The sequence below is a fragment of the Streptomyces sp. NPDC059534 genome, assembly GCF_042743475.1.
GTDB lineage: Bacteria > Actinomycetota > Actinomycetes > Streptomycetales > Streptomycetaceae > Streptomyces.
This window is the reverse complement of the sequence record NZ_JBHWAQ010000041.1, coordinates 1-54109: the sequence shown is the minus strand read 5'-3', so window position 1 is coordinate 54109 and position 54109 is coordinate 1. Positions and strand designations below refer to the sequence as shown.

The following is a 54109-nucleotide window of genomic DNA, read 5'->3' as shown; positions in this document are numbered from 1 at the left end:
CTTGTTCTTGCCGGGGAAGAAGGGGTCGGCCCGTGTGAGCTTGGCCTGGACGCTCGTGCCCAGGTCGAGCTTGGCGCCGGACGTGATCTTGCCCATCACGGCTGGTTCCGCCAGGTGCACCGTGCCCTCCTTCGGTTTGTTGTCCTCCGCGTCGGTGTTGATGACCATGCCGCTGAAAATCTCGTCCACCCGGTTCTTGAGCACCGCGGCCTCCGCCAGGTCCACCGCGCGCCGGTCCGCCACCTTCCCCTTCCCCCGCGCCATGTCGCACGGCAGGCAGTACAGGGCGTCGAGCACCCAGTTCGGCGGGACCTGGTCGGCGCACGCGGCCACGCACAGCTCACCGGTGTAGCGGTCGATCAGGCGCCGCAACGGGGCCGTGCAGTAGGTGTACGGGGCCGCGATCGCCGCGTGGAGCGTGTGTTCCGGGATGTGGTGGTCGCGGAAGGTGGTGTACTCCGCCTTGAGCAGCATGGCGGTGGCCTCGCTGAGGAAGGCCATGTGCTTGTGGTCAGCCGGATTGAGGGAGTTGGCCAGCGCGGCGTACGAAACGCCGGGCTGCCAGTCGATGCCCAGGTGCTTTGCGATGTCGTGCACGCGCCGGACCACATCCTGGTCGGCCTGCTTCTTCTGGGTCCGCAGGATCCCGGTACCGCTGTCCAGCATGATTTGGGCCGCGGCCATTCCGGTCATGAGGGAGATCTGTTCGTTCCAGCCCTCCACGGGCAGTGCCGCCACGTAGCTCAGCCGGAACGATCCGTCCTTCAGGGTGACCTCCTGGTCCGGAAGGTTCACCGCGACCCCGCCGCGCGCGGCCTCGACGGCTTCCCGCAGCTTGCCGATCTCGCGCAACAGCGCGACGGACTCCTCGGCCGTGCCGGCCTCGATGTCCTGTTGGACCCCCTCGTAGTTGAACTTGGCCCGGCTGCGGACCTTGGCCCGGCTTACGGTCGAGTCGGTCACGTTGCCGTCGGCGTCGAGGTCGTGCTGCCACAGCAGGGCGGGGACGACCTGGTCCGGAAGCAGGCTGGCCGGCCCCTCGGAGATCGAGGGCGGGTACAGGGGCACCTTGAGATCGGGGAAGTACAGCGTCTCGATCCGGTCGTGAGCCTCGGCGTCCAGCGGGCTACCCGCCTTGACGAAGGCGGCCACGTCGGCGATGGCGTAGTGCACGCGATACCCACCACCGGGCCGCCGCTCCAGGTACATGGCCTGGTCGAGGTCCTTCGAGGTCGGTGGGTCGATCGTGAACAACGGCAGGTGGGTGGCGTCCTTGTCGGGCAGCTGGAGCGCGGAGCTGGCATCCTCCGCCGCTTCGAGCACATGCGCGGGAAACTCCGTGGGGGCCTTCAGCTCAGCCCGGAGCTGCTGCAGTGCCTTGAGCAGGGCGTCCTGGGCCTCGCGGGACATGTGCATCTGTTGGCGTCGCATGTCCCGAGCGTAGGGCGGCGACCACGGGGCGGCGCATTGAGCGGGTCCGGGCGGGGGAAAGGAGGAGCGATCCGAGAGGGCCATCCCCGCGGGCGCAAGGAGCAGCGTCGGCCGAACGGCTTCGTTCACTTTCGTCCGACGGCGTTTGTTCGTGGGTTCCAGCGGCGTTCAGTGATCATCGGCACTTTGGACGTTCACGGGAAACAGCGGCAGCGTCAGCGTCAGCGTCGTGGGTGTCCCGGTCGTCTTCCTGCTTCGCAGATCGGCGTGATCGTTCAGCGAAAAAGGAGCCGTGGCGTCTGGGGCAGAGGTGGCAGCATGCGGTGTCATGGCAGATGACAGGACCAGTGCGTTTCAGGCAGGCCAGACGGGGCTCATCGTCCGGATCCCGGAGGCGGAGCCGTCCGTCCGCGGGTGGCGCGAACGGCTCGACCCCTCGGCCCAGGCCGGGGTTCCAGCCCATGTCACCGTGCTCTTCCCGTTCCTCGACGAGAGCCGAATAGATGCGCTCGTCTACTCCGCTCTCGCGGATGTGCTGGGAAGCCACCATGCCTTTGACCTGCGATTCGAGCGGTGTGGACGACTCCCGGAAGTGCTGTATCTCGCCCCCGAGCCTGACACGCAGCTGAGGCAGCTCACGGAGGCGATCGCTGATCGCTGGCCTGAGGCTCCGCCGTATGGCGGCCGGTTCGCCGAGATCGTGCCGCACCTGACCATCGCGCAAGGTCAGGAAGACGTCGTCCTGGAGGAGATCAAGGCCGACCTCGCCGGCAGGCTCCCGTTCACGTCTCACGTCTCGTCGGTTGAACTCATCGTGCACGACGGCACGAAGTGGCAAGAACGGGCGTCGTTCGCACTCGGAGAATGAAGCAGGTCATGAGGCTTGGCTGGTCCGCTGCCCCTTGGGGCAGGTACGACGCCCGTCGCGATCCCGCCCAACCCCACGCAGTGCACCCCACGCCAGCGGGGAGCAGGGCGTGGTGAGTGCGGTGGTGAGCCCACGGGGCATGGTGAGTCCGCCCCGGGAGTACTGACCTTGTGATCGGACGTCAGCCTCGGAGCGGCCGAGTTCCCTGCTGGAGGAGTCGTTCGGCGGCCGATGCGGCGCGTATGAGGGGCAGTCGGGCGATGGTGTCGCGGGCCCGGCGTCCTGCGGCGGTCTTGGGAACCATGAGGCGGACGTTGAGTCCGATCTGCTGCTTTTTTTGGACCAGGGGGTGGTGTTCGGCGTGGTAGCGCCTGAAGGCAGTCGTGTGGTCGTCGCGGTGGGCGGCGAGTGCTGTCGCGAGCCGGTGGGCCCCGACGAGGGCGAGTTCGGCACCGGCGCCGGAGGCGGGTGAGGCGCACCAGGCGGCGTCGCCGACGAGGGCGACGCGGCCGGCGGACCAGGTGGGCATGTGGACCTGGCTGAGGGCGTCGAAGTAGAGCCCCGGATCGTCCAGCGCACTCGCGAGGAGTTCGGGTACGCACCAGGAGGTGTCGTCGCCGAACGCGTCGCGCAGGAGTTGCCTGTGCCGGCCGGTGTCGCGGTGGTCATAGGCGAGCGATGGGGAGCGGAACATGAAGTACGCCTTGGCCTGGGCGTGGTTGCCGGACCGGTAGACGCCGGCCATCCTGCCGGGGGTGTTGTGCATCGTGACCCAGCGGTTCTCGCCCAGTTCGGGGTCGGCATCGGCGAAGGCGAAGTAGTGGTCCTTGAAGCGGAGGAAGCGCTCCGCAGGGCCGAACGCGAGGCGTCGGACGTCAGAGTGCAGGCCATCGGCCCCGATGACCAGGTCGAAGCGGTGCGGGGCTGCGTTGCCGAAGGAAACGGTGACGCCGTTCTCGTCCTGTTGCAGGTCATGGATCGAGTCGCCGAAGCGGTACTCGACGTCCGCGTTCTCCTTCAGCAAAGCGACGAGGTCGCCGCGCATGATCTCCGCGGCGCCGGGGGTGCGGACGTCGACTCGGGCGGTCGTGCGGCCGCGGCTGTCGACGAACTTCATGCCGTGCACATCCGCGGCCACCGCCTGGACGGCTGGCCAGATACCCATGCGCTCGGCGACATCCACAGCCAGGTCGCGCACGTCGACGCCGTTGCCGCCGGCACGCGGGCCGGAAGCGCGCTCGACAACGGTGGGCCGGAACCCGTACCGAGTCAGCCAGTGCGCGAGGGTGAGACCTGCGATGCTCGCACCGGAGATGAGGATGCGCTCGTCCATGTGTCCTCCCCTAAGATTACTGGAATCATGGTTCCAGATGAGTATGTGGAAGGTGCGTTCCAAATGTCAACGCCGGGAAGCGACGGGCGCCGCGCCGATGCGGTCCGCAACAGGAAGACCGCGCTGCAAGCCGCCACGGAACTGCTGTCCGAGCCTGGCGCCGCCCTGACCGTCGAAGCCATCGCCAAGCGCGCGGGCCTGGGTGCCGGGACCGTCGTGCGGGCCTTCGGCGGCAAGGACGCCCTGCTCGACGCCGCCGTGGCCGGCCTACTCGAACCCGTCGTCCTGCGCGCCCGGGACTTGTGCGAAAGCGCCGCGGCGGGCGTATCGCTGCACACCTTCCTCACCGAGCACATCGCATTCCAAGCGGCGCACCAAGCCATCAACGACCAGCTCACCGGCCTGAACCTGCCCGCCACCACGACCAGGCGCGCAGAACTGGTCACCGCCGTCGAGGAGATGATCCGCCACGGCCAACGCGAGGGAGTCATCCGCGCCGACCTCGACGCCGCGCTTCTGACCACCCTCGTCGGACAGACCGCCTACGCCGTCGCCCGAGTCCACCCCACCGCGCCAGACCTCACCGATGCCTACCTCGCCGTACTGATGGACGGCCTGCGCCCACGGTGAGGCGCCTCCACCGGAGCCCTCCGCCCGGGGGCCGGTACGGCGCAGTGACCACAGCATGCGAGGCGGGCCATCGCCTCCACTCCCCGCGCGAACCCGAAGGCATGCGAGGAGCGAAAGCGAGCGCACTCCCCTCCCCCGGCAGGCCGTCCACGCAAGCGCAAGCGCGAGAAGCAGCCTCTCTCGGTAATGACTTCACGTACGAAGCAGCCATCCCCGCAGAGCGAGGAGCAGGCAACACCGGCAACCTGCCCCCGCCGTCGACCGTGCGCGGCGTGGGGGCCACCCTCGCGCGAGCGGAGCGCAGTCGGCCGGCCGGCTGACGTTGGGCCACCAGGTCGGGCCGGCCCCGGGCGGGCTCGCGCTCTCACCGGGCAGCAGCCGGCCGTACGCCGTCTGCCCGGACCGGACGGCCGCGGTCCTGGACGCGGCCGCCCTGAAGCCCGTCGGCGCGCTGCCGTACGGGCCCGTCGCGGAGCCCCGCCCGGCCGTCGGCCCGGACGGGCAGGTCCTGGTCACCGACCTCCGACGCCATCTACCCGGTCATCGACCCCAAGACCGGGCAGGCGACCGCACTCGCGGTCAGCACCGCCCGGCTTGACACAGGCTCACCGCCTCATACATCCGGGACGGGCGTGGCCTGGTGGTAATACATCCGCCACCCGGATGCGTCATCCAACTTCCGCCAGATCGAGCTCCTGCGGGCTCGCCTGCCATCGAGCATGGTTTCGAACGTCAGGTGCACAACCCCCGGCGCCAATACGGTGCCCGTCATCTCGGTGGGCACGTACTGCGGGCCATCGTCCGCGGCACCCTGCATGACCGGTAGCGCCGAGAGCATCGACCGACGATCCCACCTACGCCCTGAGGCACCTACCTCCACGAACTCCGGATCGAGGAGTTGATCCGCCAATGCCCCAGACGACCGCCCGGCCGGACCGAGCAACTGCAACTCCCGCTCGATGACCTCGGCCACGCTGCTTTCCACGTCCATGGGAGCATCCTGCCCCAGCCGACCTGGGCATTCGCAAGCGAATTGAGGAGTCCGCCGCGCCGGCTGCCCTGCCCCCGGAGGGGGCGTCATCACGGGTTCAAGTGCCGGCAGGCAGTCGCTTCCCGGCACACGAGCGAGGTCCGGCGACCGCCAACCATGCACGGCTGGCGCCCCACGGTACCGATCAACTGGCGCCCCGCGGTGCCGGGCGTCCGGCGCCCGCTGTGAACGCCTTGCCGACCGGTCGACACAGAGAGCTATAGTGCTAGCTAACTAGATAAATGGAGGAACCGGTGATTGAGTTCCACCTGAACAGCCGGTCCGGCCTGTCCCCGTACCAGCAGCTGGTTCAACAGGTTCGCCACGCCCTGCGCCTGGGCCTGCTGGAGGAGGGGGACCGGCTGCCGACGGTCAAGGACGTGGCCAAGCAGATGGCGGTCAACCCGAACACGGTGCTCAAGGCGTACCGGGAGCTGGAGCACGACGGCCTGGTGGCCGCCCGTCCCGGCGTCGGGACGTTCGTGACCCGGACGCTGGCCGACGGCACGCTCGCCGCGCAGGGACCGCTGCGCAAGGAGCTGCAGCGCTGGCTGACCAAGGCCCGCCTGGCCGGGCTCGACGACGAGAGCATCGAGGCGCTGTTCGTGAACACGTTTCGTAACGCCGCCGGAGAGGACGTAGCGTGAGCGCTGTCTTGCGAGCCCAGGGCCTGGGCAAGAGGTACAAGCAGCGCTGGGCGCTGCAGAACTGCGACCTTGACGTCCCGGCCGGCCGGGTGGTGGGCCTGGTCGGCCCCAACGGCGCCGGCAAGTCGACCCTGCTGAAGTTGGCCTCCGGCATGCTGACCCCGACAGCCGGCACCATCGAGGTGTGCGGTGGTCGTCCTGCCGCGGGTGTGGAACAGCTGGCCAAGGTCGGCTTCGTCGCCCAGGACACCCCGATCTACGCCGCGCTGAGCGTCGCCGACCATCTCGACCTCGGCAAGCGCCTCAACCCGAACTGGGACGACGCTGTGGCGCGCGACCGGATCCGCTGCCTCGCTCTGGACCCCAAGCAGCAGGCCGGCAAGCTGTCCGGCGGCCAGCGCGCGCAGCTTGCTCTCACCCTGGGCATCGCCAAACGCCCGGAGTTGCTCATCCTGGACGAGCCCGTCGCGGCGCTGGACCCGCTTGCCCGACGGGAGTTCATGCAGGACCTGATGGAGGCTGTCGCCGAGCACGAGCTGAGCGTCGTGCTCTCCTCCCATCTGGTCTCCGACGTCGAGCGAACCTGCGACTACGTCATCGTGCTGGTCGACTCCCGGGTGCAGGTGGCCGGCGACATCGACGACCTGCTCGCCTGCCACCACCGGCTCACCGGACCGCGCCGGGACCTCGGCACGCTCCCGGCCGGTCAGCACGTCATCACCGCCAGCCACACCGACCGGCAGACCACCCTCCTGGTGCGCACCGACACCGCGGTCCACGATCCGTCCTGGACCGTCAGCCCGCTCGGTCTGGAAGACATCGCCCTGGCCTACATGACCCGGCCCGCCGACGCGGTGAGTGACACCCGACCCGCACTGGAGGTACTCCGATGATCTGGCTGACCTGGCGCCAGTTCCGCACCCAGGCCGCCGTGATGTTCGCCGCGGTCGCCGCCCTCGCCGCCGCCCTCGCGGTCACCGGCCCGCAGCTGGCCGACCTCCACCGAGCTGCCGGCAGCAGCCTGGTGGACCAGGTCTCCAGTCCGGACCGGACCCTCTACTACACCGGACTGCTGGCCGTACTCGCCGTGCCGGCGGTCATCGGGATGTTCTGGGGCGCGCCGCTGATCGCCCGCGAACTGGAGACCGGCACCCACTGCCTCGCGTGGAACCAGGGCGTCACCCGCACACGCTGGCTGACGCCCAAGCTGGGCCTGGGTGCGGCGGCCTCCGTGACCGCTGCCGGACTGACCAGCCTCGCGGTGAGCTGGTGGAGCAGCCCCATCGACCGGTCTGTCAACGGCGGTGGCGCGACGGACACGTACTTCCCGCGGCTCGACCCCGTGGCCTTCGCCGCACGAGGTGTCGTCCCCATGGCCCATGCCGCCTTCGCCTTCGTCCTGGGCGTCGCCCTCGGCCTCGTCATCCGCCGCACCCTGCCCGCGATGGCCACCACCTTCACCCTCTACGCCGCCGTCCAGCTCGCCGTGCCGACGTGGATCCGCCCACACCTGGCCGCCACAGACCGAACCACCCTGCCGATCCAGCCCGACGGCGCCCCCATCAGCATCCAGGACGGCGCCAAACAGGTCGTCGCGCACCTCGACGAAGTACCCGGGGCCTGGATCACCTCCCAACAGACACTCAACGCCACCGGCCGGCCGGCCCCCGTGCCGTCGTCCTTCGCGGACTGCCTGCACACCACATCGGGCCCACCCACCCTGCAGCAAGTCGACCGCTGCATCGCCGACCTCGGCGCCCAGGGCTACCAGCAGCAGGTGACCTACCAGCCCGCCGGCAACTTCTGGACCCTCCAATGGGCCGAGACATGCCTCTACCTCGGCCTCGCCCTGGCCCTGACCGGGTTCTGCGCCTGGTGGATCCGCCACCGAGCGACCTGACGCACGCCAGTCCCAGTACGCGAACAACCGCGAGGGGAAGCCGGGTGCCAGCTGCCCCTCGAGGCATCGACAGAGTCCTCCCACCGTTCGAGATCCATCTCGCCGCGACGAGCTCTTGGCGGTGCGCGCGATCGGCAGATATCGGCTGTCCCGTTAGGTTCTGTCCGGTCGATCATGTGCGGAGCCAAATGAGGGCTGCTGCGACGGTCGCGGTGCCCAGGTAGACGTAGACGCTTGTCGTATCGCGTCGCCACCGCCCGGTAGTTTTTGAGCCTGTTGATTGCTCGCTCCACGGTGTTGCGCTTCTTGTACAGCTCCTTGTCGAAGCCGGGCGGGCGACCTCCCGCCCGGCCCCGGCCCCGGCCCCGGCCGCTGCGATGCCCAGCCTGGTCGCTCTTTGGTCACGCCGCTGCACGCCCGTCCACACCCGGTGCACAATGCCGTTGACCACTTGACGATGATCGAGCCACCGCCCGCAGCGGTGTTGTTGCCCGTCGGCAGAAGCGGCGCCAGACGTCGCCACTCAGCCTCTGTCAGATCCCCCGGCCAGTCACACGAGACCAACGACTCAGCGGGCGGCACGGGTGCGGTCAGCACCGGCGATGCCACCACGCCAACTCCGAGTCTGCCGTCGGCTCGTAATGCGTCCGTCTGAGCAGCACCCCGTCCAGACGCTCGACCTGCACTCGGAGTTCGGCGGCGGCCCTTGGCGGAAGCATGAAAAGAGCCTCTTGCAGCTTGTCCCGGGCCCAGCCCTCGCCGCAGCAGGAGCAGGTGAACTCAGCCTCCCACTGCCTCCACCGGCGCTTGGTGCCGTGGACACGCGCGGACCACACGCTCAACGCCGCTGACACGATGCCCGGAGACAATCGCTCCCGTTCGAGCACACGGACGGCGGAATTCGCCGCTCCCGACAGACCGGGAACATCGCGATACCGCACCCACGGGCTTCCCCGGCCGCTTTCACGCGACCGTGGTGAAGCTGGTGTTCTACGCGGCACGGCCCCTTCGAATGCAAGTCATGGACGGCATCCTTCCACAGTCCAAGATCGGCCGGACAAGACGCGGTCCCAAGGCGCCAGCGGCAGGCCAATCACCCACACCGCCAGAAGCTCGTCGATCTCGATGAGCATCGCCTCCAGGCCCACATCGCCCGAAGCCCCCTCGATCCTCCCCAGCACCGGCGGCACGTCCCCCACGCTCCACGCCGCCACCGCCAAGATTGACGCCATCCCCCTGGCCGGCGCCCGCGGCCACCAGAGCGACCAGAGCGACCCGCAGCTCAACGTTCACCGCGGTCAGCGCAAGGAGATCCGGGCCGCCAGCGACTCCTCGACCGCCCGCAGTCGGCGGTTCAATACTCTCTTCGCGGCAACGTGCCAGCAGCACGACCCACACCTGGTCACAGGTGCTCACACCTGCGTTCCTCGTACCCGACATACCCGGCCAGATGCACCGTCAGCTTCTCCGCATCCGCGACACTGCACTCCTAGAAACCCAGGCACCCTCGGACCTGCGGGCACAGTGGTACTCGACCCTGCGGCCCGTCCAATCGCAGGAACCCGCTCACAAACAGAGACCTGGACCTATCGAGCGACGAACTCCACAACCTCACCGGACAACCCTGCCCGAATGCAGAGAATGACGCTCACCAGTAGCAGCACGCCTGAGGCCCGGATCCATAGGATCCGGGCCTCAGGTCACTTCAGTAGCGGGGACAGGATTTGAACCTGCGACCTCTGGGTTATGAGCCCAGCGAGCTACCGAGCTGCTCCACCCCGCGTCGGTAAACCCAATACTACGCCACTCACAGCACCCCTCAGACCAGGACGCCCCCATCAGGACTTGCGTGGACAGGCGGTCCGGCAGGTGACCGCACAATTCAACTCGCTCAGCGTGTGCTGATGGCCATTGCGTCTGTGCATTGCAGTGCCCGCCGCGGCGCGCCTTGCGTGCAGCGCGCATCGCAGCGCGTTCCTCCGGTTGCACATAGACCACCATGACGGCTTCCTGGATCAGCAGCGCCACGTCTGCGACCTCGTCGACAGAGAAGGAAAGACCGTCGCGGAAAGTCCAGTTGCCCAGCAACCGGGCCCCATGAAGGTCGGCAACGATCTCAGCCGGAACACCCTGGGCCGTCAAGCCGTCCATCCGCTCGAAGAGGCCCTTGCCGGCTGCTTGCCTATCACTGCACGGTTCCTCGACAGCGGCCCGGTACATCCCCGCTGCCGCCCTCAAAGCCCCGACGGCCTCCCAGCGAGCTCTCTCATGGAACGGGACCCGCATCTTGGCTGGAGCCGCTTCATGCAGCAGACGGTGCTGCTGACGGGGGGCATCACCTCGACGGCCCTGACCTTGACCTCTTCAACTCCTCGGCGGTCGGGGGGTCGGACCACACAGACCTGTCCGGCCCCCAGTAGACGAAGAAGACACAGGTCGCCCCGCCAAGCCGGCACTCCACAAACGCACTCAGGGCCAATACACCAAGTGCCGTGACCGCATAGGTTCGCCGGGTTGCCGGTGGGGACGGGTGGCCCGGTGTGCTCTCGCCGCGGTAGGGGCACGATCATCAGCCTGGCCGCGGCTGAGGCCGATCCGCTCCTATGACCGCGGTGTGCTGTCCGAGCGCCACGTGGTGAGACGAGGGTGCCCCGGCAGTTCGGCGCGGCCGGTGGCCCACAACAGGGTGAGCCAGGGATCCGCGCCGCCCGGAGCCTGTGGAAACAGACGGGCGAGCACCCGCGAGCAGAGAGCGGAGGGCGGGGTCCAGGCAAGCCCGAAGCCTTCCGCCAGATCGTGCATGTGTACCAGCGTCTCTTGCAGCGCCAGCGCCGCGAAGCCTTCGGGGTCCGACACCCCGGCGGCGTGGTGGGCGCGGACCCGGGGCGGCGTGGTGCGGACCATGGAGACCAGCAGCGCGCCACACGCCTCCAGCACCTGCACCAGGCCGGCCGGACCCGCATCACGGTCCGCGTAGAGGAAGACCGCGGGTGCGTCCGGCCTCTTCCGGCTCAACGCGATGGGCACATGGGTGTCCAGCGGCGGGCTCTGCGGCCCTAGCTGCACGGCGTAGTAGAACAGGTCGTTGGCCAGGTGCTCGGCGGTCTCCCAGCAGTCCCACTCCAGCGAACCGGCCTTACCACCCCACCCCTCCGCGGGTGCGTCCCGAAGGACGCCCACGGCGAGCCGCACGGCAAGGTCGACGTCGTCCGCGGTGACGGGAGACAACACTGATCCGGTTTCGACTGATCGAGGCATGACAGCACCGTATCGCGAGGGATGAGGGCAACCCCTTCCAGCTTCCAAGGATCCAGTGCTGTGACCCCGGCGGCCAGGTCAGGCCGCAAGCCGAAGGGGTCTGCCTCCCCAGCGGATGCGTTTCTCGCTGCGGATGCGGATGCGGGCGCGTTCGCGTCGTTGGGCGGCGAGGACGTCGGGGCGACGGGCATTGTTGTTGCGCCAGCGCAGGTAGGCGTGCACAGCCCGGGGTCTGGACGGTGTGGTTGGGGTGGTGGGAGTCGGCGAGGGTGAACTGCCGTAGGGGTCCGAAAAACGCCTCGATCAGGTTGGCCCAGGACGCGTAGGTCGGGGTGAATTAGAGCTCGACCTTGTCCTCCTCTGCCCAACGACGGATCCGCCAGTTCCGGTGCATGGACAAAATTGGGATCCGGCCGGAGCCCACCCACAGGTGTCACGGTGAAGGCGTAGTGCGTCGCGGCCGCAGCCGCAGCCGCAACGAGGAGGGGCCACAACGGTTCCTTGGGAGTGGTGTCGGCCTCGACCAGGGCGAGCGGTTCGACCTGGTCGTGGGTCGCGTCGTCGACGTCACACAGTCGGCAAGACCGACACCTCCACGTCCCAGAACAAGAAGTCGACGACCCCACGACCTCTCCGCACAGGTTAGAGATCAGGTTGGGTCAAGGCGGTGCCGTGTAGGTAGGCGGCCACGATCGTCTGCAGCGAGGCGGTCTCGTTGATGGCGGTCCGGTAGAACACCAGCGAGTCCGTGAGGGCGATCAGTTCCTCGACGCGCGCGTCCGAGTCGGGGAGTCCGGCCCTGGTGAGGGCCGACGCCGTCACCTGTCGGGTGATGGCGTGGACCTCGGACTCCGCCGTCAGCTTGGCCCGAAGATGCGGCGCGTCATCGAGTTCGAGGATGAGGGCGTACCGGGCCTTCATGTCGTCGCGGCGGAACGCGAGGGTCTCGACGAGCCCTGCGATCAGCGCGGCGAGCTCATCGACGTCGAGCCGGTGTTCGCGCTCGGACATCGTGCTCAGAGAGGCGGCGAGTTCCTCGGCGTCCGCCTTCGAACGGGCGGCGAGCGCGTCGACGATGAGGTCCACGAGCGCAAGCCGCGTTTTCGCGTGGTAGGAGGTCGATCCCTGCGGTATCCCCGCCTCACGGTCGACAGCCCGATGCGTCAGGGCGCGAACACCGTCGCGGGCGATGATGCGAATCCCGCTGTTGGCGATCGCCTCCCGCCTCTCATTGCCACTTGGCATGTTCGAAGACACGACTCGATGCTACAGGTGTAGAGTCTGGACCCGAGAAGCTCTACACCTGTAGTGACGGGGTGGGTCAGTCCGACAGGACTGCAGTACAGATCAGGAGGAGAGCGCGATGATGATCGACTTCGTTCCCGACCCGAGCCTGTACCCCTTCGGCTCGCGATGGTTCGATTCGTCCGCCGGGCGGGTCCACTACATCGACGAGGGGATGGGGCCGCCGATTGTGTTCTGCCACGGCTCCCCCACCTGGAGCTTCCTCTACCGCCACATCGTGAAGGGTCTTCGTGACCGGTATCGCTGTATCGCCGTCGACCACCTGGGCTTCGGCTTGTCGGAGCGCCCGGCCGGCTTCGGCTACACGGTCTCAGAGCACACGACGGTCATGGGTGAGCTGATCGACCATCTACAGCTCGACGCCTTCGTCCTGATGGGACAAGACTGGGGTGGCCCCATAGGGCTCGGTGCTTCGATCACACGCGCAGAGCGCGTCAGGGGAATCGTGCTGGGCAACACCGCGTTCTGGCCGATCGAGCCGCTGGCGAATCGGGCGTTCAGCGTCATCATGAGCAGCCGCCCCATGCAACGGCGCATCCTCGAACAGAACCTTCTCGTGGAACAGTTCCTGCTCGGCAGAACCGGCCCCACTCTGACCGCAGTCGAGGCTGACCACTACCGCATGGTCCAACCCACGAAGGCAGCCCGGCGTGGACTCACGGTCATGCCCGGGGAGATCCGCGCCGCAGGCCCCCTGCTGAAGGAACTCGCCCAAGAGGTGCCTGCCCGCCTGGGCGACAAACCGACCCTGGCGATATGGGGCATGCGGGACATGGTGTTCCGGCCGAAGGCGTGCATCCCGCGGATTCGCTCCTCATTCACCGAACTGGACATCGTTGAACTCCGTCAGGCGAAGCACTTCATCCAGGAAGACGCACCGGATCGGATCGTGGAAGCGATCATCGAACGATTCCCCTGATTCATCACCTGTTCCCTGCTCAGGATGACCCGTCCGTGCGGGTCGACGCTCCGGGCGGGCACATGATCACCCTGACAGTGACGGAATTCTGCCCGAGTCGTTGCGGGGGCGGAAGCGGCTGGACGACCGCCGGGTGCTGAACGGGATCGTGTGGCAACACCAACGACTGCAACCGGTTCACCACCGTGATGGAAGCGATCCGGGTGCCCCGGATCGGACCGCGCCACGGCCAGGTCATCCGGCCGACGGCTGCCGGTACACCCTGGAGGAGCGGACACCGGCCCCCGCGTGGGCCCGGACGAGCTGGGGCGAGCCGGACCGGATCGCGCCGCCGCCTTGTGAAGGGTTGCCGACGGCGCCCCGGGGAGATCACGCCAGGGCGGCGTCGTGGTCGATGGCGCTGGTCACCGGTCGCTGTCTGCTACTTCGGTGCCCCTCATGTCGGAAGACGACTGCGACCGGTTGGCCTTTCTCCGGGGAGGCCGGCGTGTGACCGGTCCGATCTCCCGTGCATCTCACCGGCCGTCCGGACGCTGCCGGCCCTCCGCATCCGGCGCTTGGGGGTTCGGGCCCCGGAAGCGGGCGAGCGTCTTCCCGAGGTTCTTCCATGGCCAGGGGTCTTCCTTGGCCGGCGCCGGCGATGCCGTCCGGGGTGCGCCGTCGCCGCTGGTCGCCTCGGCGAGGGCGTCGAGCGCCGACTCGGCAGCCTCCCGGTACAAGTCGCAGGATGCCGTCATGGCCTCGAGCGCCTTGGCGTACCTGGTGACCATGGCCCGTGCATGGACCAGTTCCTCGGCAGGGGTGAGCAGATGCCAGCCTTGGCGCAGCCGTGTCAGGGCCTGTTCGGCGTCGGCGGGCAGTGGCTGGGGCAGTGAGGCGAACTCGGTGATCTTGTTCAGGAGTTCGGTGGGTTCTGTGCCGTCCAGGAAGACGTTGCGTACGGTGAGGTGCTCCGCGTCGTCATCGACGGCCTGCGGTGTCGGGGGCAGGATGACGGCGCCGCCGCGCGGTATTCCCACACCCAGCTCACGCTTCATCACGAAGTCGGCGATCTGGGCCTGCTCCGGCGTGGCCCGGTGTTCGACCACCCGGTGCCGCAGGCTCGGCGGCAGGAACGCCGTGATCGGCCGGCGTCCCAGGGCGTCCGGCGTCATCGCCTCGTGCACCACGATATGGATGAACCAGCTCTGCCGGGTGCAGGCCCGTAGCAGGCGGCGCAGCTCGTCGTCGTCCTTCGGCAGGTGGTTCGTCGTCCGCAGACGCACGTCCGGCACCGTCTCGTGGTCCCACGCGACCTGGTCGCTGTCGGGCCAGAACACGGTGGCCGGTGAGGGCCAGCTCGCTTCCCACACCCGCTCGGCCTCGGCGGCCAGGACCCAGGTGACACCCGCGCTCTTCATTCGGCGGGGCTCGGACTCGTACAGGGTCAGTTGCGCGCGCACCGTGACGCCGTCGGCCACGCGCCAGCGGGCCTCGAAGAGGCGGCGGGCGGACGGGCCGGGATCCGCGGACTCGTCCCGCGGGTACAGGTCGGTGGAACGCGCCGCCTCGACGGGGTCGAGGTCCAGGAAGTCGTCGATCACCCGGGCCGCCTTGAGCGCGATCAGGTTACGCCGGACATCCAGCTCAGGCTCGAGCCCGAGGTGACACCCACGCCCCAGCCAGACGGTATCGGGGACGATGGTCGCTGAAGTGCTGTTCTTGGCCATGGAACCATTCAGTGAGCGAGCAGGGCCCAACCAGTATGGTCCGCAGCCCGAGCAAGGCAAGCGGCACCCCGCCCCCTCGGCTACCGCGGCGGCTACATGATCACCACAGACCCGCAAAGATCGCCGAGAACGCCTCACTGCGTATGGGGACGATCAACACCGAACTGCGGCGCACCCTGTCTGGGACCATCAACCCCTGGGCGAACAGGTCGCCGACTACGAGGTCCTGGCCATGCTCCAGGACCAGATACCCCACACGCCCCGCACATACGAACGAGTGAGCAAGGCCAGCTTGACGATGGACAAGCCCCTTCGGGCCGCCCCTCCTGGGCGTCCCCGCGCCGCCGCCCGATCCTCGGCGAATCGTCGCCATGGCGCTTCCAAAAGCCCAGCGGCCATCCAGCGCGCCGGCCCTGTTCCAGGCGCTGGACGAAGTGGTGGCGTGACGGACGGGCGCTTCAGGTGACGAGGCCGATGCCGAGTCTCCGGAGCCATGCCTTGACCTCGGCTTGGGCCTTTCTCACCTCCTCACCGCGTACAGCCAGGCCCTGGGCGAGGGTGGCGCCGGTGCAGGAGGCGGCGTAGTCGCGTTCGGCGGTGCCCAGTCCGCTCATGGCGTGGGTGGTGAACGGGATGACGGTTCTGCCGTGGAAGTCGAGGGCTTCGGCGAACGTCTTCATGATCATGGGCGGGCGGACGTTCCAGATCGGGCTGCCGAGGAGGATCGTGTCGTAGGGGGCGAGGGAGGGAAGGCGGCCGGCGATGGCCGGCCGGGCGTCGGCGTCCTGCTCGCGGACGTTGCGCCGGACGGCCTGGTCGTAGCTGTCCGGGTAGGGCTCGGCGGCTTCGATGCGGTGGACGTCGCAGGTGATGAGGCGGCTGATCGTCCCGGCCAGCACCTCGGTGTTGCCGGTCACGAGGTCGGTGCGCCGACCGTAGTCGTAGTTCTCGCCCCGCCGGGAGAAGTACGCCAGCAGGACCCGCCTGCCGCCTGGAGCGGTGACGGTGGACTGCCGGGTCGCTTCGGTCGAGTGCTCGGCCGCGGGGACGCTGCAGCTGGTCAGGTGGGTGCCGGTGATGGCAGTGGCTCCTGTCAGGAGGGCGCCGCGCAGCAGTGTGCGCCGTCGCAGTGGGGCAGCCCTGTCCTGTTGATGGGTCACGGTGGCGTCCTTCGGGTGCTGCCCTTTGTGCGTCCGGCGCGGACGCCCTGGAGGGGTGGGCATCCGCGCCGGTTCCGGGGCTGTGTCAGCTGACGCGGCGCTTGGCGAGCCAGTCGACCATGGCGGGGTCGTGGTGGTCGAAGAAGAGGGTGTTGCCGGTGTCGAGGGTGGCGATGGCGGCCATCTGCTCGGTGGTGAGTTCGAAGTCGAAGATGTCGATGTTCTCGGCCATCCGCTCGGCGCGGACCGACTTCGGGATGGCGATGACACCGCGCTGGGTGAGCCAGCGCAGGACGACTTGGGCGACGGACTTGTCGTACTCCTTGCCGGTCTCGGCCAGGAGCGGATTGGTGAACAGGTCGTTCTTGCCCTCGGCGAAGCCGCCCCAGGACTGGTGCTGGACGCCGTGCTCGCGCATCAGGTCCTGGTAGTCGGTGCGCTGGAAGAAGGGGTGGGTCTCGATCTGGTTGACGGCCGGGACGATCTCGTTGTTGAGGATCAGGTCGATCAGCCGGTCGGGGTAGAAGTTGGCGACGCCGATCGCTTTCGCGAGGCCCTCGCGGTTGAGGGCTTCCATGGCGCGCCACTGGCCGTAGACGTCACCGAAGGGCTGGTGCATCAGGTACAGGTCGAGGTGGTCGAGGCCGAGCTTGGCCAGGGAGGTCTCGAAGGCGCGCCGGGTGTTGTCCTCGGCGGGGTGGTCCTGGACCCAGAGCTTGGTGGTGACGAAGAGGTCTTCACGCGGGATGCCGCTGTTCTTGATGGCGCGGCCTACGGCTTCTTCGTTGCCGTAGGCGGCGGCGGTGTCCAGGAGGCGGTAGCCGGTGGCGAGGGCGTCTGTGACGGCCTGCTCGGTCTGCTCCGGCGGGATCTGGTAGACGCCGAAGCCGAGGACGGGCATCTGGACGCCGTTGTTCAGGGTGACGTGCTGCATGGTTCTTCCGTTCTGTGCAGGTGCGGGGTCTGGACGGCTTGGTGAGGGCCGGGCGGTTCCGGTGGTTCTCCGCTTCCGGGTGGATCGGTGGTTCTCCGCTTCCGGGTGGGTCGCTGGTGGATCGGTGGTTCTCGGTCACGCTCGCGCACCGTGGTGGTCCTCGCGCGCAGACAGGGCCCGAAGGCGGAGGGTTGCCGCGACGGTGACGAGGACGGTGGCGGCGGCGATCAGCAGGCTGATGCGCAGGCCGCGGACGAAGCCGGACGGCTCGGCGACCAGGGCGCCGAAGACGGCGACGGCCAGGGCGCCGCCGGTCTGGCGGGAGGTGTTGAGGACCCCGCCGGCGGTTCCGGCCCGCTCGGTGGGCACGCTCTCCAGCACCAGGGCGGTCAGCGCCGTGACGGCCAGGGCGCCCCCGGATCCGATCGGCACCATCAGTACGACCAGCAGCCACACGGAGGCCGTGGCCGGCATGGCGGCCATCGCGAGCAGGCCGCCGACGATCAGAACCTGCCCCAGGACGATGGGGGTGCGGGCGCCGAAGCGGTTGGCCAGGCGGGCGGCGGCGGGCCCCATCGCGGCGGCGGTCAGCGCCATCGGCAGGAACGCGATGCCGGTGGCGAGCGGGTTCAGGCCGCGCGTCTGCTGCAGGTACAGGCCGATCAGGAAGATCATTCCGTAGAAGGCGACGTTCAGGGCGAAGCCGACGGCCGACGACAAAGACATGACGCGGCTGCGCAGCAGCGGCAGCGGGGTCATCGGGTGCCGGCCGCGGGCCTGTGCGATCACGAACACGCTCGCGGCGACGACGGTGACGGCGAGCGCCACCAGGACCGGTGTGGTCGTGAAGCCGTCGGCGCCGCCCTCGATGGCCGCGAAGGTCAATGCGCCCATGGCGACGACAGCGGTGACCTGTCCGGTCCAGTCGAACGGCGTCGGCCGCGCCGGGGAGCGGGCGGCCCGGCGCAGCAGGAGCAGGGCCGCCGCGCCGACGGGCAGGTTGACGAAGAAGATCAGCCGCCAGTCGGCCATGGTGAGCAGCCCGCCGGCCACCGGTCCGGCCGCGGAGCCGACCGAGCCGCCCACGCCCCACAATGCGATCGCCTTCGCCCGCCGGGCCGGATCAGGGAACGTCTCGCGCAGCAGGGCCAGCGAGGAGGGCAGTACCAGGGCGGCGCCCACGCCCTGCACGATCCGGGCCGCGACCAGGACGCCGAGGCCGGGGGCCAGGCCGCACGCGACGGAAGCGGCCGTGAACAGGGCCAGGCCGGTGGCGAACGCCTGCCGGGCGCCGATCCGGTCGCTGATCGAACCGGCGGAGAGCAGGAACGCGGCGAAGGCGAGGGTGTAGCCGTCGACGACCCACTGCAGTCCGGACATCCCGCCGCCCAGTCCGTCTCGGATCGACGGCAGCGCCACGTTCACGATCAGCGCGTCCAGCGTGATCGTGAAGAAGCCCAGCAGCACCGCGGCCGGCGCCGCACGGGACCCGGTCGCGGTGGCGGCCGCCGTCGGACCGGACACGGCCGGTCGGGCGGGGGCCTGGGGCGTGGAAGGCATGTCGTAGCTCCGGGAGACGTGGGGTGGGCTGGCGTTCCTCCACCTTGGCGCCGTTTCCCGCCTTGTGGCAGGCCGGGCTGTTCGGGGTAGTGACAGGGCCCCCCACCGGGCTGCCGCCCAGGTCACTGCGGTGTGAGACTGAACCCATGGCACACGAGCCCCCCACCCCGACCAGCGACGGCGGCGGAACGGAACTGGGCCGCTTCCTGCGGGCCCGCCGCACCCAGACACGCCCCGACCAGGTCGGCCTCACCATGGGCGCCGGCCTGCGCCGCACCCCGGGCCTGCGACGTGAGGAGCTCGCGACCCTGGCGGGGATCAGCATCGACTACTACGTGCGCCTGGAGCGCGGCAAGGAGACCCGGCCCAGTCCGGCCGTCCTGGACGCCCTCGCCCGCGCGCTCCGCCTCGACGACCAGGAGCACCAGCACCTGCGCGAGCTCGCCGTCCACGCCGCCCGCTACGCCCCCGAACCGCCCCCGGCACCCAGCCGGACCGTGCACCCCCACCTCAAACTGCTCCTGGAGACGATGCGCCCCAACCCCGCGTACATCGTCAGCCGCAGCATGGACTTCCTCGCGTCCAACCCCGGAGGGCTCGCCCTCTACGCGGGCCTGGCCGACTGGCCGGTCAAGCAGCGCAACCTCGCCCGCTACCTCTTCCTCCACCCCGCCTCACGCGACCTGTTCCCCGACTGGGACCGCCAGGTCCGCGCCTGCGTCGTCCGCCTGCGCGCCACCGCCGGCACCATCCCCGACGCCCCCGACCTGACCAACCTCGTCGGCGAGCTCCTCCTCAAGAGCGGCGAGTTCGCACGGCTCTGGGAACGCTACGAGGTCACCGGCAACAAGCCCGCCCGCAAGACCTTCCACCACCCCCAGGTCGGCACCATGCACCTCACGGGCCAGTCCATGTTCCTCGACGGCACCCCCGGGCAACGCCTCGGCGTCTACACCGCTGACCCCGACACCCCCGACCACGACGCCATGACCCTGCTCGACATGACCGCGCCCAAGCCTGACCGCGCCCCCACCGCGAAGGACGGAGAGCAGCAGCGCATGGACTCCTGAGCCGGCTTCCGGGGCCCGGCCCTCGGAATCCGCCTGTCGTCGAAGGATCGTTTGACGACAGGCGACCGACGCCCCGCTGTGCGGCCGCAGAGGGCCACTGACCGTCTCCTCATGGTCCCGCTACGACAGATGGCGGGCGAAGAAGGTCCCCACCTGGCGTCGTACCTCGGCGAGGGTCACAACCGGGTCGCCGGTGCCGACGAGCGCGGCCCGTGTTGTCGCTGTCACAAGACCGGCGGTCTGGAGCCGCGCGACGAACGAGCCGTAGTCGGTAAACGCCCAGTGGTTCGCGTCGGCGAGCAGCACGCGGCGGCCGGGAAGACTCGCCCAGGAGGACTCGATACGGGCGGCGCCCTCGAATCCGTCGGTGCGGAACAGCAGCAGCGGCCGGTCGAAGCCGACCGGCGGGTACAGGTCGAGATAGCCCTCCAGGTTGGCCACCGCGCCGACCCGGCGGTCGCCACGGGCCGCGTACACCGCCGCCGTGCCGCCTGCGGAGTGCCCGTACAACCCGATCCGGCAGGAGTCCATGACCGGTGCGAGCGGCAGGTCGCTGAGCCGGTCCAGGACCAGGCGGAGGTCCGCGATCCTGGTGTCCACCATGGTGCGGAAGGTCGCCTTGTCCGGCGGTCCGGTCAGGACGGTCGTCCGCATTCCGGTGGGCAGCTCCACCTGAGAGGCGTCACCGGGGTGGTCGACGAGGACGACCACTCGGCCGTGGCTCGCCAGGTCCTCGGCGAGGGTTGTGCCGAGCGTGCGGGAGTCACCGCCGCCGGGTGAGTACACCAGCACCGGCCGCCGCCCGGGCAGTGGCGGCGCGCCCACGTATCCGTGGGTGAGGACCGCGCCCCAGTCCACCGCTCCCGGCTCCGGCAGCCCCGGATGAACGTGCGGCGCGTACTCGGCGAACACCCGGGCCTCGCCCGGGGTGAGCTGCGGCGCACGGGAGAAGCCGCGTACCGATCGGGCCGGATACAGGAAGGTCAGCATCAACTCCCGCACACCGCCCACCCACGGGTCGGTACGGGCCGGGTCCGTCAGACAGACCGTCTGCATGCCTACGGGGTACGGGCCGGCGGGCGCGGGCAGCCGGAGGATCGAGCCGCCACCGGAGGCGGACGCAGCCGTGGGCAGCAGGGCGGCGGCACTCCCGAATAGGGTGCCTTTCAGAAGAGTGCGTCGAGAAGTCATACGAACATCCTTGGGGCGGGGGCCGTCACGATGCGAACGTTCAGGCCCTGGCCGAAAGGCTGGCCCAAGACGAGGAGTTGTGAGGGTGCTGCGAATCCACTTCACCGCGCAGGACTTCGCCCGGACCCGCTTCGCACCCCGCCCGGCGCCGCTCCAGGAGCTCCACGCCGCCCTGACGACAGCCGTGACCCGGCGTGGCGGGCCTCTGTTCGCGCCGTGGCGCGGCCGTGTCCTGCGCTCCCTCCCGGCCGCGACTGACCCGCTCGCCGACGTGGTTCCGGCGGGCCGCCCGCCCTCCTTCCTCGACGTCCTCGGCGACACCATGGCCGACGGCTTCGAACAGATCCGCGCCACCAACCCCGGTCTCGTCCGCTCCGAGCTGGAGCGGGTCTACGGAGCGGTGCCCGCCCCTCGCTGGATCCGCGGCCTGCACGCGGGCGACGAGACTGCCTGGCGCACCCTGCACCGCGCCCAGCAGGCCGCGTACGAGACGGTCCTCGCCCCGGTCTGGTCCGTCGTACAGGATCTGCACCGCGAGGAGTTCACCCGCTACGCCTTGACGGTCGCCGAGCACGGCGTGGCCGCCACGCTGACCGGCCTGGCCCCGGGCAACCGACTCCACGAGAGTGTGTGGGAATGGCCCGGCGCCGCGCCGGGCCGCGACGTCCGCCTCGCCGGGCGCGGCCTGGTTCTGATGCCCACCTTCCACCACCCGGCGGGCCCGCTTCTGCAGGACACCCCGGGCCGTCCCGCAGTCCTGACGTACCCAGCCGGTCCCGGTCTCCCGCCCACTGCGGGGCGCCCGGCCGTCCCCGCCGAGACCCTGGCCGCCGTCCTGGGCCGCACCCGGCTGGACGCCCTGCGCCTCCTCGCCGAGCCCCACACCACGACATCCCTGGCCCGCGCCCTCCACGTCAGCAACGCGACGGCCTCGTCCCACGCGGCGGCGCTCAGATCGGCAGGCATGGCGACGACGACCCGCACAGGCCGCTCGGTCACCCACCAGCGCACGGCCCTCGGCACGCTGGTCGCGGGCACCTGACCGCCGTAGTTCGCCACAAGACGGCCCGCTCGCTCATCACCGCCCTGCCCGCTCCCGTCTTCGTCCTCGTCCAGCTCGGGCGCGTCCGGATCGCGCACCGGGCGCAGGGCGCAGGGCGCCGGCGGCCGGAAGGCCGGCGGTCAAGCTGTAGCGGCCGGGCAGGTTCAGGTTGCGGTGCAACCGACGCGACCACTCCGGGTCCTCGGACTCGTGGTACTCGTAGGCGTCCCGGATCTCCCACGCGTGCTCGTACGACGTCTTCGGCCGCTCGGTGTACCGCTTCACCACCGACGGGTCCTCGATACCGAGCTGCGCGGCCAGGTGCTCGACCACCGACCACGGGGCATCAAGCGGATCATCCGAAAGGAACCGACCGATGTAGCGCACCGTGCACATCTGGAGCGCGAAGCCGAGATGGTGGTGGGCCGAGCGCCGGAGCGACATCCGCCCGCCGCCGCATCGGGCACCCTCTTGCATGAAGGACTCCATCAGTCAGTCAGAGGAAGGAGGGGTGGAGCGGCCGCGGATCGCGCGACCCACGAGCACGGCGAGCGGAATCACGACCACGACGTAGGCGGCGCAGGCCGCTGCGGCCACGGAGCTGCCGGTGATCTTGAGGACGAGTCCCCCGAGCACGAGGGCCGCGGCGAAGGTGCAGAAGAAGAGGCGCATGGGACGTCTAACGACTAGAGCTGGTGGGGGACTTCGAGGGCCGCCCAGGACGCGCGGGGTCTGGGGATGCCGTCGGCGGCCGCTCCGGTGTAGCCGGGCTTCCGCCGCCACCGACCCCACTGGCAGCGAACGTCCACGCCGGCGCGTTGTCGGCCACCCTCTCGGCGTCCACTCTGATCATGGCGTGCACGCCCTGCTCACCCAGCCATTCCAGGATGAGGAGTGTCACGTCCTCGATGCCACCATCCTGGTCGATCTTTGGCCGGCGGCCCTGGCTTCCTGTCATCGCCCAGACTCTAGCGAGGGGTCCGAAGCAGTCGGCGTCCAGCGGTCAGGTCGGCAGACTCAGTGCCTGGTTTCCGTTCTGGCAAAGAGTTCAGCGCACTCGCCTGCAAAGGAACAGAGCTGGTCCACGACCTGCTGGTACTCCTGCGGATCCCACACCGTGTTCGGCGTGGCAGCAGTCCACTGCTGCCACAGTCCACCGGCCGCAAGGTACGGGGCTGCTCGCTCGGTCCCAAGGACGGCATCGAGGTGAAGCAGTGTGCTGAATACCGCGGTCTGGTCCCAGCGGAGGTCGAGTTCAGGCAGGTAGCGATCAAGGTATTTGCAGAGCAGATCGGCGTCCGCGCTGGTGCCGAAGGTGGCAAGAGCGATGCAGAGAGACCCTTGGTAGCGGCCTCCGCTGGCCAGCAGCAGTTCGCCGATGCGGCTCCGGAACTCGGTCCTCCCGGCCACGGCAACCAGCCAGGAGGCAGTCCTGCGCTCGCGCCACCCGCCCTCGAAAAGGATGCCGAGTTCCGTGGGAGTGATCTCCGCGGCAGCCTGGACCAGTTCCCTCACGAACAGGTCGCGCTCAGGTCCGCTCAACCGCAGTGAGCTTCCGCCCAGCCGCATGTACCGTCGGTCAGGCGTGACGAATCGTCGGACCAGGTCCATCAGCTCGGGGTCGGTCTTGGGATAGCGCATGGCTGCATCTTTGCCCGGCGAGGACCCAGCTGCCAGCGGTTTACCCCAGGAGCCCGAGTAGCGATCGCTAGTTCAGAGAACCGGCTCAGGCCGGGCGGCTGGAGGCGTCCGGGCTGCACACGATCGGTGCGCTCGCGGCGATGGAGAGGCCGTGGTGTGCCGGGGCCTGGGCGGGAAGGGCGGGCGGACGCTGCGCGACCGGGCCCGGGGTATCGATCCCCGGGGGATCACGGCGCGTCGGATGCCGGCGTCAACCAGCGCGTTCCACGCCTTCGGTCGTGAAGAAGCCCTGACACCAGCGGCCGGCCAGCGGCCTTCGAACCCGGGCGGGGCTTAGGTAGGCAGAGGTCAGAGAACCTGCCTGCGCCCCGCCCTCGCCGAAGCAGGCTGTAGTACCTGCACGCCTGCACGTGCGTGCCGGTGAGCAGACAGTCCGGCGGCGGGTCTGGCACCCACAGGTCTCGGCGACCGGCGGGTCAGGGCGTGAACGGGCGAACGGCAAGGAGTTCTCGGACCGCGCGGAGAGCCGTTGAGGGCGGGAAGGTGCCGTCGACGACGAGCTGGGCGCGGGTTCGGGCGGGGGCGACGTGTGTCTGGTGTGCCTGGCGGGTCCGGTCGTAGCCTCGGAGGCTGGTGAGGAGGTCTTGTCCTTCTTCGGCCTTGCGGAGGAGTTTGCGGGTGAGGCGGATGTCGGCGGGTGTGTCGACGTAGACGGTCCAGGTGGCGTGGTGTTCCAGTTCGGGCAGGGCGAAGGCGAAGATGCCTTCCACGATGATCATCGGCGCGTTGTCTGCGGCTGCCATGGCGGCATTGATGCGGGCGGTGTCCAGGGCGTCGGGGTTGCTGAAGTCGACGAAGCGGCCTTCCCCGTCGAAGCGCGGCACGGTCGGTGCCAGGGTCGGGTCAGTGTGGTAGCAGAGGTCGAGATGAACCACGTGCGTGCCGGGGACCTCAGCGGCGAGGGCGCGGGCCAGGTCGGTCTTGCCTGAGCCGGCGCCGCCGCCGATGAGCAGGACCGGGGGCGTGTGCCGGGGCTCCATGGGATGCCTCGCTCCGTGATGCGGGATGGGGAATCCCATGGACTCTGGTGCGGGCCGCTGTATGGGGTCGGGGGTGTTTGGGGGTCAGTGGAAGAGGGAGGCAATGACGGTGCCGGGAGGCCGGCCGGCGCTGCACCGGGTACTCCTCCGGGCCACCCTCGACGGACAGTCGACCTCCCTCATGTCCCAGCCCCTGGAGTGGTCCGAACTCCGCTCCGTCGTGAGAGATCCGGCTTCGACGACGGGCTTCGTCCACGTGGTGATCCGCCTGGGCTACGGCTCCCATGGGCGGGCCACGCCGCGTCGGCCCGTCTCCGAGGTACTCACCTTCGGCTGAGCCGCCACTCACAGACGGAACCAGCGCTCCTGTCCGGGTGCGACGGTCACCCGCCGTCCGCCAGGGAGCTCGACGGCGAGCGGGCCCTCGGGCGAGGCAGGAACCCGAACTGCCAGCCGCCCGGGAAGCATCCGCAGGCGCACCCCCCTGTGACGGCCAACGCACACGGTGAAGGTGAACCGGGGGATCTCCGCGAGTGTCACCGGAGCCACTCGAAGCCCTTCCGGTCCCGTCTCCAGGCCGGTGATCCCCCGCTGGACCAGATCGATCGTGCCCGCCATCGCCCCGAGATGAATACCCTCTCCGGTCGTTCCTCCCTGGACGTCGGCCACGTCGGCGAGCAGGGCCTCCTCGCAGTACCGCCAGGCGTCGGCACCCTGCTGTCGGGCCAGCACCCATCCGTGGACGAGGCTGCTGAGCGTCGAGCCGTGGCTGGTGCGCCGCAGGTAGTACGAAACAGTCGCTCGCCATATCTCGTCGTCCAGCACGTAGCCGAGACGGCCGAACAGGCCGTACAGCTCCTCGGGCCGGAAGAGGTAGCCGAGCATGAGGGTGTCGGCCTGCTTCGACGCCTGGTAGCGATTGGCCGTGTCGCCCTCGGCCTCCAGGATCCGGTCGAGTCTGCGAATGTCTCCGTACCGGGCCCGATAGAGGTCCCAGTCGAGTTCCGCCAGGTCTCCGTATCCCTCGAACTGGCTGACCACGCCTTGGTGGAAGGGCAGGTACAGGCGGCGGGAAACGTCCTCCCAGCGGGCGAGTTCGCCGTCGTCAAGCGACAGTTGCTGCGATAGTTCCGAGCGCCGGGCCGCGGGCAGTTCGCCGAGCAGGTCGAGGCCGCGAGCGAGAACCCATGCGGCGGTCGCGTTGGTGTAGGCGTTGTCGTCGATGCCCGGGACCGTCGCATCGGGATAGCCGTCGTGGTATTCGTCCGGTCCCACGACCCCTCGGATCCGGTAGCGCCGCAGGGCCGGGTCGAAGACGGCGGCACCGGCCCAGTAGCGGGCGACCTCAAGGAGGATCTCCGCCCCGGCGGAGTGGAGGAATCCGCGGTCACCGGTGGACTGCGCGTACCGCCAGACGTTGTAGGCGACGGCCGAGCCCACATGGCGCTGGAGGTGGGAATGGTCGGGCAGCCAGCGCCCGGAGCGCGGGTTGAGGTGCAGGGCCTGGGTCTCCTCCCGGCCCGAACTCGCGCTCTGCCACGGGTACATGGCCCCCTGATGACCGGCGAGACCGGCGGCTTCGCGGGCGGCCGGCAGTCGACGGTGCCGGTACATGAGCCGCGCCCGGGCCACCTCGGGGAAGTGGAGGTCGAGGTAGGGCAGGACGAAGAGCTCGTCCCAGAAGACGTGCCCCCGGTACGCCTCACCGTGCAGTCCCCGCGCAGGCACGCCCACGTCGAGCTCCGCCGTGTGCGGGGAGAGTGCCTGCAGCAGATGGAACACGTGCAGCCGCAGGATGCGGCCCGCCTCACCGGGCACGTGCAACTCTCCCTGCTCCCAGACGCGCTGCCAGGCAGCCTTGTGGGCGGAGAGCAGCTGGGGAAAGGCCGGAGTACGAGCGATCAGGTCAGTGGCTGCTGTGAGCGGGTCGGCGGCGGGCCAGTCCATGGATGTGTGCAGCGCCAGGGTCTTCACGACCATCGCCGAGCGGCGGGGAACGACGGGCAGACGGTACGTCTGCACGGTGCCGGCCGGGGTGGCTGCCTCCCGCGCGGGCCGAGCGGGTCGGGTGACCGTGCGCACGGCCATGGCGATCCGGATGCCCGGGTCGACGGTACGGCTGGAGATCCAGGCGACGCCGTCGGGCTCGAATCCGGTCCGGTGGTCGCTGAGATGGCGCCCGTCCAGGTGCCGGTAGCGCTCGACTCCGGCATTGGTGACGTTGCCGTCGAGGACGGACTGCACCTCGATGGAACCGCTCCAGCCGTAGGCGCGGAAGAGGGTGCACTGGGCCGCCAGTCCGGGTTCTCCCATGTGGACGACGCGGAGGTGGCTGACACGCAGACCCCGCCCGCGGGCGTCTTGGAAGAGCAGACGTCGCGTGAGAACGCCCGCACGCAGATCGAGGTGCACATCGTAGTGGCGCAGTTCCCCGGCGTCGGGAGTGAGCCAATCGCCCGGCGGACCGTCGTCCGGGAGGCAGCGGTAGCGCAGAAGCGTCCAGTTCGGAAGGTTGACGAGATCCTCGTTCTCGATCTGCTGCCCTGCGACGGTCGACGTGAGCCGGTCATAGCAGCCGGCCAGGTAGGTGCCCGGGTAGTGCTGACCCCCGGCGGTGCACTCGGGAGCGGAGCCCCGAGTGGCGAACCGGCCGTTGCCCAGGGTGCAGAGTGCTTCGACCAGCGACTCGCGTTCCGGGTCGTACCGGTCGTACTTCCACTGCCAGCCGGCGGTCATCCGTGATCACCCCAGACGCTCCGGACCAGCGTCGTCAGATCGGGAACCACCAGGTCGGCACCCTGCTCCCGCAGGAGGGCGGCGCTGCGCCGCAGCGAGGTGCGCTCGACTCCGACGACGAGGCCGAAGCCTCCGCGACGCGCTGCCTCGACTCCGGCGAGTGCGTCCTCGGCGACCGCGGTCTCCCGCGGAGGGCTGTCCAGGAGATCGGCCGCCCGCAGGAACAGCGCGGGATCCGGCTTGCCCGCGAGGCCCAGCCTGGCGGCGTCCTCGCCGTCCACGATCACCGTGAGGGAACCGGCGAGCCCGGCGGCACGGATCAGTGTCCGGGCGTGCCGGGAGGCGGAGACGGCAGCGCACGGCACACCCGCCGTGCGCAGGGCCGTGAGGGCGGGCAGTACGTCGGCGAAGGCCGTGACGCCCTCCGTGCGAAGCAGATCGACGAACGCCCGTTCTTTGTGGGCCGCGACCGACCAGATCGTCGCGTTGCCGGGCGGATCGCGGGGCGTCCCCGCCGGGAGTCCGAGGCCCCGGGCGGCGAGGAAGGCCGCCGCTCCGTCGTAGCGGGATCTTCCGTCGACGAACCGGCGGTATTCGGCGTCGGCGTCGAAGGACGGCTGCTCCTCGCCCGCCAGGGCTTCCAGGCAGGCGTCCAGCGCCGTTTTCCAGGCCGCCGCGTGGAGGCCGGCCGAGTCGAGGAGCACCCCGTCCGTGTCCAGGACAAGTGCACACGGCGGGCGTGATCGGGGGCTTCGGTCGTCCGCCGGAGCGCTCTGTGTCGGGCGGGGCTGGGATCTGGTCATCGGCGTCCTAGGCGCCGCCGAGTGCGGGTCTCGCACGCCTCCGGGGCACCGACGGCCTCCGTGACGACATCGACGCCGAGGCCGTCGATCGGATCCGCGACCTGCTGTTCGGGGCCTTCCCCGGCGTCCACGGTCGTGTCCGCGCCGAGGGCACGGGCGGCGGCCAGCCGGGACTGGGCGAGGTCGTCGACGGCGACGACACGGCCGGGACTGGAGAGGCGCGCCGTGATGACGGCGGCGAAGCCGCTGGGGCCTGCGCCGACCACGACGACCACCGTGTCGGCGGGGCTCGCCGCGCCGTTCACGACATCCCCCTCGCAGGAGGTGGGGAAGGTGTCGGCGAACAGGACGGCGTCGAAGTTGTCGATCGAGTCGGGCAGTGGGTGGCCGGACGAGTCGGCGAAGGGGGGTACGCGGACGTACTCGGCCTGAATGCCGTCGACGGCATTCAGGCCGAGGATCCGACCACCGCCGCCGCGGCACTGTCCGTAGCGGCTCTCACGGCAGAAGCTACACCTGCCGCAGGCCGTGACGCAGGAGACCCGCGGCCGGCTCTGCTCAGCTTCCTGGGCGGGGTGGGGACGGTCACCTGCAGCAAGTTCCTGGTCGAGAGCGACCATGCGCGGATCCTCCTCGACTGCGGTCTCTTCCAGGGTTTCGCGAAGCTGCGGCACCGCAACTGGGAGCGGTTCGCCCGCGCCGCCGCGGACGTGGACGACGTGGTCGTGACTCATGCCCATCTGGACCACTGCGGCTATCTGCGCCCCGACTGGTGCGGCAGGGATTCCGGGGGCCGATCCTGACCAGCGCCCGCACCGCCCGGCTCGCCAGGATCGTGCTGCGCGACAGTGAACGGCTCCAGACGGAGGGCGCCTGGCACGCCAACGAACACGGCTGGCCCAAGCACCCCCCGGCGAAGCCGCTCTACGACGACTCGGACGTCGTAGAGCGGCTTCGCCGAGTTGCGGCCCGAGATCCTGGCACGTGGAGAGGGCCCGCTAAGCCCGGAAACTGGGCTGGCCGGCCGTCGTGCCCCGCTCGGGGAGGCCGTGCTGGTCCGCTGACCCGGTCCCCTCGGTCCCCGGCTATGACCTGCCCGGCCCTACCTGGGCAGGACCGCCGCGCGGAAGTCTGTGGGGGGGGAGGGCTGGAGGCGCACCATGAGCATCATGAGGATGCGGCCGAACGAACTCGCGCCGGTACCCGCAGCCGTTGCGGCAGCGCCAGCACGCCGATCCCTCAGGTAAGGAAAGAGCGATGACACCTCAGCCGTTCACCGTCGCCGACGTGATGACCAGGAAGGTCGTCGCCGTCCAGCCCGGCGCGGAGTTCAAGGAGATCGTCGCCGCCATGGAGCGGTGGAAGGTGACGGCCGTACCGGTCATCGAGGGCGAGGGCCGCGTCGTCGGGGTGGTCTCCGAGGCCGATCTGCTTCTCAAGGAGGAGTTCCACGACCACCGCCTCGGTCTCGTCGAACAGATGCGACGGCTCGACGCCACGGCCAAGGCCGGTTCTCGCCGGGCCGAGGACCTGATGACCTCGCCCGCGGTCACCGTCGCTCCCGAGGCGTCCCTGCCCCAGGCCGCCCGCCTCATGGCCTCCCACCAAGTCAAGCGGCTGCCGGTCGTCGGCCTGGGCGGAACGATCCAGGGGATCGTGAGCCGGTCCGACCTCCTCAAGGTCTTCCTCCGACCGGACGAGGATCTCGCCGCCGAAGTGCGCCGCGACGTCGTCGAGCACCTTTTCCCGCTCTCTCAGCGCCGGGTCGACGTCCGTGTCGAGGCCGGAGTGGTGACGCTGGCCGGCGAGGTCCGCGACAGCGCGCTCATCCCGCTCGCGGCCCGCCTTGCCCGCGCTGTCGAAGGCGTGGTGGACGTACGGTGCGAGCTCACCACCCTGGGCCGGACATAGCCATGTCCGGCCGTTCCGGTGCAGGTCACGGGTCCAGCGCGCATGCTCGAAGTATGTCCCAGGTGACCAGCACGGACCTGTACGAGGTCACGATGGCGCTCTCGTACCTGCGGGAGGACATGCGGGCCCCGGCCACCTTCAGCCTCTTCGTCCGCGACCTCCCCCCTGGCCGCGGATTTCTCGTCGCGGCGGGGCTCGAACCGGCCCTTGACTACCTCTCCCACTTCCTTGTGGGCCGCTCCGACGTCCGGGAGTTCGCCGAGGCGCTGCGTCGGCCGGTCGAGGACCTGGAACCGCTGCACGGCCTGTCGTTCGACGGCCAGGTCCGCGCCGTGCCCGAAGGACGGCTGGTCCTCGCAGGTGAGCCGCTCCTGGAAGTCACCGCGCCCCTGCCGCAGGCCCAGCTCGTGGAGACGTACCTGCTGTCCCTCGTCTGTCACCAGACGGCGGTCGCCTCCAAAGCGGCGCGGTGTGCGCTCGCCGCCGCCGGGCGACCCCTGGTGGACTTCTCCCTGCGCCGGAACCACGGACCCGAGGCGGGCATGCAGGCGGCACGACTCTGCGCACTCGTCGGGTTCGCAGGCACCAGCAACGTCGCCGCCGCGACCCGGTACGGCATTCCTGCATCCGGCACCATGGCCCACTCCTACGTCGAGACCTTCGCCTCGGAGGAGGACGCCTTCCGTGCCTTCGCCCGAACCCATCCGGGACCCGTGACCTTCCTGGTCGACACGTACGACACCGACCGCGGGGTCGCGACGGCCGCTCGCGTCCTGAGCGACTTGAGGCTCGGCCCGGGGTGCGGGATCCGCCTCGACAGTGGCGACCTCGGCGCGCTGGCCCGACGCGCCCGTACCGCACTCGACGCGGCGGGGCTGAGCGACGTGCAGATCATCGCGAGCGGCGGCCTCGACGAGTACGCCGTCGCCACACTCGTACGGGACGGGGCACCCATCGACGTCTTCGCCGTGGGGACGAAGGTCGGCACGGCCGCGGACGCCCCGTATCTGGACGCGGCGTACAAGCTGGTCGAGTACGACGCCCGGCCCGTCATGAAGCTCTCGTCGGCGAAGGTGACCGCGCCGGGCCCGAAGCAGGTGTTCCGCGGCCCCGGCCTCCGCGACGTCATCGGCCTGGCGAACGAGGATCCGCCCGAGGGCACGGAGCCACTGCTGCGGACCGTGATGGGCGGCGGACTCCGCACGGAACCGCCCGACACCCTGGCCGCCGCCCGCGCCCGGTTCGAGGCGGACCTCGCCGCACTGCCGGAGGTGGCGCGCCGCATCGAGGGGCCCGTGCCACCCGTGCCGGTCGTGTCGACCAGGCTGTCGGCTCTGACGACCGTCGTGCGACACCGGATCGAGGCGCGGGCGCGAGCCGGGCGGTAGCACCAGGGACACGCCGCAGAGGCTGCGCACCCGAAGGAGCGAGCGGGGGCCGCCAGTGGGCTGAGATCGAAGCCGGAGGGCGGGACGCCGTCGCCGCTCGTGGGAAAGGAGCCGGGATGACGTGGCTAGCGACGCCTGCGGGCGCTGTCCTGGTGCTGTTCATCCTCCGGGACGTGTTCCACACACTCTGGCACCCGACCCGTCACGGCGGTCTGAGCAGGCTCGTCATGGTGTCCCTGTGGTGGCTGTCCGCCCGCCTCGGCGCGCGGTGGCGGCCGGCCGGGCTCGCGGGCCCGCTCGGCATGGTGACGGTCGTCGCGGCGTGGGCGCTCACCGTGGCCGTGGGGTGGGGGCTCATCTACTGGCCCCACATGCCGGAGGAGTTCTCGTACGCGGCGGGGCTCGTCCCGTCCGAACACGCGGGCCCGCTCGACGCCCTGTACATCTCGCTGGTCACCCTGGCCACGCTCGGGCTGGGCGACATCGCGCCGGCCTCCGGATGGCTGCGCGTACTCGCCCCCATGGAGGCACTCGTGGGTTTCGTCCTGCTGTCGGCGACCGTCGCCTGGATCCTCGGCATCTACCCGGCTCTGGCCCGCCGCAGAGCGCTGGCCCTGCGGCTGTCGCACGTCCGCCGCAGCCGGGCCACTGCCCAGGCCCTCGACTCCGACGGCGGCGCCGCTCTCCTGGACGGACTCGCCTCGGCCCTCTCCACGATCACGGTGGACTTCCTGCAGTACGCCGAGTCCTACTACTTCCACGACGGGGACGAGAACACGTCCCTGCCCCGGCAGCTCCGGTACGCCCTCGGCCTCGCGGACCAAGCCGACGGGGCGCACCACCCGGACGTCAGGCTCTCCGCGTCGGTGCTCCGCAGGGCACTCGAGGACCTGGCCGTCGTGCTCGACGAGAGATTCCTGCGCACGGGCAAGGGACCCGAGCGGGTCTTCGCGGCCTACGCCGCCGACCACGGGCAACCCCAGGGGCCGGACGGCCCTCCCCAGGACGGCGGCAGCGGGCGATCCTGAACGTGGGGGCCGCCGGTCGAACGCGCGAGAAGGTGACGAGCGATGAGGCACCGCAGCGTCGCGGATCCGATGACACCCACGGCGGTCAGCGTCGTGCCGGACACGACGTTCAAGGCGATCCTGGAGGAGATCGTCGAAGACGTGGTCCCCCACACGCTGGGACTGAGCCCGTCCGCCCTCTCGGTCGACGTCGTAGACGGCCAGGTCACCCCCAGCGGCACGGTCCGCCACCGCAGTCTCGTGCCGGTACTCCTCAGAACTCTGCAACAGCGTCGACGGTGTCGTGGGGTCGTCGACCGGCTCACGTACGAAGACGACGACCTGACGAGGAAGTGAGGACCATGGACACCCCGAACGCCCCGCACCCTTCCGTGACGGTGACTGCCGAACTCGACAAGCCACTGTCGCGCTGGTTGTGGCTGGTCAAGTGGATCCTGGTGATCCCGCACTGGATCGTGCTGTTCTTCCTCTGGGTCGCCTTCTTCGTGGTGACGGTGATCGCGTTCTTCGCCATCCTCTTCACCGAGCGCTTCCCACGAGGTCTTTTCGACTTCAACCTCGGTGTGCTCCGCTGGTCCTGGCGCGTCTCGTACTACTCGTACGGGGCCCTCGGCACCGACCGCTACCCGCCCTTCAGCCTGGGCCCCGAGCCGGACTACCCGGCCCGGCTCGACATCGCCTACCCGGAGCGGCTCTCGCGCTCGATGGTCCTGGTCAAGTGGTGGCTGCTCGCAATCCCGCACTACCTCGTGATCGCCTTCTTCACCAGCGGCATGCACGCAGGATGGTGGAGCGGCGGCCTCATCACCCTGCTCGCGCTCATCGCGGGCTTCGCCCTCGCCTTCACCGAGCGCTATCCGCGTGACCTGTTCGTCCTGGTCGTCGGACTGAACCGCTGGGTCCTGCGCGTCGCCGCCTACGCGAGCCTCATGACGGACGCCTACCCGCCCTTCCGCCTCGACCAGGGCGGTACGGAGACCTCCGCCGCGACCGAGCGCTCCCCGTACGGCAACTGACGGCGCCGCCTGGCGCGCCGCAGCTCGTCCGTGCGGATTCGAGAACACCCCGATGTCGCGCAGCGTCGCGTGATCGGTCCGGGCCGCGAAGGCGGTACCGACCTGGCAGGTGACGATACCGGCGAAGGTGGCCGTGATCGCTGTTACGTATGCGTGGTCCGCGACGAAGGCGAGAACGGCCGCAGCCCACAGCAGCAGGGCCGGTGCGGGGTTGTACGGCTGCCGGCATGCTCAGTCATCGTCGTCCCCTGCACCGCTGCCGCGGCGGAGTCGCCCGGACCATACGGGTTCCACCTGCTCCCATTCGCGTTCCCAGGCCGCGAGCCGGTGACCTTCGGTCCGCCGCCGTACGAGGAAGACCACGGCGGCACCCGTCACCCCCACCACACCCGCCACTGCCGTGCCGCCCGAGAGGGAGGTAAGGGCACGGTTCGCGGCACTGTCCGGGGGCCGGGCTGGGGCCCCATTGTCGTCCACCCAGATCGTCAGAGCGCGGCCCTGGGGTGTCCGCGGCGGGACGTGGATGGTGCCGGACCGACGGACGTGCTCGGGCTGCTCCCACACAGCCGGCGCGACGGCCTGCGGATGGGAGCCGAACCTGGTGGCGACGGGTGGGTCCTTGGCCGGCCCAGTGGTCGTAGCGGTCACCTGATGACGGTGGACGGCACGTTCTCGGTCGGCCTTGGATCCGGCCGTCCACAGGCTCCCGGCGACCACGGCACCGCAGATCAGGGCGACCATCAGCACGAAGACCAGGGCGGCGCGTCTCGCGAGTCTCCTGGGCGGGGTGGTCCCGCTCCATGACGGCTCGTGGTGGGGCATGCCGCACCTCCCGTTGGGGTGGCTCGCCGGCCGGTCGGGGGCCCGATTCAGTGGGTGGCGTCGAGTTCCGTTGCGATGTGGTGGGCCCATGCCCGGATGCGTTCCGGATTGCGGAAGTCGCCGCCTTTGCCGCGGCTCACCATGTGCCGGGCGACCGGGTCCGAGGTCTCGGCGGTCATTGCGCCGCCGAAGGTCATGTGTTCGCGGGCACCGAGCTTCTTCATCCGCCGGGCGACTCCTCGTACGGGCGGAATGTCGCGCTGCTCCGCGGAACTGTCGACGGGACCACTGCTGAACAGCCAGAGAGGCCGGTGCCTCAGCTGTTCGGCGTTGCGCCGGGCGCACCGTCGTGCCTTGCCGGTCCAGTGCCCGGCGTAGAGGGCTCCGCCGAGGACGACGCCGTCGTATCCGCTCACGTCGGTGACGGTGTCGGCCGGCAGGACGACAGCGTCGAAACCGTCGTCCCGGAGCGTCTTGCCGATCTCTTCGGCGATGCCGGCAGTAGAGCCGGCCTTGCTGCCGTATGCGACCAGGACACGCTTGGCGTTCATGACGCTACTCCCCCGGCCCGCTTGTCGGTCCGCTTCACCGGAACGGTCCGGACGGACGTGGTCTCCTCGTCGGGCATCGGGACGCGAATGGTGAGAATGCCGTCCGCGTACGACGCCTCGACGTCGTCGGCGAGGATCGTGCCCGGGAGGCGCACGGTTCTGCGGAACGATCCGTAGCGGAACTCCGAGTGCTCCTTGTCCTCCATGCTCTCGCTGTGCTCCGCACTCACCGTGATGAGGTTGTCGTCGACGGTGATGCCGATGTCGTCGTCCGGGTCCATCCCCGGCAGCTCGGCCCGCAGCACGTACACGCCGTCACCGCTGGTCACCTCCACGGGAATGGAATGAGCAGCCGTCGCGGGGCGCCACCCGGGCAGCCCTGGGAACTCCCTGTTGAACCAGTCGTTGAAATCGGGGAAGAGGCTGTGCCTGCGTTCCACCTTGCCTCCGGCCATTGCTCTGCTCCTCGTGTACGGGGCCCAGGACGGTCGCCGTGGACCCGAGTCGGTGCGGACAGGCGGCGGATGGGTTGCGGAGTTCGGTCCGAGTCCACAACCCACTCTTCCACCCACGAGGTCGCGTGGCGCAGTGTCCAAGGGGGCTGTCCGAGGGGGCCGAACGGGCCGCACCGGGAGGGGACCGACCGGCCCATGGCGCCACGGCGCCGGTGCTGTCAGCGGCAGATCTCCTCGACGAAGTGACCCACCCGTCCTCCGGGAGGCGCCGGGCGAGGTCCGCCTCACTGATCAGGCCGACGAGGCGGTGGTCGTCTGTCACGGGCGGCAAGCGGCGGATGCGGTGGTCATGCTTGGTGCGGAGTACCTCTTCGCTGTCGGCGCCCACGTCCACGGTGACAGGTTTGCCCTGGGCGAGGTATCCGGCCGTCATCTGTCGGGGGTCCTTGCCCTTGGCAAGGCACTTCACCACGATGTCCCGGTCGGTGATGATGCCGTGCAGCCGGTTGTCCGGGGCGGTGGTGGCGAATCCCGGAGGGACGCGAATGCCCGCGCCCCGAGCCCGTTGGTCCTCTCGCCCAGCGAGGCGGTCTTGCCACGGCCTCTGCCACCGACCACCACAGAGAGGGATTCGCCGGACCTCCTCGGAGACGGCGACATCCGGATACCTCTCGGCCCAGCCCGCCACCGCTTTGGCGATCGCCGACTCCGCGCGGATACCCAGGGCGCTTTGGCGGGCGAGCGCGTCGTACCGGAGCCCGTGGTGGGAAGGGGGGACCGCCACGACGAGCCGGAGCGCCAGTCCTCTTCGTACAGCCTCGTCGGCGGCCCAGAGGAGAGCGGGGACCGACTGCTCCCGCGGGTCGACTCCGAGCAGTATCTCGTTCACGTCTCCGCGACCCGGGTGGCGAAGGCGGGAGGGACGATCTCCACCGGGCAGTGGGCGTGGTGGAGCAGGACATGGGCGACGCGCCCCAGGGACGGGCCTGCGCCCAGGACGCGGTGTTCTCTGCCCACCACCAGCAGATCGGTGTGGGCAGTCGCCTCCACCAGGATCCCGGGCGTGCTCGTGCCCGCCTCGACGTGATGGCTGACGATCAGCCGGGGATAGAACTCACGCACGAGGTCGGCGAGCGACTTGATCTCCTGCACGCGTTGTCGCGCGATCCCGTCGAGGTCGTCCAGCATGGTCGCGACACTGCCGACGTGGGTGAGCACGTTCCACACGCTCACCAGCCGCAACGCCGCCTTGCGGGCGTCGGCCTCGGCGGCCGCGAGGAGCAGCCAGCCCAGATCCGAAGCGCCGTGCACGGCTGCTGTCACGGAGCCCGACGCGGGACGGTCACCGCCTCCACGGACCACGATCAGGGGAACTTCTGCGCGGGCCGCCACACCCAGACCGACGGATCCGAGCATGAGCGCGGAGAATCCACCGAGCCCCCGGTTACCGACCACGATCGTGCCTCGGTGGCCGGCGGCCGCACGAAGACCGGCGACCGGCTCCCGACGGCTCAGCTCCTTCGTGACGGCAAGGTCCGGATAAAGGCCGTGGACCGCACTCGCGGCCTCGGCCAGCAGGTCACGACCCGCTTCACGTACCGCCTGAAGCGTCTCGGCATTGGCGAAGAGGGCCCGGCGGTCGGTGTCGGCGGCGTGGACGAGATGCAGCGCCCGCCCCCGTCGGTCCGCCTCGGCGGCGGCCCAGAGCACGGCCGTGCGTGCGGAGGGGGACCCGTCGACTCCCACGACGACGTTGCCGAGCTCCGGTCGGGCGGGGGTCTCGCTGGTCATGGCTCCTCCTCCGGGGTACACGCGAGGCTCGGGAGCGCGTCCCGAGGGGCGGCATCTTCCACACTGGCATCGTGGTGGGCTTCCTCGGGATGGGCCGTTCGGCCCCGATCGAGACCTGCCCGGCCCTGCTGCCGGGAGGACGGGGGGACCAGCCTGAAGTCTGAGTGCCCTGCTCGATCCGGCCCACGGACGGAACGGAGCGGACGCGACTGAGGAGGCACGCCATGACAGCCCAGGTCACCGTCGGTCTTGACGGCTCGGAGGAAAGCCTCGCCGCCGTGGGTTGGGCGGCGACGGAAGCGGTGTTGCGCGAAGTGCCCCTCCGGCTGGTGCACGTGGAGGAGTGGCCGAACACCCCGGAGGTGCCCGCGTCTCACGCTCGCGCCTTGGCCGAGCGGGCCGAGGGCCTGTTGCGGAGCGAGGCGGACCGCGCGCGGAATGACCATCCCGGCCTCAAGGTGCTCACGGAGCGTGCGCGTGGCCGGGCGGCCGAGAGACTGACGGCCGCCGCGGACGAAGCCGATCTGACGGTCCTGGGTTCGCGCGGGCTCGGTGGAGTCCGCGGCTTCATCGTCGGCTCGGTCTCGCTCGCCGTCGTCGGCTCGGCGCGACAGCCGGTCGTCCTCGTGCGACCGGAGCACCACCGTGTGGCTGCCGAAGGCGGGATCGTGGTTGGTGTCGACATCCACCACCCGTGCGAAGCCCTGCTCGCTTTCTCGTTCAACGAGGCCGCCCGCAGGGGCCTGCCGCTGCGGTTCCTGCACAGTTGGACGCTTCCCTCCTCGTACGGCTACGCGGCCATCGTGGACCCGGGGATCGGCGAGGAGCTGGGTGGGCACCTTCTCGGGGGGCTGGACGACCTGCTGGAGCCGTGGCGGAAGCGGTACGCGGGTGTGGCAGTGGAGGCCAAGTCAGTGGTGGGTTCGCCCGCGTACCAGCTGGTCGAGGCGGCGCAGACCGCGCGACTCGTGATCGTGGGACGCCGGAGTCGGAACATCCCCCTCGGCCCGCATCTGGGCCATGTCGCCCACGCGGCCATTCACCACAGCCCCGCACCGGTCGCCGTCGTCCCCTTGATGTGAGCGGACGCGACTCGGACTTCGACCGCACACGGATGGATCCATCGCGGACGGTAATCGCTGGCCTCAAGGCAGTCCGGTCTTGTCACGCACGGGCCGATCGGTGCAACGGCCGGGCCCGAACAGCCCTCGGCGGTCTCTGCGTCCGGGGCGAGACTGAAGAGAACGTACCCGGGTCGGTCAGTAGGGACACAGAACGGCCCGGAAGGGTGATGATCATGTCCAGCACGAGCAGACGGACCGCAGCCGCACTGGCGGCCCTCGCGCTGGCCGCTGGCTGTGCGGCCGGAAACAGCACCGCCGGCGGCAGGCCCCTGAGCGCGGCCGCCGCCCAACCCAGCCCTTCCGGCGGCGATTGCCAGGGGCCGGGCATGTCCGGCGACGACTGGGACTCGTGGGGGCCGGGCATGGGGCCAGGAATGACAGGCCGGGATGACTGCACGTGGGGTCCCGGCATGATGGGCGGGGGCTACTGGCAGCGCGGTGACGGTACCCCGGTCGAGACCCTGGACCAGGCCCGCCAGCAGGCCGACACCTTCGCCGACCGGCTCAACCTGCGTGTCGGTGAAGTCATGCAGTTCTCGAAGAACTTCTACGCCGAACTGCAGACCCGTGACGGGAAGCCGGCGACTGAGGTCCTCGTTGATCCGTCCGATGGCGACACCGGGATCGAGTATGGGCCGGCGATGATGTGGAACACCGACTACGGCATGCACCAGCGCGGCCGGACCGAGACCCGGATCTCCCCCGGCGAGGCGCAGGAGCGCGCCCAGAGGTGGCTGCATGAGCGGGGCAGCGACCTGACCGTCGGCGAGGCCGAGGCGTTCCCCGGCTACTACACCCTGCACACCCTGCGATCGGGCGAGATCAGCGGCATGCTGTCGGTCAACGCCTCCACCGGCGCAGTGTGGGACCACACCTGGCACGGCATCTACATCACCACCAGCGAGCACTGACGCCACGGCCGCCCCCTGGCCGGACGCACCAGCCGTGTGGCATACGCGAGCTGCTCGGCGTGGCCGTCGCTTGGACGCCGGCCGGGCGCCGTCGCCGTTCACTCGGTCCGGTCCAGATCGAGCCGGCTCTCCCTGTCCGGCTCGAAACCTGTCCGGCTCGAAACCCCAGACCCAAGCGGAACCGTCTAGGCAGCGGGCCCGCCCGGCGCGCCCGGCACCTGGATGCGCCGGCCGGTCACCCGGCGCGGTGAGAGGGTCACCAGGGTGTCCCGGCCGTCCCCCGCCCACGGGGCCGAGTGGACAGCGTCCTTGATCCTCCGCACCTCGGTGTCCTCCGACACCGTGCGTGACGGACCGACAAGGAGCACGCTCCAGCCCTGGCTGAAGGCTTCGTCCAGGTGGTCCTCCTCGAAGGCGACCTCCGCGCCGGACTCCGAGGCGCGGGCGAGGGTCGAGTCAGCAGCAGTCATGAAGACCACGTCCCCGTCGACGACCTGGTAGTTCACGGGGAACACCGCCAGCCCGTCCCGTCCTTCGACGGCGACCCGGCCGACGCCGTGGCCGTCGAGCAGCTCCCAGCACTCGGCCGCGCCGATCTCCTCCATCCGTGCCCGGTACCCTGCGCGGGCTCCTCCTGGCGCGAGGTCCGCCGTGTACCCGGTGAGATCCTGGACAGTGGTCTCCAGAGCGTTCGCAAGCCGGAGAAGGAACTCGATCCCCGGGGTGGCCGCCTGCTCTTCCACGTAGGCGACGTAGCCGGGCGTCGAGCCGGCCCGTTCGGCCACGTCCTCCCAGGACAGGCCGAGCTGGTTGCGCCTGGATGCGACGCGGCGGCCGAGGTCGCTCGTGGCGTGCGAGGGATGCGGGGTACCGGCCGTGTTCATCACCGGTCTCCTTCCATGGTCTCCGGAGCCCGCTGAGGAACGACGGCGACCGGACACGAGGCGTGGTGCAGGGCACGGTGGGCGACCCTGCCGAGCTCCAGGCCGACGAGCCCGTCCCGGCGCCTGGCACCGACGACCAGCAGGTCGGCGGCGGCGGAGCGCTCGGTCAGCACTCTGTGGGCGGGGCCCTCGACGGTGCTCCTGCGCAGCCGCACCTGGGGATGTTCGGACGCCGCGGCCTCAAGGGCCTTGTCGAGCAGTTCGGAAGCCCCTTCCGTGAAGTAGGCCGCCCCGGCGCGCCTCATCAGCAGGTGGTCGGCCGGTTCATGGGCCTGCCGTCGCCAGGTGCGTACGACATCGAGTTCCGCGTCCCGGACGGCCGCCTCACGGAAGGCGAACCGCACAGCCGGCGAGTCCAGGTCGTGCTCACCGACGCCGAGCAGGACGCGCCCGTGGCGTGATTCCAGGGCATGTCGGTCTCCACGGACGACGACGACCGGACAGTGAGCCCGGGCGGCCACGATGAGGCTGACAGATCCGAGCAGGAGGTCGGCAATCCCGCTGCGCCCACGTGACCCGACGACGAGGGTCGTGCCCTCCCGCCCCTCCCTGAGCAGCGCACTGGACGCGTCCTCGGCGAGAACGTCCGTGGTGAGGGGGAGGTCGGGTGCACGGCGCCGGGCGCGTTCGGCAGCAATGGCGGCGATGTTCTCGGCGAGGATCTGGCCCGAGGGGCGGTCCGTGCTCCAGGCCGGCACGACTCCCTCGTACCGCTCCCACAGGGAGGCGTGGACGATGCGCAGGGGAAGCGCGTGCCGTACCGCTTCGTCGACGGCCCAGTCCAGGGCCGTGAGACTGGCGTCGGACCCATCGACTCCTACCACCAGGGGCGATTCCATCGTGCCCACCGCCTTCCGGTTCGTGAGGTGGCCTGCTGCCCAGGCTCGCACCGGGCGGAAGCGACCGGATAGGGCCGGTCGGTCCCGGGCACGGCCCGCCCGGACCAGGGGCGGTGGCGACGCTGAAGACGGTCCGTGTCAGGGCTGCCCAGGTTTCGACGTGCCCCTTTCGGCCCTTGTCGTCCGCCGCCCGAAGGCGACACCCTCGCAGCAACAGGACTCGGGGTGCCGGAGTACCGGACAGGCTCCTGCAACGACCGGAGGAACTGTGAACCAGACCAGGCGAAGGCGTTCGTCCGGCAAGCCGTGCAGCGTGTCGTCCCCGACGCCGACTTCACCGGGCTCGATCCCGGCGTGTCCCCGCGGGACACGTTCGAGCTGGATCCGCTGGACTTCCTCGAGTTCGTCGAAGCCCTCGCCGAACTCAGCGCCACGGAACTCACCGAGGACGACTATCCGGCCCTCGACACCTGGGACGGCTGCGCCGCTCGCCTGGTGGCCGGGGCCAGTGCGCCCGCGCAAGGAAGGAGAGGGTGATGCACCGCCGCAGGATCGACCAGCTGATGACCCGTGAGGTGGTGAGTGTCCGCGGCGACACCCCGTTCAAGGAGGTCGCCCGGACGCTCTCGCAGCACCAGGTGACCGCCGTACCCGTGGTGGAAGGCAACGGCCGGGTCGTCGGGGTGGTGTCGGAGGGCGATCTGCTGCGCAAGACCGCCGACCGGGCCGCCGCACCGAGTGACATGCCTGCCGTTCCGGACCTGGAGACGTGGGAACGGGCGAAGGCCGAGGGAACACGGGCAGAAGAGCTGATGTCCGCCCCCGCGGTGTGCGCCCGCCCGGAGTGGACCGTGGCCGAGGCCGCACGGCTCATGGAGGTCCAGAGAGTCAAGCGGCTCGTCGTCGTCGACGACGACGACCGCCTGTTGGGCATCGTGAGTCGGCGTGACCTCTTGGGCATCTACCTCCGCGAGGACGACGACATCCGCCGGGAGATCGTCGAGGACGTGCTCGGTGACACGCTGCGTCTCGGACCGACCTCCCTTGCCGTCGACGTGCGCGACGGGCGGGTGGAGCTCGGCGGGAGGCTGCCCTTCCGGGGCATGGCGCCGGCGATCGAGCGTATGTGCGCGACGGTGGACGGCGTGGTCTCGGTCTCCTGCACCCGTCTCACGTACGACGTCGACGACACCGATCGAGGAGGTGGACGATCATGACGCGGAGCATCGTGGTCGGCCTGGACGGCACGGAGCAATCGAAGGCAGCCGCGGAGTGGGCGGCCGAGGAGGCGCTGCTGCGCGACACGGACGTGCATCTGGTGCACGCGACGGAACCAGTGCCGGAGGCCGCTCTCCCGCTCGTGGAGTGGGAGTCCGAGGAGCCCTGGGCCAGAGAGATGATGGCGCGCACCGCCGGTGAACTGCGTGAGCGCCATCCCGGTCTGTCGGTGACCTCACGGCTGCTGCCCTCGGGGCCCGTACCGGGTCTCGTCGCCGCGGCCGAGGAGAGCGATCTGCTCGTCCTCGGCTCACGGGCGCTGGGCAGCGTGGCCGGATACCTGCTCGGTTCGGTCGGCCTGACGGTCGCTGGTGTCGTCGAGCGTCCCGTCGTGCTCGTTCGGGCCGTCAGCGCGGCAAGCACTCCACGGGGACCCGTCGTGGTCGGGGCCGACATGCGGCAGACCGTGGACTCCGTGCTGGGCTTCGCCTTCGAGGAAGCCGCGCGACGGCACACCCAGGTCCTCGTCGTGTACGCACAGCAGCTTCCGCTGCACGCGGGAATGGGGCCCGCGATGGTCCCGGACTTCCGGCTTTCCATGGTGCCGGAGATCAAGCGTTCGATGGAGGTCACGCTGGAACCCTGGCGGGCGAAGTATCCCGACGTCGAGGCGGTCGCCCGCGTGGCAGTCGGATCGGCCGGACTCGAACTGGTGGCGGTCGCCCGGGACGCCTCCCTCGTGGTGGTGGGCCGGCGCACCCGCCACTCGACGCTCGGCGCGCACATCGGCAGCGTGGCCCACGCCGTCCTGCACCACAGCCCGGCGCCCGTAGCCCTCGTCCCCCACGACTGATCGCTGCCGGTCAGTCGTCGGCCACCGTCGGACGTAGCCGTGCCGCCGTGACCTTGTACTCCGGACACGAGGTCACGGTGTCGGCGTGCTCCGACGTGAGGGAGTTGACGCCGCCGGCCGGGAAGTGGAACGCGCAGAAGACCTGCCCGGGAACAAGTTCCGTCCCGACGCCGGCGACGAGTCGCGCCTGCCGGTGGCGGCTCTCGACGGTGACCGGGGTGCCGTCCCGCGCACCGAACCAGGCGGCGTCTGCCGGGTGCAGGTCCAGGCAGTCGGATGCGCCGAGAAGGCTCCTCGCCGCCACCTCGACCGGCGCGGGAACCCTGGCCGCCGCTGCTGTCCGGACTACTCTCCGGCGACGCGCCCGGGTGACCGCGGACGCCTGACCGCGGCGGCGAGAGGGATGATGCGGGCCTCCCGGTGGGACCCGGCGATTGGGCCGTTCGGCCCGTTTCCGGGCCTGGGTGGCCGTAGCCGTCGACTCCTTCCGGAGGCTGGTATGGAAGACATGAACGCCGACCGGGCTCTCCTCGCCGCCACCGGGGTACGCAAGATCTACCGGACGGGCTCCGTGGAGGTCACGGCCCTGCTCGACCTGGATCTCCTGGTGCGCCACGGGGAGATGGTGGGAGTCATGGGACCGTCCGGCTCCGGAAAGACCACGCTCCTGAACTGTCTGTCGGGGCTCGACGACATCGACGCCGGCCGGGTGGAGATCGACGGCCATGACCTGTTCGCCATGTCGGACGCGGCGCGCACGGAGCACCGGGCCCACACCATGGGCTTCGTCTTCCAGGCGTTCAACCTCATTCCGGTCTTCTCCGCGGTGGAGAACGTCGAACTGCCGCTGCTGCTCGTGGGCACCCGACCGCGTGAAGCGCGACGCAGGGCTCTGGAGATGCTCGACCGCGTGGGCCTCGGACACCGGGTCGAGCACCGGCCGAGCGAGATGTCCGGCGGTGAACAGCAGCGGGTGACGATCGCCCGCGCCCTGGCCGGGCGGCCCGCCATCGTGTGGGCGGACGAACCCACCGGCAACCTCGACAGCGCGATGGCCGACCAGGTCATGGACCTGCTGTGCGAGCTCAACCGCGACGAGGGCCAGACGATCGTCCTCGTCACCCACGACAGCACCATCGGCGCCCGCGTGCCCCGACTGATCCGGATGCGCGACGGGCGGCTGGTCGACGACGTCCGCCAGGCCGGCGCCGCCCGGGCCGTGATCCCCGACTTCCCTTTGGGCTGACCATGTACCCGAACCTCCTCATCCCGCTGCTCACGGCCCTGGCCCTCGCCCTCGCGGTCCTGGTGCTGGTCGCCGTCCGGCAACCGGTGTCACGGCGGCTGGCCTTCCGCCAGGTCGCGCGTCGGCGCACCGAAGCGGCGCTGGTGATCGGTGGATCGATGCTCGGCACGGCCATCGTCATCGGGGCCCTGGTCGTCGGCGACACCCTGAACTTCTCCGTACGCCAGGAGGCGTACCGCACCCTGGGACCCGTGGACGAACGCGTCGTCGCGCCCCCCGGGCCGACCGGGCACGCCGTCACCGAACGACTGGCCGGCCTGACGGGAAATCCCGACATCGACGGAATCCTGAACGCCCAGGCAACCCAGGCATCCGCCGTCAGCACTGCCGGGGACCACACTGCCGCCGAACCGCGCGTCCTGGCCTGGCAGATGGACTTCGACGAGGCGGCGCGCTTCGGCGCCCCAGGGGGCGACTCCGGTCTCGGCGGACCGAACCCGAAGCCCGGCCAGGTCGTGGTCAACGAGCCACTGGCCCAGTCCCTGAGCGTCGGAGCCGGGGATCCGATCACGGTGTATCTGTTCGGGACGCCGCAGACGTACAGGGTCGAGCGTGTGGTGCCGGAGCAGGGTCTGGCCGGTGTGGGCCTTGGCGGCAGGCTGAACCGCGACGTGTTCCTGCCACCGAAGGCCCTGGACTCCGCTGCCCGGGGCGCCGGTGTGGAGCCGCGCTCGGTCACCTTCGTGTCCAATCGCGGCGGCGTCGAAAGCGGCGAAGCCCTGACCGACCGGGTGGCCGCCGACCTCCGGCAGGCTCTGGGCCCGCTCGCCGGGCAGACGGCGATCGAGACGCCGAAGCAGACCGTCCTGCGCGACGCCAAGCAGGCCGGGGACTCCCTCGGAGCCCTGTTCCTCATGATCGGCAGTTTCAGCATCATCGCGGGCGCGCTGCTCCTGGTGAACATCTTCGTCATGCTCGGCGAGGAGCGGAAGTCCCAGATGGGCATGGTGCGGGCCGTGGGGATGAAGCGCTCGCGCCTTGTCGGGTCCTTCACCCTCGAAGGGGCCACCTACGCGCTGCTGTCCGCGCTGCCGGGAGTGGCCATCGGAGTCGCCGTCGGCTGGGGCGTCGCCGTGGTGGCCGCGCAGATCTTCCAGGGCTGGTCGGTCGGCGGAAGCAGCCTCCGCATCGCGTTCGCCGTCACTCCCACCAGCGTCCTCAACGGACTGGCCATGGGCCTGCTCATCGCCTTCGCCGCGATCCTGGCGACCAGCGTGCGCATCAGCAGGTTCAACATCATCGCCGCCATCCGCGACCTCCCCGCCACGCCCGGACAACGACCGCACCGCCGTCTGCTCGTGGTCTCCACCACCCTGGCCGTCCTGTGCGCGCTCGTGGCCGTCCCGGCCGTGGCACGCAGCCAGCCCGACGCGACGTACCTCATGCCGGCGCTCGCCCTCGCCTTCGCCACTCCGGCACTGCTGCGCGTCCTCCCCCGGCACACGACCACCACCCTCGTCGCCGGCACCGTGCTCGCCTGGACACTCCTGGCACCCGTCATACGTCCCCGGATCTTCGACACTCCCTCCATGTCCGTGTACGTCATCCAGGGCGCCCTGGCCGCCTTCTCCGCGGTAGTGCTCGTCAGCGACAACCAGAAGACGCTGCTCCGCCCCGTAAGACGGCTCCTCCAACGCCCGACGGAAGGCGGCCTGGCGGCGCGGCTCGCGGTCGCGTATCCGTTGGCCAAGCGGTTCAGGACCGGCGCGACGCTGGTGATGTACACCCTGATCGTGTTCGTCCTCGTCCTGCTTACGGAGATTTCGGGCATCATCCGCGCCGGAGTAGACGGAGTCGTCGCCGATGCCACCGCCGGATACTCCCTGCGACTGGACTACAACCACCAGGTCGCCGGTGACCGGCTGCTCTCCGATCTCCGCAGCGGTCCGTCGGCCGCCGGGGTCTCCGCCGTGACACCCCTGCTCAACGCCACGGGGCGGGCCACCGATCCGGGACACCGCGGCCCCCGACCGCTGGACACCGCCGTCGTCGGCGTGCCCGACGGAGCGATCACCGGAATCACCTTCAGGGAACGCCTGCCCGGCCTGACGAACGACGCCGCCGTGTGGCGGGCCCTCGCCTCCGACCCCCGCTACGTCGTACTCGACGGCTTCTTCGGCAGCACCGGCGGCCCGGCCGGCGACTACTACGACCCCGGCGACACCCTCACCCTGACGGACCCCCGCACGGGCCACAGCGAACAGAAGATCATCGCCGGCGTGCTCAGCAACGGCTTGGTCTTCTACCCCGGCACCGGCGCCAGTTCGACCACCTACCCCGTGGTGATGGGAGAGCAGGCGACGCGCGAGCTCTTCGGCACCCAGGCCCAGAACGCTTCCGCACTCGTGAGAACCAGTCCCGGCACCTCCCCCGACGCCCTGGCAACCCAACTCCAGGGCGAGCAGCTCTCGGCCAGCCTGGTGGCCACACCCATAGAGTCGGACATCCGCCAACAGTTCGACTCCAGCACCGCCTTCTTCCAACTGATGCAGGGCTTCCTCGCCCTGGGCCTCGGCGTGGGCATCACCGGCCTCGGCGTCGTCATGGTCCGAGCCGTACGCGAACGCCGACGCACCATCGGCATCCTGCGGGCCCTCGGCTTCCGGGCGCGGACCGTGCAGCGGTCCTTCCTGTGGGAGAGCACCTTCGTCGCCGTGGAAGGAATCATCCTCGGATCTCTTCTGGGCGTGCTCACCACCTGGCTGATGTACGCCAACAGCGCCGCGTTCGAGGGCCTGGAAGGAGGTTTCCCGGTCGAATGGACCAGCATCTGCGGCCTGGCCGCAGCCACCTTCGCCGCGTCGCTCCTCGCCACGATCGGACCGGCACGCCGCGCCGCCGCCATCCGCCCCGCCCTCGCGGTCCGCATCACCGAATGACGCACAGCCGTCCGACCGTGTGAAGTTGATCCGCGTGTCTTCCTGACGAGGCCAGAGAGCGCGGTGCGAGCCCGCTCCTCCGCTGCCTCGCTGTCAGATCTCGTCGCGAACCGAAGACTCCGCAGGGCCTGCCGGATACTCCGGCGTTCAGGCCCGTCGCTGTCCGGCGGGCCTACTCGGGTCCGTTCGCATCGTTCTTGGTGGGCTGGGCGATCTCGCGGATGAAGACGGCGAGGTCGGGGACCGCGGGGTGGCTGGGCGGGTCGGATCAGGCAAGGTTGACGGGTACGGGGGGGTGCGTCGGTGAGGGGCAGGTAGGTCACGCCGGGGTAGGGGTAGACGTCTGCGGTCGCTGTGGTGGTGACGCCGAAGCCCTGGTCGGCGGCAAGGGCGGCGAGCCAGTCGCCGATGTTGCCGACCTCTGCGATGCGACCCGGCTGGTGCTCGGGGGCCCATAGTCGGAGCGAGGTGGTCCCGAGACGGTGTTCATGATCAGGGTCTGACCTGCCAGGTCGTCGACGGCGAGCTCACTTCGCTTGGCGAGGTCGTTGTGCGAGGACAGGGCGGCCATCCGCTGTTCATGGAAGAGCATATTGTTGCGGATACCGGTGACGGACATGGCCTCGCACCAGGACCGCGTCGGCCCGGCCCTGGCGAGGCTGTCGTCGGTGCGCAGCAGCTGCAGGGGCATCTGGGGGTGAAGCTGCTGCCATCGGTGCAGGACGGTGGCGGTGTGATGGCCGAAGGCGGACCAGGCGTGGCCCAGGCGCAGTGGCCAGGGGCCCACGCGGTCGGGGTCGAAGGCCGCTTCGGCGGCGTAGAGAGCTGCGGCCGCGCGACTGCGGAAGGACTCGTCGGCGTCGGTGAGTCGCAGGTGGTGGGTGGAGCGGTCGAACAGCCGCACACCGAGGTGCGTCTCCAGCGCCTTCAGGGTTCAGGAGAGGGCGGGCTGGCCGATACGCAGCCGGGCAGCGGCGTGCGTGACCGCGCCTTCCTCCACGATGGCGATGAACGCGCGCAGATGCCACAGTTCCACGGTCATGCCTACCAAGCACAATCGCTGGAGAAGCGGCATTCCCGCTGCGATCGGGGTGGCACCTAGCGTGGCGGGCCTGAGCACTGTTCGTGCGGCCTCGACCGCTACTCCCTCCTCCGCCACTGTGCGCGTCTGGTCGCGTGTGCGTCTGAGGCGTCGTGGCCTTGCGCCTGGTGCTGTCTGCGGGGCTGCTTCTGGCCGATGTCGCAGGCGAGGTCTCGGTCAGTCATGCGCCGAGTGGATCGTTCACGTCCACCCCCTTCGGGAGAGGGCTCTCACCCGCACGGCAGAAGAGGGAGTCAACGCGGAGAGTTGGCGATCGACGACAACGCGGCGAGGCACGGTGCCAGGCGCCGCGAGCCCGGCATGATCGGCAAGACAGCCCCTAGATGATCGATTCCAAGGGTTGTGTCGCTTGTCAATGAATCCAGCATGTCTGTCGTGGAACCCAACCGCCGCTGGCTGACCCCGTGTCGGAGCAGCGCGGCAGGCTTCGCGGAGGCCATGGCCTCGGAGGATGACGGTGGCCTCCCCCACGTGGGGGAGGCCACCGTCCCGCTGTCGCTCCACAGGGCCGTCTGAGTCCGTCGCGCAGGGTGATGAAGTCTGTTTGACGACGCGTGACGATGTGTGGCATGGACATTCAAATGAGCGACTCGACGGTCATCTCCGCAGCGGCGCCGCCCCGCTGGGCTGTTTGCGCTGCGCATCTGACTACATGGGTGGTCCTGCCGAGCGGACTGTGGCGCATTGCCCTGGTGCTCGGATACCCGGCCGGATACACCGACGTTGGCTTCGAGAGCTTCCAGACGATCGGCGCGAAGGTATGGATGCTGACACTCAGCGTGGTCTGCGAGCTCGCAGCCTTCCTCACGATCGGTCTGGTACGGCCGTGGGGTGAGGTCGTGCCCCACTGGATACCGCTGATCGGAGGGCGAAGAGTCCGCCCCATGGCCGCCGTGGTCCCTGCCGCCCTCGGCGCGGCGGCCCTGACCGTGCTCTGGGCCTTCACACCCTGGTGGTGGAACTTTCCGCACGCCGACATGACGCCCACCGGGAGCCTCGTGGTCGGCATCCTCTACCTACCGCTGTTCCTCTGGGGCCCGCTCCTCGCCGCCGTCACCATCTCCTACCACCGCCGCCATCGCACCCCGCGCCGCTGAGCAGAGATCGCCGGGTGAGCGCCCGCCCAGCGGTAATTCAGTGATAGACGGCCCGGTTCCCATGGCAACGGACATGATCAGTGGTCGTAGGCGGTCAGTGAACGCAGCACGGGCTCGTCTGTGTGGTCGTTGTGCCAGATCGCGGCCGTGAGTGCGAGGATGCGCTGCATGACGCGGGCGATGACGCCGTCGGGTGTGCGCCCTCGATGCTGTTCGAGGTCGAGTTGGCCCTTGAAGGTCTCGTTGACCGACTCTATGACCTGCCGCAAGGGCTTGAATATTGGTGCGCCGGGCCGTTCTGGCTCGCCCTTCCGGGCCGGCCGCAGCAGCCGGATGCCCTGCTCGGCCAACAGATGCTCGAAGCCGCGGCCGAAGCAGCCGACGGCCCCAGAAGAAGCGGCTGTGGCTCGCGGAGTACCCGTACTGGGCCCAGAAGCCACCTGGCCTCAGAGGTGAAGCCCAGCATGGCCTGCATCATCGCGAGCGTGACCAGCTCCGCATCGGTCAGTTGCGGAGCGATCCCGACAGCCGGACGATAGGGTGCCAGATGCGGTGACGCCTTCAGCAAGTCGCCAGTCTTCACATAGAGTGCGGTAGCGAGGGATTTCAACTCTGTCTTCACACACTGACGTTGGACTCCCTCCTCTTTTGCGCGCAGCCGATCCCTTGGAATCGATCATCTAGTCCCAGCACCCTGTGATGGCTCCGTCGGTCTCCGATCCGGCCGCGATGCGGAAGCCGGACCCGGAGGCGAATTCGGCCCCGGTCTTGCAGCCCTCGATCGCAAGGTCGTGGGCGGTCATGAAATAGAGCGTCAGCAACATGACTTGCCCGTCGCCGCCTCTGGCGAAGCACAGTCCCGCCGTCTCCTCAGGGACGGGCGGCCGCTCGGAGTCCTGCTCCAGCTTCCAGCCGTCGCGTTCCGCCGCAGTCCGGTAGTACTGGATTACCTCGGCTCTGGTGCCGGGGAAGGCATAGGTGCGCTCGGCAAACAGCCAGGCGTCTCCACTGTCGTCGATGCACCCGGACTCAACATCCTTGAAGTCCTTGGGGAGTGTCGCTGCCGGTGGCCTGGATTCGAGGATGCGGAGTGATGCGAGGTCCTTCACCCGGCTCTCTGTTCCTTCGCAGTTCTTGAAGGGCGAGAGGAATGAGCAGCCGGTCAGGCATCCGGCGGCGAGTGTGGTCGACAGCAGCAGACCGGCCAGGCGGCGCGGGCGTATCCGGATCAACACGATGGCTCCAGGAGCGTTGGTGGACGAATGGCGAGCGGTGAACGCCGGGCCCCGCCCGCAGGGGCGGAGGATTAGTCATCAATGCCTGTGGGTGCTAAGCCGGACTTCTCGCCGTGCTTCGGCGCGGTGATGGGGTGTGAGCCGGGCTCGGAAGCTCGGCAGTTCCCTGACTACGCGTAGTAGGCGGCGTATTGGGCGGAGCGCTCTTCGACGGAGAAGCTCTCGAAGTCGCCTGCCATCTCACAGCCGAGCAGTCGCTGCCGCGCCGCTAGAGCGTCGAGGAGATGCTGGGACGACAGGTACGCCTTGGCTCTGGCCAGTCCGCTCCCGCACGGCAACTGGATGTCGATCGAGCACTCGGCGTCCATGCTGGCGGACTTGGCCCTCCAGATGAGCGGTACGTCGTCGAGCCTGCCGGCGTTGAACAGCTGAACGCAGCACAGCTTCATCAGCTCGGTGTCGCCGTCACCCTGAGCATGCCGCTCCAGCCCGCCGCGTACTTCGAGCAGCCTGCGTACCTCGTCGATGCCCGCGCCGACAGGATGAAGACCGTAGCGGTGCAGCCACTCGTCTCCGTCCATTGGCATGCCCCATTTCCGTAGCGGCAGCCAGTGCGACCGGCCAAGTGGACCATGCCACGCGGGATTCGGGGCGTCGATGTGCCGGCCGCCCTCAAAGCGCGGCACCGCGGGTTGCCTTGGCCTCGGTTGTGCCGTCTTCCTTGACTGCGCTGAGCGCGGGTCTGCCTTCCCGACCCGCCTTCGCAACATTGGCCTATCGGTGACCTCGAGGCGATCACCACAGGAAGGTATGCTCCGCGTCCCGCGAGGCACCCCGCCCGAGGCCGATCCACGGGCGTCCAGTATTGCTCTCGATCACGTCTCAACACCGCGACGACTGAGCGCTGGCGGAGTCGGGCGGCCGATGAGTTCCATCTCGACCAGCGTTCCCGTCAGCCCGGTTGCCTCCAACTCGTCTGCCAAGGGCGTTGCTTGCGTGAGCATCTCATGAGCCGGGCGGACGGCGCGGTCGCGAGCTTTGATCAGATGTTCATCGGCGCTTGCCAAGCAGAGGGGGAGGGATCGGTTCCCCCGGATCGTCGGAACCTACGACGTGTCGCAGCTCAAGTAGGCGATTTGGAGGATCAGTTACGTCGCATAGCTATGCGATCATGAACGGCGTTTCCGGCCGGTCGCCGGATGCTCCCTTCTTGATTGCAGAGGACCATGAAACTCACCGCGTTTGCCCGTGCCAGGCACGGGCTGCTTGTTCTTGCCGCCTCCCTGGGCCTCGTCTTCGGCCTCTCGGCCGCTCCGGCCCAGGCCGCCACGCCGTCCGTCATTTATATGGGCGTTGTCCAGATCCAGGCGAGGCACTCTGGGAAGTGTCTTGAGGTAGCGGACTGGAGCACGGCGGACGGCGCGGCCGTCCGCCAGTGGACCTGCACCAAGGGCGACAACCAGAAGTGGTACCGCTGGGGCCTGGCGAACGACCCCAACGCGTTCTACTACATCAACGTCAACAGCGGTAAGTGCCTGGAGATCGGCGGCTGGGCGACCGGGAATGGCGCGACCGCCAATCAGTGGGGCTGTCACTACGGCCTCAACCAGCTCTTCTACGGCGGGGAGGGATTCCGCATGGACAACGCGTACTCCCCCCAGAAGTGCCTGGAGATAGCCGACTGGGGCACGCAGAACGGCGCCCCCGCGCGGCTGTGGACGTGCACCTACCAGCCCAACCAGTACTTCTACATCACGGCCGCGTGAGCCCTGGGCGGGCGCCGGGCACCTGCCCGACGCCCGCCGGTTCATGTTCCGTCAGCCAGCCGTGGGCGGTGGCGATGGTGACGATGAACTCCCAGTCGACGTGGAAGCTTTCGTAGTGCCAGCCGCAGGGGCATTCGGCGACGTACAGCCACCGGTCGCCCCACCTGGCGCAGACGACGCGGGGCTTCATGAGCCGATGGATTCGACGCCGCAGGCGACGAGGTCGCGCGCCATGTTGCAAGGGACGGCGTTGCCGGCCATCCGGACCCGGGCGCGCTTCGAGTCGCGCCACCGGTACGTATCCGGGAATGCCATCGCCGCCGCGTACTCGTGGGCCTGGAGCATGCGGAAGCCGCAGTCCTCCACCGACAGCGCCGGCTCTGGCACGACCAGGCCGTGATGGTTGCCCGACGCGCACACCGTCGCCAGCGGCTCCGACACCGGGCGGTTCTTCGAGCTGCCGCCTCGCAGCTCGGCGATGAACGGCGGCACGACGACACCCGTGGTCTCGCGGGTCGTCACCGTCCGGGCCGGCTGATCGGTCACGTAAGCGGAGTCGTTGCAGGTGCCGCCGGCCGGTACCAGGAGCCCCGTCTCGTTCTTACCCGTGCACGTGCGCATCGGCCGGTCCACGGAGTGCGGCTGCTTTCCGTCGCGCCCCTCCACCGGCACCAGGGCCGTCCCGTACTTCTCCAGCCCCGCCCTGATCCGCGCCATCGTCTTCTCGGCGAGCGGCCGGGCCCGGTCACCGATCCGCAGGGCCTCGATCGACCAGTCGACGATGCTCGAGGCGGCGCCGACCATCGGCTTTACCTCGACCTCGCAGCGCGGGCAGCAGTACATGTACTGCCTGCCGTACTTCCCCGCGGTGTTGCCGTTCTTCCAGGTCCGGCGGGCGTCCATGTCGGCTGCGCAGCTCAGGCAGCGGGCCCGCGGTGAGGTCCAGCGTTCGATGTCCGGGCAGCGGGTGCCCTTGGGGTGGAACAGGCAGAACCAGCGGTCTCGCCATTGGTCGGCGGCCGGTCCGGCCTGCCCGGCGAGGCGGCGTTGAGGAAGACCGCGTGGAGGCAGGAGCCGAGATTCTCCAGGCTGATCTTCCAGGCGCGGAAGCCCACCCACTTGCGGACCTCGCAGACGTTCTCGACGAACCCGAAGCGGTACCGGTGATGCTCGGCGAATCGCTGGACGTCCCACATGGTCGCCCGGGAGCGTTCGCCGGCGATGTCCTCGGGTCGGCCTTCACGCCTCGCGACGGAATTCTTCGTGCAGGACGGGCTCGCCCAGATCATCATGGTCTTCGGGAAGCGGCGGGGGTCGACCTGGGAGATGTCCGCGCAGTCGTGGTCGGCGTCGGGGTGGTTGTCGTTGTGCACGTCGACCGCAAGCGGCCAGTGGTTCGCAGCCATCATCCGGACGCCGACGCCTTCGACGAAGCCGGCGCCCGACGACGACCCGCCACCGCCGCAGAAGAAATCCGTGAGAGTAAAGCTCACGCTGGTGCCTCTATTCGGTTGTGCATTCGGTTGTCTTTCCTCGATGGCGTCCGCACCAAGTAACGTCGAAGGTGGGCACTAGGCACTGTTTCTTGGATCTCCTGACAGGGGCGGGGTGTTGAGGTCAGGCTGGCTGTATGAGCCGTGGGGATCTGACGAACGCGGAGTGGGAA

The 54109-nt window shown here is 69.7% G+C and carries 53 protein-coding genes, 1 tRNA gene and 8 pseudogenes (1 of these 62 cut by a window edge); 24 read left to right on the top strand and 38 right to left on the bottom strand.

Going from position 1 to position 54109, the window contains the following annotated elements; all coding sequences use genetic code 11:
* Window positions 1-1431, bottom strand: the 5' portion of a protein-coding gene (locus tag ACFVZH_RS33715) for an RNB domain-containing ribonuclease (RefSeq protein ID WP_384903425.1). It extends 21 nt beyond the left edge of the window; 1431 of the gene's 1452 nt are visible here — the first part of the coding sequence; its start codon is at window positions 1429-1431; the stop codon falls past the left edge of the window.
* Window positions 1432-1759: 328 nt separating this feature from the next.
* Here ACFVZH_RS33715 and ACFVZH_RS33710 point away from each other — a divergent pair, with 328 nt between their 5' ends.
* Window positions 1760-2299 (top strand): 2'-5' RNA ligase family protein, encoded by a 540-nt coding sequence (locus ACFVZH_RS33710; protein WP_384903423.1) that lies wholly within the window; start codon window positions 1760-1762, stop codon window positions 2297-2299.
* 181 nt (window positions 2300-2480) lie between these two features.
* On the opposite strand, the gene ACFVZH_RS33705 is transcribed toward ACFVZH_RS33710, so the two are convergent.
* Window positions 2481-3632, bottom strand: coding sequence for an FAD-dependent monooxygenase (locus tag ACFVZH_RS33705; protein WP_384903421.1), 1152 nt, complete (start codon window positions 3630-3632; stop codon window positions 2481-2483).
* Window positions 3633-3695: 63 nt separating this feature from the next.
* Here ACFVZH_RS33705 and ACFVZH_RS33700 point away from each other — a divergent pair, with 63 nt between their 5' ends.
* The gene (locus tag ACFVZH_RS33700; protein WP_384903419.1) at window positions 3696-4262 is read left to right on the top strand and encodes a TetR/AcrR family transcriptional regulator; all 567 of its coding nucleotides are present in this window, start codon (window positions 3696-3698) and stop codon (window positions 4260-4262) included.
* Between the two features lie 364 nt (window positions 4263-4626).
* On the opposite strand, the gene ACFVZH_RS33695 is transcribed toward ACFVZH_RS33700, so the two are convergent.
* Both ACFVZH_RS33695 and ACFVZH_RS33690 read right to left on the bottom strand, forming a co-directional pair.
* Window positions 4627-4794: a hypothetical protein gene (locus ACFVZH_RS33695; RefSeq protein WP_384903417.1), complete on the bottom strand. Its 168-nt coding sequence runs from the start codon at window positions 4792-4794 to the stop codon at window positions 4627-4629.
* Between the two features lie 81 nt (window positions 4795-4875).
* Window positions 4876-5253, bottom strand: coding sequence for a DUF4440 domain-containing protein (locus ACFVZH_RS33690; RefSeq protein WP_384903415.1), 378 nt, complete (start codon window positions 5251-5253; stop codon window positions 4876-4878).
* Window positions 5254-5534: 281 nt separating this feature from the next.
* Here ACFVZH_RS33690 and ACFVZH_RS33685 point away from each other — a divergent pair, with 281 nt between their 5' ends.
* From ACFVZH_RS33685 to ACFVZH_RS33675, 3 genes are read left to right on the top strand one after another with little or no spacing between them, the layout of a single operon-like run.
* Window positions 5535-5939, top strand: coding sequence for a GntR family transcriptional regulator (locus ACFVZH_RS33685; protein WP_384903413.1), 405 nt, complete (start codon window positions 5535-5537; stop codon window positions 5937-5939).
* Window positions 5936-6832, top strand: a complete 897-nt coding sequence (locus tag ACFVZH_RS33680) for an ABC transporter ATP-binding protein (RefSeq protein ID WP_384903411.1) — start codon at window positions 5936-5938, stop codon at window positions 6830-6832. The genes ACFVZH_RS33685 and ACFVZH_RS33680 overlap by 4 nt, the downstream gene beginning before the upstream one ends.
* On the top strand, window positions 6829-7839 hold the full coding sequence (locus tag ACFVZH_RS33675; RefSeq protein ID WP_384903409.1) for a transporter: 1011 nt from the start codon (window positions 6829-6831) through the stop codon (window positions 7837-7839). Before ACFVZH_RS33680 ends, ACFVZH_RS33675 begins: the two co-directional genes overlap by 4 nt.
* 172 nt (window positions 7840-8011) lie before the next feature.
* Here the strand turns inward: ACFVZH_RS33675 and ACFVZH_RS33670 are convergent.
* From ACFVZH_RS33670 to ACFVZH_RS33640, 7 genes and pseudogenes are all read right to left on the bottom strand, one after another.
* A pseudogene (locus ACFVZH_RS33670) lies at window positions 8012-8234 on the bottom strand (IS5/IS1182 family transposase); the annotation flags it as partial.
* Between the two features lie 624 nt (window positions 8235-8858).
* Window positions 8859-9029 carry a hypothetical protein gene (locus tag ACFVZH_RS33665; RefSeq protein WP_384903407.1) on the bottom strand — a complete coding sequence of 57 codons (171 nt, stop codon included), beginning with the start codon at window positions 9027-9029 and terminating at the stop codon, window positions 8859-8861.
* A gap of 519 nt (window positions 9030-9548) precedes the next feature.
* Window positions 9549-9622, bottom strand: a tRNA-Met gene (locus ACFVZH_RS33660).
* 302 nt (window positions 9623-9924) lie between these two features.
* A pseudogene (locus tag ACFVZH_RS33655) lies at window positions 9925-10125 on the bottom strand (hypothetical protein); the annotation flags it as partial.
* A gap of 315 nt (window positions 10126-10440) precedes the next feature.
* Complete coding sequence (locus tag ACFVZH_RS33650) at window positions 10441-11097, bottom strand: hypothetical protein (RefSeq protein WP_384903406.1); 657 nt, start codon at window positions 11095-11097, stop codon at window positions 10441-10443.
* 78 nt (window positions 11098-11175) lie between these two features.
* A pseudogene (locus tag ACFVZH_RS33645) lies at window positions 11176-11497 on the bottom strand (transposase); the annotation flags it as partial.
* Window positions 11498-11739: 242 nt separating this feature from the next.
* Window positions 11740-12354 carry a TetR/AcrR family transcriptional regulator gene (locus ACFVZH_RS33640; protein WP_384903404.1) on the bottom strand — a complete coding sequence of 205 codons (615 nt, stop codon included), beginning with the start codon at window positions 12352-12354 and terminating at the stop codon, window positions 11740-11742.
* Between the two features lie 106 nt (window positions 12355-12460).
* Between ACFVZH_RS33640 and ACFVZH_RS33635 the strand changes: the two genes are divergently transcribed.
* The gene (locus tag ACFVZH_RS33635) at window positions 12461-13321 is read left to right on the top strand and encodes a haloalkane dehalogenase (protein WP_384903402.1); all 861 of its coding nucleotides are present in this window, start codon (window positions 12461-12463) and stop codon (window positions 13319-13321) included.
* 515 nt (window positions 13322-13836) lie between these two features.
* On the opposite strand, the gene ACFVZH_RS33630 is transcribed toward ACFVZH_RS33635, so the two are convergent.
* The 4 genes from ACFVZH_RS33630 to ACFVZH_RS33615 all read right to left on the bottom strand — a co-directional run bounded on the left by ACFVZH_RS33630 (window position 13837) and on the right by ACFVZH_RS33615 (window position 18684).
* Window positions 13837-15030, bottom strand: coding sequence for a hypothetical protein (locus ACFVZH_RS33630; RefSeq protein WP_384903400.1), 1194 nt, complete (start codon window positions 15028-15030; stop codon window positions 13837-13839).
* Window positions 15031-15488: 458 nt separating this feature from the next.
* Window positions 15489-16190: a flavodoxin gene (locus tag ACFVZH_RS33625; protein WP_384903398.1), complete on the bottom strand. Its 702-nt coding sequence runs from the start codon at window positions 16188-16190 to the stop codon at window positions 15489-15491.
* Between the two features lie 85 nt (window positions 16191-16275).
* Entirely contained in the window at window positions 16276-17124 is an 849-nt protein-coding gene (locus ACFVZH_RS33620) for an aldo/keto reductase (protein ID WP_384903396.1), read from the bottom strand.
* A gap of 135 nt (window positions 17125-17259) precedes the next feature.
* Window positions 17260-18684 (bottom strand): MFS transporter, encoded by a 1425-nt coding sequence (locus tag ACFVZH_RS33615; RefSeq protein WP_384903394.1) that lies wholly within the window; start codon window positions 18682-18684, stop codon window positions 17260-17262.
* A 146-nt stretch (window positions 18685-18830) separates the two neighbouring features.
* Between ACFVZH_RS33615 and ACFVZH_RS33610 the strand changes: the two genes are divergently transcribed.
* Complete coding sequence (locus ACFVZH_RS33610) at window positions 18831-19754, top strand: helix-turn-helix transcriptional regulator (RefSeq protein ID WP_384903392.1); 924 nt, start codon at window positions 18831-18833, stop codon at window positions 19752-19754.
* Between the two features lie 120 nt (window positions 19755-19874).
* Here ACFVZH_RS33610 and ACFVZH_RS33605 read toward each other — a convergent pair whose 3' ends face one another.
* Window positions 19875-20945 (bottom strand): alpha/beta hydrolase family protein, encoded by a 1071-nt coding sequence (locus ACFVZH_RS33605; RefSeq protein WP_384903390.1) that lies wholly within the window; start codon window positions 20943-20945, stop codon window positions 19875-19877.
* Window positions 20946-21030: 85 nt separating this feature from the next.
* Here ACFVZH_RS33605 and ACFVZH_RS33600 point away from each other — a divergent pair, with 85 nt between their 5' ends.
* Window positions 21031-21987 (top strand): ArsR/SmtB family transcription factor, encoded by a 957-nt coding sequence (locus ACFVZH_RS33600; protein ID WP_384903388.1) that lies wholly within the window; start codon window positions 21031-21033, stop codon window positions 21985-21987.
* Window positions 21988-22149: 162 nt separating this feature from the next.
* Here ACFVZH_RS33600 and ACFVZH_RS33595 read toward each other — a convergent pair.
* From ACFVZH_RS33595 to ACFVZH_RS33580, 4 genes and pseudogenes are all read right to left on the bottom strand, one after another.
* Window positions 22150-22422, bottom strand: a pseudogene (locus ACFVZH_RS33595) (DUF4158 domain-containing protein); the annotation flags it as partial.
* A gap of 57 nt (window positions 22423-22479) precedes the next feature.
* The gene (locus tag ACFVZH_RS33590; RefSeq protein ID WP_384903386.1) at window positions 22480-22659 is read right to left on the bottom strand and encodes a hypothetical protein; all 180 of its coding nucleotides are present in this window, start codon (window positions 22657-22659) and stop codon (window positions 22480-22482) included.
* Window positions 22660-23004: 345 nt separating this feature from the next.
* A complete protein-coding gene (locus ACFVZH_RS33585; protein ID WP_384903385.1) occupies window positions 23005-23628 on the bottom strand; it encodes a DUF6000 family protein in 624 nt (207 codons plus the stop codon).
* A gap of 476 nt (window positions 23629-24104) precedes the next feature.
* Complete coding sequence (locus ACFVZH_RS33580; protein ID WP_384903383.1) at window positions 24105-24668, bottom strand: uridine kinase; 564 nt, start codon at window positions 24666-24668, stop codon at window positions 24105-24107.
* A 127-nt stretch (window positions 24669-24795) separates the two neighbouring features.
* Here ACFVZH_RS33580 and ACFVZH_RS33575 point away from each other — a divergent pair.
* Window positions 24796-25005 (top strand): annotated as a pseudogene (locus tag ACFVZH_RS33575) (nitroreductase); the annotation flags it as partial.
* 8 nt (window positions 25006-25013) lie between these two features.
* On the opposite strand, the gene ACFVZH_RS33570 reads toward ACFVZH_RS33575, so the two are convergent.
* From ACFVZH_RS33570 to ACFVZH_RS33560, 3 genes and pseudogenes are all read right to left on the bottom strand, one after another.
* Window positions 25014-27404: a glycoside hydrolase family 65 protein gene (locus ACFVZH_RS33570; RefSeq protein WP_384903381.1), complete on the bottom strand. Its 2391-nt coding sequence runs from the start codon at window positions 27402-27404 to the stop codon at window positions 25014-25016.
* Window positions 27401-28207 carry an HAD family hydrolase gene (locus ACFVZH_RS33565; RefSeq protein ID WP_384903379.1) on the bottom strand — a complete coding sequence of 269 codons (807 nt, stop codon included), beginning with the start codon at window positions 28205-28207 and terminating at the stop codon, window positions 27401-27403. Before ACFVZH_RS33565 ends, ACFVZH_RS33570 begins: the two co-directional genes overlap by 4 nt.
* Window positions 28208-28224: 17 nt before the next feature.
* Window positions 28225-28758: pseudogene (locus ACFVZH_RS33560) on the bottom strand (zinc-binding dehydrogenase); the annotation flags it as partial.
* A 24-nt stretch (window positions 28759-28782) separates the two neighbouring features.
* Here ACFVZH_RS33560 and ACFVZH_RS33555 point away from each other — a divergent pair.
* The 6 genes from ACFVZH_RS33555 (at window position 28783) to ACFVZH_RS33530 (ending at window position 33550) form a co-directional block, all read left to right on the top strand.
* Window positions 28783-29010 (top strand): MBL fold metallo-hydrolase, encoded by a 228-nt coding sequence (locus ACFVZH_RS33555; RefSeq protein ID WP_384903377.1) that lies wholly within the window; start codon window positions 28783-28785, stop codon window positions 29008-29010.
* 454 nt (window positions 29011-29464) lie between these two features.
* Window positions 29465-30118 (top strand): CBS domain-containing protein, encoded by a 654-nt coding sequence (locus ACFVZH_RS33550; RefSeq protein WP_384903375.1) that lies wholly within the window; start codon window positions 29465-29467, stop codon window positions 30116-30118.
* 53 nt (window positions 30119-30171) lie between these two features.
* Window positions 30172-31506 (top strand): nicotinate phosphoribosyltransferase, encoded by a 1335-nt coding sequence (locus ACFVZH_RS33545; protein WP_384903373.1) that lies wholly within the window; start codon window positions 30172-30174, stop codon window positions 31504-31506.
* Between the two features lie 116 nt (window positions 31507-31622).
* A complete protein-coding gene (locus tag ACFVZH_RS33540; RefSeq protein ID WP_384903371.1) occupies window positions 31623-32534 on the top strand; it encodes a potassium channel family protein in 912 nt (303 codons plus the stop codon).
* 42 nt (window positions 32535-32576) lie between these two features.
* Window positions 32577-32870 carry a hypothetical protein gene (locus tag ACFVZH_RS33535; protein ID WP_384903369.1) on the top strand — a complete coding sequence of 98 codons (294 nt, stop codon included), beginning with the start codon at window positions 32577-32579 and terminating at the stop codon, window positions 32868-32870.
* Window positions 32871-32875: 5 nt separating this feature from the next.
* On the top strand, window positions 32876-33550 hold the full coding sequence (locus ACFVZH_RS33530; protein WP_384903367.1) for a DUF4389 domain-containing protein: 675 nt from the start codon (window positions 32876-32878) through the stop codon (window positions 33548-33550).
* 869 nt (window positions 33551-34419) lie between these two features.
* Here ACFVZH_RS33530 and ACFVZH_RS33525 read toward each other — a convergent pair.
* From ACFVZH_RS33525 to ACFVZH_RS33510, 4 genes and pseudogenes are all read right to left on the bottom strand, one after another.
* Window positions 34420-34923: a flavodoxin domain-containing protein gene (locus tag ACFVZH_RS33525; RefSeq protein WP_384903365.1), complete on the bottom strand. Its 504-nt coding sequence runs from the start codon at window positions 34921-34923 to the stop codon at window positions 34420-34422.
* Window positions 34920-35378, bottom strand: coding sequence for an Hsp20/alpha crystallin family protein (locus tag ACFVZH_RS33520; RefSeq protein ID WP_384903364.1), 459 nt, complete (start codon window positions 35376-35378; stop codon window positions 34920-34922). Before ACFVZH_RS33520 ends, ACFVZH_RS33525 begins: the two co-directional genes overlap by 4 nt.
* 319 nt (window positions 35379-35697) lie before the next feature.
* Window positions 35698-35811 (bottom strand): annotated as a pseudogene (locus ACFVZH_RS33515) (CBS domain-containing protein); the annotation flags it as partial.
* 452 nt (window positions 35812-36263) lie between these two features.
* Window positions 36264-37169: a universal stress protein gene (locus tag ACFVZH_RS33510; protein ID WP_384903362.1), complete on the bottom strand. Its 906-nt coding sequence runs from the start codon at window positions 37167-37169 to the stop codon at window positions 36264-36266.
* A gap of 224 nt (window positions 37170-37393) precedes the next feature.
* Between ACFVZH_RS33510 and ACFVZH_RS33505 the strand changes: the two genes are divergently transcribed.
* Window positions 37394-38251 (top strand): universal stress protein, encoded by an 858-nt coding sequence (locus tag ACFVZH_RS33505; RefSeq protein WP_384903360.1) that lies wholly within the window; start codon window positions 37394-37396, stop codon window positions 38249-38251.
* 416 nt (window positions 38252-38667) lie between these two features.
* On the top strand, window positions 38668-39204 hold the full coding sequence (locus ACFVZH_RS33500) for a hypothetical protein (protein ID WP_384903359.1): 537 nt from the start codon (window positions 38668-38670) through the stop codon (window positions 39202-39204).
* Window positions 39205-39389: 185 nt separating this feature from the next.
* Here ACFVZH_RS33500 and ACFVZH_RS33495 read toward each other — a convergent pair whose 3' ends face one another.
* Both ACFVZH_RS33495 and ACFVZH_RS33490 read right to left on the bottom strand, forming a co-directional pair.
* Window positions 39390-40088, bottom strand: coding sequence for a helix-turn-helix domain-containing protein (locus ACFVZH_RS33495; protein WP_384903357.1), 699 nt, complete (start codon window positions 40086-40088; stop codon window positions 39390-39392).
* Window positions 40088-40987 carry a universal stress protein gene (locus ACFVZH_RS33490; RefSeq protein ID WP_384903356.1) on the bottom strand — a complete coding sequence of 300 codons (900 nt, stop codon included), beginning with the start codon at window positions 40985-40987 and terminating at the stop codon, window positions 40088-40090. The genes ACFVZH_RS33495 and ACFVZH_RS33490 overlap by 1 nt, the downstream gene beginning before the upstream one ends.
* A 306-nt stretch (window positions 40988-41293) precedes the next feature.
* On the opposite strand from ACFVZH_RS33490, the gene ACFVZH_RS33485 reads away from it, so the two are divergent.
* The 3 genes from ACFVZH_RS33485 to ACFVZH_RS33475 are packed head-to-tail and all read left to right on the top strand — an operon-like array spanning window position 41294 to window position 43058.
* The gene (locus tag ACFVZH_RS33485) at window positions 41294-41524 is read left to right on the top strand and encodes a phosphopantetheine-binding protein (RefSeq protein ID WP_384903355.1); all 231 of its coding nucleotides are present in this window, start codon (window positions 41294-41296) and stop codon (window positions 41522-41524) included.
* The gene (locus ACFVZH_RS33480; protein WP_384903353.1) at window positions 41524-42204 is read left to right on the top strand and encodes a CBS domain-containing protein; all 681 of its coding nucleotides are present in this window, start codon (window positions 41524-41526) and stop codon (window positions 42202-42204) included. The genes ACFVZH_RS33485 and ACFVZH_RS33480 overlap by 1 nt, the downstream gene beginning before the upstream one ends.
* The gene (locus ACFVZH_RS33475) at window positions 42201-43058 is read left to right on the top strand and encodes a universal stress protein (RefSeq protein ID WP_384903351.1); all 858 of its coding nucleotides are present in this window, start codon (window positions 42201-42203) and stop codon (window positions 43056-43058) included. The genes ACFVZH_RS33480 and ACFVZH_RS33475 overlap by 4 nt, the downstream gene beginning before the upstream one ends.
* Before the next feature lie 10 nt (window positions 43059-43068).
* Here ACFVZH_RS33475 and ACFVZH_RS33470 read toward each other — a convergent pair whose 3' ends face one another.
* Window positions 43069-43362, bottom strand: a complete 294-nt coding sequence (locus tag ACFVZH_RS33470; RefSeq protein ID WP_384903349.1) for a molybdopterin dinucleotide binding domain-containing protein — start codon at window positions 43360-43362, stop codon at window positions 43069-43071.
* 195 nt (window positions 43363-43557) lie between these two features.
* Between ACFVZH_RS33470 and ACFVZH_RS33465 the strand changes: the two genes are divergently transcribed.
* Together ACFVZH_RS33465 and ACFVZH_RS33460 are read left to right on the top strand one after the other, a co-directional pair.
* A complete protein-coding gene (locus tag ACFVZH_RS33465; protein WP_384903348.1) occupies window positions 43558-44304 on the top strand; it encodes an ABC transporter ATP-binding protein in 747 nt (248 codons plus the stop codon).
* A 2-nt stretch (window positions 44305-44306) separates the two neighbouring features.
* A complete protein-coding gene (locus ACFVZH_RS33460; RefSeq protein WP_384903346.1) occupies window positions 44307-47243 on the top strand; it encodes an ABC transporter permease in 2937 nt (978 codons plus the stop codon).
* Window positions 47244-47562: 319 nt separating this feature from the next.
* Here ACFVZH_RS33460 and ACFVZH_RS33455 read toward each other — a convergent pair whose 3' ends face one another.
* Both ACFVZH_RS33455 and ACFVZH_RS33450 read right to left on the bottom strand, forming a co-directional pair.
* Window positions 47563-48147, bottom strand: coding sequence for a hypothetical protein (locus ACFVZH_RS33455; protein ID WP_384903344.1), 585 nt, complete (start codon window positions 48145-48147; stop codon window positions 47563-47565).
* Between the two features lie 30 nt (window positions 48148-48177).
* Window positions 48178-48285 carry a LysR family transcriptional regulator gene (locus tag ACFVZH_RS33450; protein WP_384903342.1) on the bottom strand — a complete coding sequence of 36 codons (108 nt, stop codon included), beginning with the start codon at window positions 48283-48285 and terminating at the stop codon, window positions 48178-48180.
* 641 nt (window positions 48286-48926) lie between these two features.
* Here ACFVZH_RS33450 and ACFVZH_RS33445 point away from each other — a divergent pair.
* The gene (locus tag ACFVZH_RS33445; RefSeq protein ID WP_384903340.1) at window positions 48927-49442 is read left to right on the top strand and encodes a hypothetical protein; all 516 of its coding nucleotides are present in this window, start codon (window positions 48927-48929) and stop codon (window positions 49440-49442) included.
* Between the two features lie 77 nt (window positions 49443-49519).
* Here ACFVZH_RS33445 and ACFVZH_RS33440 read toward each other — a convergent pair.
* The 3 genes and pseudogenes from ACFVZH_RS33440 to ACFVZH_RS33430 all read right to left on the bottom strand — a co-directional run bounded on the left by ACFVZH_RS33440 (window position 49520) and on the right by ACFVZH_RS33430 (window position 51264).
* Window positions 49520-50064: pseudogene (locus ACFVZH_RS33440) on the bottom strand (hypothetical protein).
* A gap of 58 nt (window positions 50065-50122) precedes the next feature.
* Entirely contained in the window at window positions 50123-50677 is a 555-nt protein-coding gene (locus ACFVZH_RS33435; protein ID WP_384903338.1) for a hypothetical protein, read from the bottom strand.
* A 170-nt stretch (window positions 50678-50847) separates the two neighbouring features.
* Window positions 50848-51264 (bottom strand): hypothetical protein, encoded by a 417-nt coding sequence (locus tag ACFVZH_RS33430; RefSeq protein WP_384903336.1) that lies wholly within the window; start codon window positions 51262-51264, stop codon window positions 50848-50850.
* Window positions 51265-51903: 639 nt separating this feature from the next.
* Between ACFVZH_RS33430 and ACFVZH_RS33425 the strand changes: the two genes are divergently transcribed.
* Window positions 51904-52443, top strand: coding sequence for an RICIN domain-containing protein (locus ACFVZH_RS33425; protein WP_384903334.1), 540 nt, complete (start codon window positions 51904-51906; stop codon window positions 52441-52443).
* Here the strand turns inward: ACFVZH_RS33425 and ACFVZH_RS33420 are convergent.
* Genes ACFVZH_RS33420 through ACFVZH_RS33410 form a run of 3 tightly spaced genes read right to left on the bottom strand, consistent with a single transcriptional unit; the run spans window position 52430 to window position 53936 of the window.
* Window positions 52430-52633: a hypothetical protein gene (locus tag ACFVZH_RS33420; RefSeq protein ID WP_384903332.1), complete on the bottom strand. Its 204-nt coding sequence runs from the start codon at window positions 52631-52633 to the stop codon at window positions 52430-52432. The genes ACFVZH_RS33425 and ACFVZH_RS33420 overlap by 14 nt on opposite strands.
* Entirely contained in the window at window positions 52630-53346 is a 717-nt protein-coding gene (locus ACFVZH_RS33415) for a DNA cytosine methyltransferase (protein ID WP_384903330.1), read from the bottom strand. The genes ACFVZH_RS33420 and ACFVZH_RS33415 overlap by 4 nt, the downstream gene beginning before the upstream one ends.
* A gap of 14 nt (window positions 53347-53360) precedes the next feature.
* Complete coding sequence (locus ACFVZH_RS33410; RefSeq protein WP_384903328.1) at window positions 53361-53936, bottom strand: DNA cytosine methyltransferase; 576 nt, start codon at window positions 53934-53936, stop codon at window positions 53361-53363.
* Window positions 53937-54109 lie beyond the last annotated feature (173 nt).

What these genes read in the sequence shown, in the direction of transcription:
- ACFVZH_RS33535 (WP_384903369.1), top strand. Translation starts at nt 32,577, where the DNA reads ATGAGGCACCGCAGCGTCGCGGATCCGATGACACCCACGGCGGTCAGC.
- ACFVZH_RS33490 (WP_384903356.1), bottom strand. Translation starts at nt 40,987, where the DNA reads ATGGAATCGCCCCTGGTGGTAGGAGTCGATGGGTCCGACGCCAGTCTC.
- ACFVZH_RS33450 (WP_384903342.1), bottom strand. Translation starts at nt 48,285, where the DNA reads ATGACCGTGGAACTGTGGCATCTGCGCGCGTTCATCGCCATCGTGGAG.
- ACFVZH_RS33420 (WP_384903332.1), bottom strand. Translation starts at nt 52,633, where the DNA reads ATGAAGCCCCGCGTCGTCTGCGCCAGGTGGGGCGACCGGTGGCTGTAC.
- ACFVZH_RS33425 (WP_384903334.1), top strand. Translation starts at nt 51,904, where the DNA reads ATGAAACTCACCGCGTTTGCCCGTGCCAGGCACGGGCTGCTTGTTCTT.
- ACFVZH_RS33510 (WP_384903362.1), bottom strand. Translation starts at nt 37,169, where the DNA reads ATGACCAGCGAGACCCCCGCCCGACCGGAGCTCGGCAACGTCGTCGTG.
- ACFVZH_RS33590 (WP_384903386.1), bottom strand. Translation starts at nt 22,659, where the DNA reads ATGCGCCTCTTCTTCTGCACCTTCGCCGCGGCCCTCGTGCTCGGGGGA.
- ACFVZH_RS33520 (WP_384903364.1), bottom strand. Translation starts at nt 35,378, where the DNA reads ATGGCCGGAGGCAAGGTGGAACGCAGGCACAGCCTCTTCCCCGATTTC.
- ACFVZH_RS33430 (WP_384903336.1), bottom strand. Translation starts at nt 51,264, where the DNA reads ATGCCAATGGACGGAGACGAGTGGCTGCACCGCTACGGTCTTCATCCT.
- ACFVZH_RS33495 (WP_384903357.1), bottom strand. Translation starts at nt 40,088, where the DNA reads ATGAACACGGCCGGTACCCCGCATCCCTCGCACGCCACGAGCGACCTC.
- ACFVZH_RS33630 (WP_384903400.1), bottom strand. Translation starts at nt 15,030, where the DNA reads ATGGCCAAGAACAGCACTTCAGCGACCATCGTCCCCGATACCGTCTGG.
- ACFVZH_RS33525 (WP_384903365.1), bottom strand. Translation starts at nt 34,923, where the DNA reads ATGAACGCCAAGCGTGTCCTGGTCGCATACGGCAGCAAGGCCGGCTCT.
- ACFVZH_RS33570 (WP_384903381.1), bottom strand. Translation starts at nt 27,404, where the DNA reads ATGACCGCCGGCTGGCAGTGGAAGTACGACCGGTACGACCCGGAACGC.
- ACFVZH_RS33585 (WP_384903385.1), bottom strand. Translation starts at nt 23,628, where the DNA reads ATGCGCTATCCCAAGACCGACCCCGAGCTGATGGACCTGGTCCGACGA.
- ACFVZH_RS33530 (WP_384903367.1), top strand. Translation starts at nt 32,876, where the DNA reads ATGGACACCCCGAACGCCCCGCACCCTTCCGTGACGGTGACTGCCGAA.
- ACFVZH_RS33545 (WP_384903373.1), top strand. Translation starts at nt 30,172, where the DNA reads ATGTCCCAGGTGACCAGCACGGACCTGTACGAGGTCACGATGGCGCTC.
- ACFVZH_RS33700 (WP_384903419.1), top strand. Translation starts at nt 3,696, where the DNA reads ATGTCAACGCCGGGAAGCGACGGGCGCCGCGCCGATGCGGTCCGCAAC.
- ACFVZH_RS33565 (WP_384903379.1), bottom strand. Translation starts at nt 28,207, where the DNA reads ATGACCAGATCCCAGCCCCGCCCGACACAGAGCGCTCCGGCGGACGAC.
- ACFVZH_RS33605 (WP_384903390.1), bottom strand. Translation starts at nt 20,945, where the DNA reads ATGACTTCTCGACGCACTCTTCTGAAAGGCACCCTATTCGGGAGTGCC.
- ACFVZH_RS33415 (WP_384903330.1), bottom strand. Translation starts at nt 53,346, where the DNA reads ATGGACGCCCGCCGGACCTGGAAGAACGGCAACACCGCGGGGAAGTAC.
- ACFVZH_RS33685 (WP_384903413.1), top strand. Translation starts at nt 5,535, where the DNA reads ATGGAGGAACCGGTGATTGAGTTCCACCTGAACAGCCGGTCCGGCCTG.
- ACFVZH_RS33480 (WP_384903353.1), top strand. Translation starts at nt 41,524, where the DNA reads ATGCACCGCCGCAGGATCGACCAGCTGATGACCCGTGAGGTGGTGAGT.
- ACFVZH_RS33695 (WP_384903417.1), bottom strand. Translation starts at nt 4,794, where the DNA reads ATGGCGTCGGAGGTCGGTGACCAGGACCTGCCCGTCCGGGCCGACGGC.
- ACFVZH_RS33615 (WP_384903394.1), bottom strand. Translation starts at nt 18,684, where the DNA reads ATGCCTTCCACGCCCCAGGCCCCCGCCCGACCGGCCGTGTCCGGTCCG.
- ACFVZH_RS33620 (WP_384903396.1), bottom strand. Translation starts at nt 17,124, where the DNA reads ATGCAGCACGTCACCCTGAACAACGGCGTCCAGATGCCCGTCCTCGGC.
- ACFVZH_RS33505 (WP_384903360.1), top strand. Translation starts at nt 37,394, where the DNA reads ATGACAGCCCAGGTCACCGTCGGTCTTGACGGCTCGGAGGAAAGCCTC.
- ACFVZH_RS33650 (WP_384903406.1), bottom strand. Translation starts at nt 11,097, where the DNA reads ATGCCTCGATCAGTCGAAACCGGATCAGTGTTGTCTCCCGTCACCGCG.
- ACFVZH_RS33705 (WP_384903421.1), bottom strand. Translation starts at nt 3,632, where the DNA reads ATGGACGAGCGCATCCTCATCTCCGGTGCGAGCATCGCAGGTCTCACC.
- ACFVZH_RS33710 (WP_384903423.1), top strand. Translation starts at nt 1,760, where the DNA reads ATGGCAGATGACAGGACCAGTGCGTTTCAGGCAGGCCAGACGGGGCTC.
- ACFVZH_RS33465 (WP_384903348.1), top strand. Translation starts at nt 43,558, where the DNA reads ATGGAAGACATGAACGCCGACCGGGCTCTCCTCGCCGCCACCGGGGTA.
- ACFVZH_RS33580 (WP_384903383.1), bottom strand. Translation starts at nt 24,668, where the DNA reads ATGGAGCCCCGGCACACGCCCCCGGTCCTGCTCATCGGCGGCGGCGCC.
- ACFVZH_RS33475 (WP_384903351.1), top strand. Translation starts at nt 42,201, where the DNA reads ATGACGCGGAGCATCGTGGTCGGCCTGGACGGCACGGAGCAATCGAAG.
- ACFVZH_RS33445 (WP_384903340.1), top strand. Translation starts at nt 48,927, where the DNA reads ATGAGCGACTCGACGGTCATCTCCGCAGCGGCGCCGCCCCGCTGGGCT.
- ACFVZH_RS33460 (WP_384903346.1), top strand. Translation starts at nt 44,307, where the DNA reads ATGTACCCGAACCTCCTCATCCCGCTGCTCACGGCCCTGGCCCTCGCC.
- ACFVZH_RS33540 (WP_384903371.1), top strand. Translation starts at nt 31,623, where the DNA reads ATGACGTGGCTAGCGACGCCTGCGGGCGCTGTCCTGGTGCTGTTCATC.
- ACFVZH_RS33610 (WP_384903392.1), top strand. Translation starts at nt 18,831, where the DNA reads ATGGCACACGAGCCCCCCACCCCGACCAGCGACGGCGGCGGAACGGAA.
- ACFVZH_RS33550 (WP_384903375.1), top strand. Translation starts at nt 29,465, where the DNA reads ATGACACCTCAGCCGTTCACCGTCGCCGACGTGATGACCAGGAAGGTC.
- ACFVZH_RS33500 (WP_384903359.1), top strand. Translation starts at nt 38,668, where the DNA reads ATGACAGGCCGGGATGACTGCACGTGGGGTCCCGGCATGATGGGCGGG.
- ACFVZH_RS33675 (WP_384903409.1), top strand. Translation starts at nt 6,829, where the DNA reads ATGATCTGGCTGACCTGGCGCCAGTTCCGCACCCAGGCCGCCGTGATG.
- ACFVZH_RS33690 (WP_384903415.1), bottom strand. Translation starts at nt 5,253, where the DNA reads ATGGACGTGGAAAGCAGCGTGGCCGAGGTCATCGAGCGGGAGTTGCAG.
- ACFVZH_RS33635 (WP_384903402.1), top strand. Translation starts at nt 12,461, where the DNA reads ATGATGATCGACTTCGTTCCCGACCCGAGCCTGTACCCCTTCGGCTCG.